52 protein-coding genes and 3 pseudogenes (1 of these 55 running past the window's edge) are annotated in these 57671 nt (G+C 56.6%); 21 read left to right on the forward strand and 34 right to left on the reverse strand.

Going from position 1 to position 57671, the window contains the following annotated elements; all coding sequences use genetic code 11:
• Positions 1-304: 304 nt before the first annotated feature.
• The gene (locus tag QMG79_RS00005; protein WP_283536528.1) at positions 305-634 is read left to right on the forward strand and encodes a histone-like nucleoid-structuring protein Lsr2; all 330 of its coding nucleotides are present in this window, start codon (positions 305-307) and stop codon (positions 632-634) included.
• A 113-nt stretch (positions 635-747) separates the two neighbouring features.
• Positions 748-1092 (forward strand): annotated as a pseudogene (locus QMG79_RS00010) (recombinase family protein); the annotation flags it as partial.
• A gap of 53 nt (positions 1093-1145) precedes the next feature.
• On the opposite strand, the gene QMG79_RS00015 reads toward QMG79_RS00010, so the two are convergent.
• The 4 genes from QMG79_RS00015 to QMG79_RS00030 are packed head-to-tail and all read right to left on the reverse strand — an operon-like array spanning position 1146 to position 2842.
• Positions 1146-1502 (reverse strand): YciI family protein, encoded by a 357-nt coding sequence (locus QMG79_RS00015; protein WP_283536529.1) that lies wholly within the window; start codon positions 1500-1502, stop codon positions 1146-1148.
• Positions 1503-1547: 45 nt separating this feature from the next.
• Complete coding sequence (locus QMG79_RS00020) at positions 1548-2099, reverse strand: mycothiol transferase (RefSeq protein WP_349357233.1); 552 nt, start codon at positions 2097-2099, stop codon at positions 1548-1550.
• The gene (locus tag QMG79_RS00025; protein ID WP_283536531.1) at positions 2024-2425 is read right to left on the reverse strand and encodes a VOC family protein; all 402 of its coding nucleotides are present in this window, start codon (positions 2423-2425) and stop codon (positions 2024-2026) included. The genes QMG79_RS00020 and QMG79_RS00025 overlap by 76 nt, the downstream gene beginning before the upstream one ends.
• A 39-nt stretch (positions 2426-2464) precedes the next feature.
• On the reverse strand, positions 2465-2842 hold the full coding sequence (locus QMG79_RS00030; RefSeq protein ID WP_283536532.1) for a hypothetical protein: 378 nt from the start codon (positions 2840-2842) through the stop codon (positions 2465-2467).
• Positions 2843-3318: 476 nt separating this feature from the next.
• Between QMG79_RS00030 and QMG79_RS00035 the strand changes: the two genes are divergently transcribed.
• Complete coding sequence (locus QMG79_RS00035) at positions 3319-3648, forward strand: histone-like nucleoid-structuring protein Lsr2 (RefSeq protein WP_283536533.1); 330 nt, start codon at positions 3319-3321, stop codon at positions 3646-3648.
• Positions 3649-3654: 6 nt separating this feature from the next.
• Positions 3655-4043: pseudogene (locus tag QMG79_RS00040) on the forward strand (transposase); the annotation flags it as partial.
• A 330-nt stretch (positions 4044-4373) separates the two neighbouring features.
• Here QMG79_RS00040 and QMG79_RS00045 read toward each other — a convergent pair.
• A complete protein-coding gene (locus QMG79_RS00045) occupies positions 4374-5144 on the reverse strand; it encodes a mechanosensitive ion channel family protein (protein WP_283536534.1) in 771 nt (256 codons plus the stop codon).
• Between the two features lie 1501 nt (positions 5145-6645).
• Between QMG79_RS00045 and QMG79_RS00050 the strand changes: the two genes are divergently transcribed.
• Complete coding sequence (locus tag QMG79_RS00050) at positions 6646-7413, forward strand: GVDTG sorting domain-containing protein (protein ID WP_283536535.1); 768 nt, start codon at positions 6646-6648, stop codon at positions 7411-7413.
• A 307-nt stretch (positions 7414-7720) separates the two neighbouring features.
• Complete coding sequence (locus tag QMG79_RS00055) at positions 7721-8350, forward strand: hypothetical protein (protein ID WP_283536536.1); 630 nt, start codon at positions 7721-7723, stop codon at positions 8348-8350.
• A gap of 81 nt (positions 8351-8431) precedes the next feature.
• On the opposite strand, the gene QMG79_RS00060 is transcribed toward QMG79_RS00055, so the two are convergent.
• A complete protein-coding gene (locus QMG79_RS00060; protein ID WP_283536537.1) occupies positions 8432-9205 on the reverse strand; it encodes an RES domain-containing protein in 774 nt (257 codons plus the stop codon).
• Positions 9205-9588, reverse strand: a complete 384-nt coding sequence (locus tag QMG79_RS00065; protein ID WP_283536538.1) for a hypothetical protein — start codon at positions 9586-9588, stop codon at positions 9205-9207. Before QMG79_RS00065 ends, QMG79_RS00060 begins: the two co-directional genes overlap by 1 nt.
• A gap of 293 nt (positions 9589-9881) precedes the next feature.
• Here QMG79_RS00065 and QMG79_RS00070 point away from each other — a divergent pair, with 293 nt between their 5' ends.
• From QMG79_RS00070 to QMG79_RS00085, 4 genes are all read left to right on the forward strand, one after another.
• Positions 9882-10202, forward strand: a complete 321-nt coding sequence (locus tag QMG79_RS00070) for a heavy-metal-associated domain-containing protein (RefSeq protein ID WP_283536539.1) — start codon at positions 9882-9884, stop codon at positions 10200-10202.
• Positions 10203-10286: 84 nt separating this feature from the next.
• Positions 10287-12398, forward strand: coding sequence for a copper-translocating P-type ATPase (locus tag QMG79_RS00075; protein ID WP_502934676.1), 2112 nt, complete (start codon positions 10287-10289; stop codon positions 12396-12398).
• Between the two features lie 870 nt (positions 12399-13268).
• Positions 13269-13766: a DUF305 domain-containing protein gene (locus QMG79_RS00080; RefSeq protein ID WP_349357234.1), complete on the forward strand. Its 498-nt coding sequence runs from the start codon at positions 13269-13271 to the stop codon at positions 13764-13766.
• Between the two features lie 88 nt (positions 13767-13854).
• A complete protein-coding gene (locus QMG79_RS00085) occupies positions 13855-14733 on the forward strand; it encodes a F510_1955 family glycosylhydrolase (protein WP_349357235.1) in 879 nt (292 codons plus the stop codon).
• Between the two features lie 565 nt (positions 14734-15298).
• Here the strand turns inward: QMG79_RS00085 and QMG79_RS00090 are convergent.
• The 3 genes from QMG79_RS00090 to QMG79_RS00100 all read right to left on the reverse strand — a co-directional run bounded on the left by QMG79_RS00090 (position 15299) and on the right by QMG79_RS00100 (position 16594).
• Positions 15299-15703 (reverse strand): DUF5956 family protein, encoded by a 405-nt coding sequence (locus QMG79_RS00090; RefSeq protein WP_283536542.1) that lies wholly within the window; start codon positions 15701-15703, stop codon positions 15299-15301.
• Positions 15704-15721: 18 nt separating this feature from the next.
• Positions 15722-16195 (reverse strand): hypothetical protein, encoded by a 474-nt coding sequence (locus QMG79_RS00095; protein ID WP_283536543.1) that lies wholly within the window; start codon positions 16193-16195, stop codon positions 15722-15724.
• A gap of 132 nt (positions 16196-16327) precedes the next feature.
• Positions 16328-16594, reverse strand: a complete 267-nt coding sequence (locus QMG79_RS00100; protein ID WP_283536544.1) for a hypothetical protein — start codon at positions 16592-16594, stop codon at positions 16328-16330.
• 378 nt (positions 16595-16972) lie between these two features.
• Here QMG79_RS00100 and QMG79_RS00105 point away from each other — a divergent pair, with 378 nt between their 5' ends.
• Both QMG79_RS00105 and QMG79_RS00110 read left to right on the forward strand, forming a co-directional pair.
• Positions 16973-17302: a histone-like nucleoid-structuring protein Lsr2 gene (locus QMG79_RS00105; RefSeq protein WP_283536545.1), complete on the forward strand. Its 330-nt coding sequence runs from the start codon at positions 16973-16975 to the stop codon at positions 17300-17302.
• 365 nt (positions 17303-17667) lie between these two features.
• A pseudogene (locus QMG79_RS00110) lies at positions 17668-18492 on the forward strand (Abi family protein).
• Between the two features lie 139 nt (positions 18493-18631).
• On the opposite strand, the gene QMG79_RS00115 reads toward QMG79_RS00110, so the two are convergent.
• Together QMG79_RS00115 and QMG79_RS00120 are read right to left on the reverse strand one after the other, a co-directional pair.
• Complete coding sequence (locus QMG79_RS00115; protein ID WP_283536546.1) at positions 18632-19597, reverse strand: NAD(P)H-binding protein; 966 nt, start codon at positions 19595-19597, stop codon at positions 18632-18634.
• A 678-nt stretch (positions 19598-20275) separates the two neighbouring features.
• On the reverse strand, positions 20276-20809 hold the full coding sequence (locus tag QMG79_RS00120; RefSeq protein ID WP_283536547.1) for a hypothetical protein: 534 nt from the start codon (positions 20807-20809) through the stop codon (positions 20276-20278).
• 989 nt (positions 20810-21798) lie between these two features.
• On the opposite strand from QMG79_RS00120, the gene QMG79_RS00125 reads away from it, so the two are divergent.
• On the forward strand, positions 21799-22056 hold the full coding sequence (locus QMG79_RS00125; RefSeq protein ID WP_283536548.1) for a hypothetical protein: 258 nt from the start codon (positions 21799-21801) through the stop codon (positions 22054-22056).
• Between the two features lie 290 nt (positions 22057-22346).
• Here the strand turns inward: QMG79_RS00125 and QMG79_RS00130 are convergent, their stop codons facing one another.
• Positions 22347-24569 (reverse strand): catalase, encoded by a 2223-nt coding sequence (locus tag QMG79_RS00130; protein ID WP_283536549.1) that lies wholly within the window; start codon positions 24567-24569, stop codon positions 22347-22349.
• 251 nt (positions 24570-24820) lie between these two features.
• Between QMG79_RS00130 and QMG79_RS00135 the strand changes: the two genes are divergently transcribed.
• Both QMG79_RS00135 and QMG79_RS00140 read left to right on the forward strand, forming a co-directional pair.
• Positions 24821-25012 carry a hypothetical protein gene (locus QMG79_RS00135; protein WP_283536550.1) on the forward strand — a complete coding sequence of 64 codons (192 nt, stop codon included), beginning with the start codon at positions 24821-24823 and terminating at the stop codon, positions 25010-25012.
• A gap of 125 nt (positions 25013-25137) precedes the next feature.
• Entirely contained in the window at positions 25138-25998 is an 861-nt protein-coding gene (locus QMG79_RS00140) for a glycosyltransferase family 2 protein (RefSeq protein ID WP_283536551.1), read from the forward strand.
• Here QMG79_RS00140 and QMG79_RS00145 read toward each other — a convergent pair.
• The 13 genes from QMG79_RS00145 to QMG79_RS00210 form a co-directional block, all read right to left on the reverse strand.
• Positions 25995-26765 (reverse strand): hypothetical protein, encoded by a 771-nt coding sequence (locus QMG79_RS00145; protein ID WP_283536552.1) that lies wholly within the window; start codon positions 26763-26765, stop codon positions 25995-25997. The genes QMG79_RS00140 and QMG79_RS00145 overlap by 4 nt on opposite strands.
• Before the next feature lie 299 nt (positions 26766-27064).
• Positions 27065-28087: a glycosyltransferase gene (locus QMG79_RS00150; protein ID WP_283537311.1), complete on the reverse strand. Its 1023-nt coding sequence runs from the start codon at positions 28085-28087 to the stop codon at positions 27065-27067.
• An 892-nt stretch (positions 28088-28979) separates the two neighbouring features.
• Positions 28980-31505, reverse strand: coding sequence for a signal peptidase I (locus QMG79_RS00155; protein WP_349357236.1), 2526 nt, complete (start codon positions 31503-31505; stop codon positions 28980-28982).
• 18 nt (positions 31506-31523) lie between these two features.
• Positions 31524-32150, reverse strand: coding sequence for a hypothetical protein (locus QMG79_RS00160; RefSeq protein WP_283536553.1), 627 nt, complete (start codon positions 32148-32150; stop codon positions 31524-31526).
• A gap of 383 nt (positions 32151-32533) precedes the next feature.
• Positions 32534-33484, reverse strand: a complete 951-nt coding sequence (locus tag QMG79_RS00165) for an ROK family protein (RefSeq protein WP_283536554.1) — start codon at positions 33482-33484, stop codon at positions 32534-32536.
• A complete protein-coding gene (locus tag QMG79_RS00170; protein ID WP_283536555.1) occupies positions 33481-35001 on the reverse strand; it encodes a glycoside hydrolase family 3 protein in 1521 nt (506 codons plus the stop codon). Before QMG79_RS00170 ends, QMG79_RS00165 begins: the two co-directional genes overlap by 4 nt.
• Positions 34998-35864 (reverse strand): carbohydrate ABC transporter permease, encoded by an 867-nt coding sequence (locus tag QMG79_RS00175; protein ID WP_283536556.1) that lies wholly within the window; start codon positions 35862-35864, stop codon positions 34998-35000. The genes QMG79_RS00170 and QMG79_RS00175 overlap by 4 nt, the downstream gene beginning before the upstream one ends.
• Positions 35861-36820, reverse strand: a complete 960-nt coding sequence (locus QMG79_RS00180; protein WP_283536557.1) for a carbohydrate ABC transporter permease — start codon at positions 36818-36820, stop codon at positions 35861-35863. The genes QMG79_RS00175 and QMG79_RS00180 overlap by 4 nt, the downstream gene beginning before the upstream one ends.
• 82 nt (positions 36821-36902) lie before the next feature.
• Complete coding sequence (locus tag QMG79_RS00185; protein ID WP_349357237.1) at positions 36903-38297, reverse strand: extracellular solute-binding protein; 1395 nt, start codon at positions 38295-38297, stop codon at positions 36903-36905.
• Positions 38298-38317: 20 nt separating this feature from the next.
• Entirely contained in the window at positions 38318-39502 is a 1185-nt protein-coding gene (locus QMG79_RS00190; RefSeq protein ID WP_502934677.1) for an ROK family transcriptional regulator, read from the reverse strand.
• A gap of 998 nt (positions 39503-40500) precedes the next feature.
• Positions 40501-40899, reverse strand: a complete 399-nt coding sequence (locus QMG79_RS00195) for a transposase (RefSeq protein WP_283537314.1) — start codon at positions 40897-40899, stop codon at positions 40501-40503.
• Positions 40900-41194: 295 nt separating this feature from the next.
• Complete coding sequence (locus tag QMG79_RS00200) at positions 41195-41521, reverse strand: hypothetical protein (protein WP_283536559.1); 327 nt, start codon at positions 41519-41521, stop codon at positions 41195-41197.
• Between the two features lie 580 nt (positions 41522-42101).
• A complete protein-coding gene (locus QMG79_RS00210) occupies positions 42102-42926 on the reverse strand; it encodes a MerR family transcriptional regulator (RefSeq protein WP_283536561.1) in 825 nt (274 codons plus the stop codon).
• Between the two features lie 205 nt (positions 42927-43131).
• Between QMG79_RS00210 and QMG79_RS00215 the strand changes: the two genes are divergently transcribed.
• Positions 43132-43761: a small multidrug efflux protein gene (locus QMG79_RS00215; RefSeq protein ID WP_283536562.1), complete on the forward strand. Its 630-nt coding sequence runs from the start codon at positions 43132-43134 to the stop codon at positions 43759-43761.
• 311 nt (positions 43762-44072) lie between these two features.
• On the opposite strand, the gene QMG79_RS00220 is transcribed toward QMG79_RS00215, so the two are convergent.
• The 6 genes from QMG79_RS00220 to QMG79_RS00250 all read right to left on the reverse strand — a co-directional run bounded on the left by QMG79_RS00220 (position 44073) and on the right by QMG79_RS00250 (position 50802).
• Positions 44073-45125 carry an SGNH/GDSL hydrolase family protein gene (locus QMG79_RS00220; RefSeq protein ID WP_283536563.1) on the reverse strand — a complete coding sequence of 351 codons (1053 nt, stop codon included), beginning with the start codon at positions 45123-45125 and terminating at the stop codon, positions 44073-44075.
• 176 nt (positions 45126-45301) lie between these two features.
• Entirely contained in the window at positions 45302-45868 is a 567-nt protein-coding gene (locus tag QMG79_RS00225; protein ID WP_283536564.1) for a TetR/AcrR family transcriptional regulator, read from the reverse strand.
• A gap of 252 nt (positions 45869-46120) precedes the next feature.
• Positions 46121-46525 (reverse strand): nuclear transport factor 2 family protein, encoded by a 405-nt coding sequence (locus tag QMG79_RS00235; RefSeq protein WP_283536565.1) that lies wholly within the window; start codon positions 46523-46525, stop codon positions 46121-46123.
• Between the two features lie 60 nt (positions 46526-46585).
• The gene (locus QMG79_RS00240) at positions 46586-48361 is read right to left on the reverse strand and encodes an alpha/beta fold hydrolase (protein WP_283536566.1); all 1776 of its coding nucleotides are present in this window, start codon (positions 48359-48361) and stop codon (positions 46586-46588) included.
• 649 nt (positions 48362-49010) lie between these two features.
• Positions 49011-50024 (reverse strand): DUF418 domain-containing protein, encoded by a 1014-nt coding sequence (locus tag QMG79_RS00245; RefSeq protein WP_283536567.1) that lies wholly within the window; start codon positions 50022-50024, stop codon positions 49011-49013.
• A 109-nt stretch (positions 50025-50133) separates the two neighbouring features.
• Complete coding sequence (locus tag QMG79_RS00250; protein ID WP_283536568.1) at positions 50134-50802, reverse strand: stage II sporulation protein M; 669 nt, start codon at positions 50800-50802, stop codon at positions 50134-50136.
• A 102-nt stretch (positions 50803-50904) separates the two neighbouring features.
• Between QMG79_RS00250 and QMG79_RS00255 the strand changes: the two genes are divergently transcribed.
• From QMG79_RS00255 to QMG79_RS00265, 3 genes are all read left to right on the forward strand, one after another.
• Positions 50905-51150 carry a hypothetical protein gene (locus tag QMG79_RS00255; protein ID WP_283536569.1) on the forward strand — a complete coding sequence of 82 codons (246 nt, stop codon included), beginning with the start codon at positions 50905-50907 and terminating at the stop codon, positions 51148-51150.
• A gap of 149 nt (positions 51151-51299) precedes the next feature.
• Positions 51300-52286, forward strand: a complete 987-nt coding sequence (locus QMG79_RS00260) for a sensor histidine kinase (RefSeq protein WP_283536570.1) — start codon at positions 51300-51302, stop codon at positions 52284-52286.
• A complete protein-coding gene (locus QMG79_RS00265) occupies positions 52283-52900 on the forward strand; it encodes a response regulator transcription factor (RefSeq protein WP_283536571.1) in 618 nt (205 codons plus the stop codon). Before QMG79_RS00260 ends, QMG79_RS00265 begins: the two co-directional genes overlap by 4 nt.
• A 242-nt stretch (positions 52901-53142) precedes the next feature.
• Here the strand turns inward: QMG79_RS00265 and QMG79_RS00270 are convergent, their stop codons facing one another.
• Entirely contained in the window at positions 53143-54123 is a 981-nt protein-coding gene (locus QMG79_RS00270; RefSeq protein ID WP_283536572.1) for an alpha/beta hydrolase family protein, read from the reverse strand.
• 896 nt (positions 54124-55019) lie between these two features.
• Positions 55020-55970 (reverse strand): quinone oxidoreductase family protein, encoded by a 951-nt coding sequence (locus QMG79_RS00275; RefSeq protein ID WP_283536573.1) that lies wholly within the window; start codon positions 55968-55970, stop codon positions 55020-55022.
• Positions 55971-56057: 87 nt separating this feature from the next.
• Here QMG79_RS00275 and QMG79_RS00280 point away from each other — a divergent pair, with 87 nt between their 5' ends.
• Together QMG79_RS00280 and QMG79_RS00285 are read left to right on the forward strand one after the other, a co-directional pair.
• On the forward strand, positions 56058-56612 hold the full coding sequence (locus QMG79_RS00280) for a TetR/AcrR family transcriptional regulator (protein WP_283536574.1): 555 nt from the start codon (positions 56058-56060) through the stop codon (positions 56610-56612).
• Positions 56613-57239: 627 nt separating this feature from the next.
• Positions 57240-57671: the 5' portion of a helix-turn-helix domain-containing protein gene (locus tag QMG79_RS00285; RefSeq protein ID WP_283536575.1), read on the forward strand. It continues 258 nt past the right edge of the window; 432 of the gene's 690 nt are visible here — the first part of the coding sequence; its start codon is at positions 57240-57242; its stop codon lies off the right edge, out of view.

A 57671-nucleotide genomic window follows, 5' to 3' on the forward strand; every position in this document is an offset into this window, starting at 1 on the left:
TCTGTCAGTTTCTCAGCGGTATTCGTACTCGGCACAGCCTCAAGTGTTGCGGCCATATCGGGCTCCTCCCCGCCAGGCTCACCGCCCGGCGTGTCGAGCCAGATACACCGTTAATTCCACAGTCCCCAGCAAAGCAGCAAAGCAGCAAAGGAAAAAGTACGGCGTGACCGCTCCCTGAGTACTACCGATACGAGACCGCTACAACACACCACATGTGGTGTTCATCAGCTACCGATAGGCTTAAAGCCGAAACCACTGCCCTGGTGGGGGAACCGGCAGTACAAGCACAATGAAAAGGACCCCCATGGCCCGCACAACACGCATCCAACTCATCGATGACATCTCTGGTGAGCACGCCGACGAAAACCTCCGCTTCGCCCTCGATGGCACCGACTACGAGATTGACCTCGCTGGAGAGAACGCGGATGAGCTCCGCAGTGTCCTGGAGAAGTACGTCGTTGCAGGTCGTCGCCTTCGCGGTGTGCCGGTGAAGCAATCTGCCACGGCCACGGCTGCGGGGCGTGAGGAGGTCCGCCGGATGCGGGACTGGGCCAACGCCAACGGGTACAAAGTCAGTTCCCGCGGACGGATCAGTGCTGATATTCAGCAGGCCTTCGCCGCAGCCCACCTCTAGGGCAAGGAGTCAGACCTTAAACTCGGGTGGCTAGCTGGTCGTTGTCATATGCGCTGTTATCGGCGCCAACAGGACCTCGAACAGCAGCAACTAGGCCGTGGGTAGAGCCGAAGCAGTCGGTGCAGAACATGCTGGCGGTCGCTAATGGGTTGCGTGTGTTGAATCTTGGGGGAGGGGATGTGGATACAACGACCCCTATGGGGTCGATGTTGTTCACAATTATGGCTGCCCTGGCCCAGATGGAACATGAGATCAAAAGCGAACGAGTCACTGACTCCATCAGCAAACGCAGGGCAGCAGGGAAGAACCTGGGTGGCCGGCCTGTATGGGTTACGGATAGTCAGATGAGTACTGCCGTGCGCCTGGTTGATGGTGGGGAGCCTGCTGCCCAGGTTGCGCGGGATCTTGGCATGTCGCGGGCTACGTTCTACAGGCGCTCAAAGTTACTCGTCAACTAGGCCAGGGTGTCAACGAAAGTAGGCTGTCCTGTCCCCGCTGCCCGTGCGCCGACTCACATTGTGTTGGTTATGATGCCTCCGCTGTGAACGGGACGGATTTCGACGCCGCCAGTACTTGTGCGTACGGCCGGGTTGAGTCGGGCGAGGGTAGTTGCGGCATCGAGGTCGGGGGCTTCAAGGACGTAGAAGCCTGCTACGAACTGGTCGGCTTGGACGAAGGGCCCTGAGGTTGTGCCGGATTGTCGGATGGACACTGCAGCCGAGCGGGGTGTGAGGGCATAGGCGAGGCTCATTGATCCTGAGGCTTGAAGGTCGCGGGCGTGTTGGTCATTCTCCTCGAGCTCGGCTTCTGCTGCGTCCAGGGCATGGAGGGACTCATCAGCGTAGATGAGGATTGCGAATTGCGGCATCGAAATTCCTTCGTCGATTTGATAGGTAGGTTTTCGTTTGCAGTGTCATTCCACGACGAGGTTCTGATGTCCATCGATCAGCTCACGCACAATATCAAGGTGACCAGCATGGGCGGACGTCTCGATAAGCGCGCGAACCAGGACCTCTCGGCCAGTGGTCATGGGCGGTCCGTCGAACTCACTCGCTGGCGGCCACCAACGCGGAGCCGCGTCCAGATCAACCCGGGCAAGGACCTTATCGCTGGCGGCTATCTCACGCTGGTAAATCCTGATTGCTTCTGCACCCGTCATCGGTTCGGACGACCAGCCGTTGTGAAGGGCGGCAATCGCGTGGCTTTCCCCGCCGAGAACGGCTGAAATCCAGAACAACTCATCATCGAATGCGAGGTGGTTCAACATCCTGGTCATCGTCCAGCCTGATGGGACTAGTGAGATACCCATGACTTGTTCCGGGACGCCTTCAACTGCTCGGAGTACGTGTGATCGCTCCTGAGCCAACTGGGCCAGGAGAAGACCATCACTCACGCTTCTGGCTCGTATCCGATGAGCCACCGAAGGCCATAACGATCCGTAACCTGTCCATCTGAGCCATCCCACGGTCGTTGAACCAACGGGTTAATAGATGTTCCATCAACGCACAGCTTGTCGAACCATTCGTGCAGAATCGGCGGCTCAGCGGTCCCCAGCAGTGAGAGCATCAGACCTTCCACTCGTACCGGCTGTTCTCCCGTCGCTGCGTCTGAACCTGCTAGAGCAACCACACCGTCAAGAACCCCATGCGCTACAGCATTCTGCGGCCCATCGGTCCTACCGTGATCCTTGTAGGAGTGCAGGGACAGGTTACCCCCGAATACGTCTCTGTAAAAACTCAGCGCTTCCCGTGCGGTTCCGGGAAAACTGATGTAAATAAGGGGTGCTGCCATGGTGATGCTCCTAGGTCTCGGTAACCAGTCGTGCGCCGATCAGAACTCGTGTCTCGCGGCGAGCTCTTCTGACAGCAATATTGTGTGGGGGAGGTCGCGCAGGTCATCATCAACTGAGATTCCCCTTAGTCGTGCGGCTTGCGTATATTGATCCCACGGGAATGAACCAGGTTCAGGTGCATCGGCCTGTACCAACGCGAGAACTTCGGCGATTACGTCGGCGGAGGACCGTTTCCAGGAGGTGGTCTCAGTATGGTGGGACTTGAACGAGGACACTCCACGGTCCATATCAAGTCGGATCATCGATTCGTCCGAGAGTCGCAGATATTGCGTTATTTTCATGCTCATGGACGGTACGGAGTTTCCCGCCGGCGGATCATCGAGTTCGCAGATGATGACCAGACTGGTCACTGACAAGCCGGAGAAGTCGAACGGCAGACGATGAGCTCGCTCAGTCGTTGCAGACCCCGATCGGATCGATCCGTACTGTTCCCGCTCATTGCTATCGGTCATGCTGGGGCGCAGTTCAGGTCTTTAGCGATCCCGTAGTGATAACCGAAACGATCCGCGAAGTCCGTCAGGTTCACGTCTACTTCACCACGCTGTCCGACGAACCGTCGAGCACGTATCTGACAGTTCCCCAGATCGCCACGAATGCGATCACAAGCGCTGCGCGTTCAGGGACGAGTGTCCGATTCATGCTGTACCCCTCATCTTCTTTGATTTTTGATAGGACAGCATGGAACGCGCTGACCGCCTCCGGCTGATCTTATCGAACAGATCATAGGTGGTCAGGTCATATTTTTGATGGGTCGGCCGGAGGATAAGCTCAGAAGGAAAATATGGCCGGTGTGTGGGGGCAGGCTTTAAAACGACGAGCAGAGGACCCTCTTTTGACCCGCACAACACGCATCCAACTCATCGATGACATCTCTGGTGAGCACGCAGACGAAAACCTCCGCTTCGCCTTCGATGGCACCGATTACGAGATTGACCTTGCCTTAGAGAACGCGGATGAGCTCCGCGCTGTCCTGGAGAAATACGTCGCTGCCGGTCGTCGCCTCCGCGGCGTGCCAGCGAAGCAGTCTGCCACGGCCACCGCTGCGGGGCGTGAAGAGGCACGCCGGATGAGGGACTGGGCCAACGCCAACGGGTACAAGGTCAGTTCTCGTGGAAGGGTCAGGGCCGACATTCAGCAGGCGTTCGCTGCAGCCCACATCTAGCGCAAGGCGTCAGATCTAAAAAGCGGTTGTCTGGTCGTTGTCATACGCGCATTTATCAGAGCCAGGAAGCCGGCGGCCGGCGGGATCGTTCATGCGGACCATGGCACCCAGTTCACCTTGTGGGCCTTCACGAACAAAATACGTGCCTCCGGGCTGATGCAATCGTTTGGGAAAGTCGGAGACTGCTACGACAACTCGATGATGGAATCGTTCTAGTCGAGCACGCAAATCGAGTTGCTCAATCGGAAAAGTGGCTTACCAGAACAGAACTCGCGAATGCAATGTTCGAGTGCATCGAGATTCTCTACAATCGGCAGCGACGCCATTCCGAACTCAGATACCTCGCCCCGATTGAATACGAACTACGCTCTGACACGAGATCCGTCCCCGCCTGATCTTCACACCGATCCTAGTAACCAGGCCGTAGGGCACGTCAGGGTGTAAACCAAACTATGGGTAGTCTCGTTTGAACAAAGTGAGTGTTAGGGGTGTGTTTTCTGGGGCCGTTGTTTTTTCATGGAGGTGGCCACGCCGGCAGGTGTGGCCTCCCTTTTTGTGGTTCGGGTTGAAAACGCGTGGTGGTTCGCGGGTAGGTGGTCGGGGAGTGTTTCGGCATTAAGGGACCGGAACACTCTCGGTAGTATTCCGGTTCCTTAGGGTCCAGTCACCGGATGCCGGTGCGGATAGGCTCTCTAGGTGGCTGGGCTATTTCGTGGTGGTGAATGCTAGTAGCGGTGTGCGCCGGGGCCTTGGTGCTCGATCCTGGCAGTTTCCTTTTCGGCTTTGGCTTTGACTTGCTGGGCTTGTTCTTTCACGCTGGGGGCGTTTTGTGCTTCGGCCTTGATGCGGGGAGCTTCTTCTTCGGCTTTTGTGAGGTAGGTTTCCCACCGTTGGGACATGGGCTTGATGAGGCCTCCACCAACGCCAACGATGATCACGCCAACGATTGCCGAGAGGACCGCGATAAGAATCGGGGTGGTGACGGTGACGGCGATATCGACCTGGTTGAGGGCTGCGATGATGCCGATACCGATGATGAAGATACTTGCGATGTTCGCCAGGACCTTGCCGTAGGAAAGGCCTCCCAGTGAACCCTGGATGAGGGTTTTGACAGCTGCTGCTATCGCTGCGCTGATGATAACGATAATGATCGCGATGATGATCTTGGGCAAGAATGCGATGATTCCAGCCAGAAGGACACTGACGGGATTTGGTCCGAAGACACCGAAGGCAAACTGCAAGACGAACAGAACCAGCGCGTAGTAGAGGATCTTCGCGATGATGTCACTGGCGTCCAGCGAGGACTTGTCCAACGCCTTTTTCACTCCGCCGCGTTCAACCAGGCGGTCAAAGCCAACTTTTTCCAACAGCTTGGACAGTGCCTTCGAGATCGCTTTAGCGATGAGTAATCCGACGATGAGAATGACGAGGAAGAGCAGGAGCTGCGGCACGAATGCCACGACCGCTGCTAGTCCGGCCAAAAGTGTTTCCTGCATGATTTTCCTCCGGTGCGATGGTGAGTTTGTTGACAACCAAATCTTGGTAGGCTCGCCCAAGATGTAGGAAGCATGCTTACTATATGCCGGTAGGTTGTTTTCGGCAATGGACTGAGGTTGACCATTTCGGTCTTGGTTGGACGAGGGCTAACTAGAGTCGGTGGAATATCGGGGCGTGGTTGGTACTGCTTTTTTGTGATGGATAGCGCTGTGGTTCTAGTGGCATCCGCACGTTCAGTGCGATTACCTCGTGTGGGCGGCCCTGGATCACGACGGCGATTCTGGTTTCGTTGTGGCTGCCTCCTCTGCCAGCAGGCCGGGTCTGAGTATCGTCTTTGATTTTTGTTGCCCGATGGCGTGGGCGTCGGTGGTATCTGCGGTGTCCGGAGGATCTTGGACTTGCTGTTAGCGCCAAGGTCTCTTGCGCCCTGATGTTCCCTTGATAGGAAGTGTTGTTTGTATGAGTCGTAGCGTTCCCTACACGGGTCCGTCAGGTTTTCGCGGGCTTGGGGGTGTGGATGCTGATGAGATGGTGGCCCGTCTTCACGCTTTCGAGCTTCTTGGTGACTGCGATGAGGAAGCCAGTGAGGCAGAGTTGACCGCGGAGCTGTTTTATCTTTCGGCCCCGTTGGCGCTTCTAAGCCGATGTAGGGATAGCAGTGAAAAGGCTGAGCGAGAACTTGTTTCAGCGGTCCGGCTTTCCCTCCATCAGGGGGCGAGCTGGCAGGACATAGGCTCAACTCTGGGATTGAGCGCAGAAGATGCGCGCACAAGATTCGGCACCACTTAGAACTGGCGCAAACCTTTGAGGGCCCTGCGCTCTCGAGGAGCCTTGTGTTGCAGAGACCGTATGGGAACTTGCGATGAGGTTATCCATGAGGTGAAACTAACCCTCAGCAGAGCCAGAACAAGAACCCCAAGGTTGTTGTCATTGCCCAGGAAATCATGCAGGACTGGGCCAACGGGTACAAGGTCAGTTCTCACGAACCGGTCAGTGCTGGTATTGAGCAGGCTTTCGCTGCAGCCCACTTCTAGCGCGAAGCTTCAGAGCGTCAAATAATTGGATGGCCGTTGTCATAGGTGTTGTTATCAATGCCGGTAGGCTCCGGGATGGCAACTGCCGGGCCGTATGCAGACGTGTCGGCACCCACATGGCAGAGAGCGGGAGGTGGGGGGTGTTCTTTGTTTGTAGAGGTGGGGGATCAGTTGACTCGTATTTGCCTTTGTTGGTCTTGGGCGTTCACGACGTCTATGCCGTGAGGGGGTACCCCTCACATCAAGTGATGTTCATAGCTTGTGAGGTCGATGCGTGGGATTCGCCGTGGACGGGTGCCCGTCAGTAAGCATGCGTATGACTTGGCGTCGGTGCCGTACGCTGGGCTTGACTGAGGTGTGAACTGATTCACTCTTTGCCCAATGTTTATGGGCCGGGGTAGAGAATCACGAGTGCTTCAGCCACTCGCACTTGACCGCACGTCATTCCAATGAGGAGTTTTTCCTAATGAATAAGACACTTCGCTTTTTGGCTGTTCCGACTTTGGCTCTTGGTGCTCTGGCGCTCTCCACGGCTCCGGCCATGGCGGCGGATGGGGATCAGTCGTACCAGTCCACGTTGGGCCAGCTTAATGGGAGCACGGCTACGGGTACTGTCACTGTGGACGTCACCGGTACTACTGCCCATGCTGTCCTGAAAGTTTCCGGGTTGCCGGAGACGTTCATGGATGCCCCGTACCCGCACGTGCAGCACATCCACGTGGGTGCTCAGGGTGTGTGCCCGGCGCCGTCGGCTGATACTAGTGGTGATGGGGTTATCTCCACGACCGAGGGCGCCCCGTTCTACGGTGCTATCGGCCAGACGCTCTCAACCAGTGGTGATACCAGCCCGGCTGCTGCGCTGGACCTCACGGTCGCCGGTCAGGGTTCTTCCTACACGGTGGACCGGACCTTTGAGCTCAGTGCAGAATCCGCGAAGTCCCTCCATGATGGCACTGCTGTTGTTGTTGTCCACGGCCTGGACCCGGCAACACTGAGCCCTGAGGCTGCTGCTGCACCCTCTGACCTGGTGCCTTCACTGCCGTTGGCAGCTACCTCACCGGCCCTGTGTGGAACTCTCGCTGCAGGGCAGATGGCCATGCCTGTCGGTGGCGCTGATACCGGTGTTGCCACAACGGCTACTGATAACACCGGGGCTATTGCCCTTGGTGGTGGCCTGGCACTGGTAGCTCTCGCTGGCGGGGCCTACATGATCCGTCGCCGGGCCGCAGCCTAAACACCGGCGAAACGGGCCCGAGTATTTCCTGATGCACCGGGTGCGCGGCTACCGTGAAGGCCCTGCGGCCTCCACGGTAGCCGCGCACTTCGCATTGGGCGGATGTGGCAGCCCGATTCGTCGTTCTTTGGTACCCAGAACTGACGCTCCAGTAGCTGACGGTGCCACGCGGTCATTCGCCTCCGGTGCGCAGAATTCAGCGGCCTCCGCCCCGTTGGCAACGGAAATCCAAGCTTAGTAGCCTAAGTAGGATTTCGTTCTGGTGCTTTTGTTGATTCCGCCCACGCACTTTCAGGACAGGCACATCATGAATCCACCATCTCGCTGGATCCCCGCGCTGACGGTCTCAGCGCTGCTCCTTTCCGGCTGCGCCGCAGCAGCAGGCTCCACTGCGGCTCCTCAAGCCGCCAGTTCTGGCCAGACATCAGGCGCAGCTCTAGGTCATCATCACGGTGGTGGATCTACCGCGCCGGAACCAATCAGTCAGAAACCAACGGAGGCCGCGGCCATGGTCTGCGGGGACGAGGTCAAGAAAGATATGGCCACCCGGCTGGGCTTGCCCGAGGCGCCCCACAGCGCCAGCACGTTCAAGGACCAAATCTATACCTGCACGTATCACATGAGCGAAGGAGACTTCGTAATCTCGGTCAAGGAAACCCCTAGCCGTGAAGCAGCGCAGACCTACTTCGAGGCACTCCGGGTAGAGGTGCCCAACGCGACGGACATCAAGGGCTTGGAGAACCTCGGCTTTCCCGCCTACAAGAACGACGCCGGATCGGTGGTATTCCTCAAGGACAACATGATCTTGCACGTCAACGCCACAGACATCAAAACCACTGTGGGCCCGGACCACATCACCCCTGAAGCGTTCGCTTACCAGACAGCCACAACCATCCTGGCCTGCTGGAAAGAACACCCCGAACAAGCCGCACGCTGACAACCGCAAAACTAACGCCACCAAGCTTGATTAAAGAACAACCAGTAGTTTCAGATGCCTTGTAGTTAGCGGGTGGTTTCGTTATCTGGATTTGATGCCGTGTCTGGTGAGAGCAAATGCGTAGGCTGGGTTGTCGTGGTGGATCTCGGTTCCGGTGTCTGCTGAGACTACGTCGTCGTTTAGGCCTATGTCGGCGCGTCTGAGCCAGAAAGCCCAGCAGTAACCATGACCTTGGTCAATGGCGCCGTGTTTTGAGGGGAACCGGATTCCAAGTGGGTAGGAGCCGTCGTCGAGGACTTGATCGCGAATCCATGAGGAGAGCAGTGTTGTTAGCTGACGGTGTCCACCGGTGATTTCGGCCAATGTGAGGGTGTCGTCGACGTCGACGGTGTAGAGCAAACTTCCGAGCGCTGTGTTGAGGGCTGCGAGGGTATCGGCGTGGGAAATATCAATCCACGCTCCGGGTTCGAAGCTTAGGGTGTAGAGGAGTCGTCCGTCGCGCCAGTTTGCTGGTATCCATCCGGGGGCCATGTGCCCGTTGGCATGCCATTGTTCTTCAACTTCTTTCCTGATTGTGGCAAGTGATTCACCGAAAAAGTTGGCGGTCTTTTTCAGGTATTCCACGTGAGAGGCCGTCATGCGTGCCCATGAGAGCGCTTCGAGTAATGCTGTTTTGGCGTCTTCAGCTGCGTAGACGGTGCGCCCTGGGGTATCGAATCGATACCATTGGGCCCTGTTTTCACTGAGGAGTCCGCGTTCTTGTGGGTTGAGTGGGCCGTAGGATTCCTTGGCTACACGGAAAGCCTGGGATGGTCCATCGACGATGGCGAGGCCGGTTTTACCGCAGACCCGCATTAGTCGATAAACCCGTCATCGACCATGGCCGCTGCTGCTGCCGCGGTCTCGCGGTATTTATCGCTTCGAATGGCATCGACGGGTGAATCGTGATCTAGCCAGGGGTTAGCCCCGATGAACCACATCCGCGCAACGTGCTCTCCTTCTGCTTCGGAGATGAGGATCCATTGGGCGTAGGCGAACTGGAGGCGTTTGACTGCATGGGCGTTGGGGGTCGGCCCGTCCTGTTGCGCCCACTTGTAACTGATTTTCCGGTCTTTACTGCCAGACAAGGCGGCGACAAGGGTTGCTCCGAGTGCGGCGTTCAAGCGCCGAACAATCTCGCGGATTCCTAGTCTGGCCGTTCGAGCGTGGGCTGTTCCTGTGGTGGTTGCAATGTTCACGGTGTGTTGGGCTCCTTCACTGACACTGACTAATCTATCTTGTTTCCTCTCAAAATCGACAAAATATCTACCTCTCCGGGGAGCTTGGTTTTTTGGCCCCACACATTTGGGCGATGTGGCCCGGTTCCACGATGCACATGACAGCAACCACTCTTGTTTTATATACCCCAGGGGGGTATCGTGACGTCTGTTGTCAGTGAACTGGTTTGTCCCGGCAGGTGCTTGCGCGCTTGTTTTTACGGCTGTTTAATCCCAGCGCCTTTTTGCTTGTTCGCCGAGGATTGGATTCTGAGATGACTGAAACGACTAGCCGTACCGAGCTCCCACTGATCGGTGATGCTGTGGGTTGTCGTTGTTGCGTACCTGAGCCTTTGGCTGATTCAGTCCTTGGAGCTACGGGAGGCGGGGGTAGGGCATTTACCGTCGAGGGCCTGACGTGCGGGCATTGCGTTCAGAGTGTCAAGGATGCCGTTCTGGCGATTGATGGGGTTCTCTCGGTCTCCATTGATCTTGTTGTGGGTGGTCGTTCTCCCCTGGTTATTGGTGGAGCGGTTGATCGTGCAGATGCTGGAGACGCTGTTACCGCTGCCGGCTACACCCTAACCAGCATCTGAGTTGCTCTTCGTATCTTGACGGTCTTGACGTAAAGAAGATTATTTTCGTTCAGGCGGTACCTGGCCCTCCTAGAAGGAAGCATCATGGAACACGACACACAAGATCACAACAAAAAAACACCGTCTCTTGACGGACAGCATTCTGCGAGTCCTGCCGACGCACATGGACACCATCAGGGTGCTTCGGGGGATCATGGGGTGCATTCCCAGGGTGAGCATGCAGGTCACAGCACTGCGATGTTCAAAAACAGATTCTGGCTGAGTCTGGCCTTGTCGGTACCTGTTGTGTATTTCAGTTCGATGTTCTCGCATCTGCTTGGCTACAGCCCTCCGGTGTTTCCTGGCTCGGTGTGGATCGCGCCAGTGCTGGGTACGGTGATCTTTTTCTACGGTGGCCAACCGTTCCTCAATGGTGCCCTGGCTGAGGTGAAGAGCAGGAAGCCGGCGATGATGCTGCTGATCGCGATGGCTATCAGCGTTGCGTTTATCGCTTCGTGGGTCACCAGTTTGGGGATTGGTGGCTTTGATCTGGACTTCTGGTGGGAGCTGGCTTTGCTGGTGGTGATCATGCTTTTGGGTCACTGGATTGAGATGCGGGCGCTGGGTTCAGCCCGGGGTGCCCTTGATGCTCTCGCAGCGCTGATACCGGATGAGGCGGAACGTATTACTGAGGCAGGTTCTGAGACGGTGCCGGTCTCGGAGCTCGTGGAGGGCGATGTTGTGTTGGTCCGTGCCGGGGCGAGGATGCCAGCGGACGGAACGGTCGTTGGTGGGCAGGCTGAGTTTGATGAGTCGATGATCACTGGGGAATCAAAAACCGTGTTCCGCGGTCCTGGTGAAAATGTTGTTGCCGGGACGGTAGCGACTGATAACAGTGTCCGGGTCCGTATTACGGCGGTGGGCGATGATACTGCTTTGGCTGGAATTCAACGCCTGGTCGCCGAGGCGCAGGCGTCGACTTCCAAAGCGCAGGCGTTAGCGGATCGGGCTGCGGCTTTTTTGTTCTACTTCGCTGCCGGCGCTGGCGTGATCACGTTCATTGTCTGGAGTCTACTGGGGAGTATTCCGGATGCTGTGACGCGCACCGTGACGGTTCTGGTGATCGCTTGTCCTCACGCCTTGGGTCTGGCTATTCCGTTGGTCATCGCTATTTCCACGGAGCAGGCGGCTAAAGCTGGTGTGCTGATCAAGAATCGGATGGCACTGGAACGGATGCGAACCATTGATGTGGTCCTGTTCGATAAGACGGGAACGCTGACGACCGGTACCCCGGACGTTAAAGAGATTGCGGCAAGCCCTGGTATCGAAGTAGATGATCTCTTGGCGCTGGCTGCCGCTGTCGAAGCGGATAGTGAGCATCCTGTGGCGCGCGCTATCGTCCGTGCTGCAGGGGAAAAGAGCGCGACGATTGGCAGGGCTAGGAATTTCACATCCCTGACTGGTCGTGGTGCACGGGCTGAGATTGATGGTCGCATTGTCTATGTCGGCGGACCTGCCCTGTTGCGCGAACTCGGCGTCACCGAGCCAGCGGCGTTGGCAGAATCCACCCGCGCGTGGATGGCCAGGGGCGCAGCGGTGCTCCACGTCATTGACGTGGATCAGGTGATCGGGGCGGTCAGCCTTGAAGATACGATCAGGCCCGAATCCAGGCAAGCCGTTGCAGCCCTACGGCGGCGGGGTGTGAAAGTAGCCATGATTACCGGGGACGCTGCCCAGGTCGCTGAGGCCATCGCGAAGGATCTGAGTATCGATGAAGTTTTCGCCGAGGTCCTTCCGGCCGATAAGGACAAGAAGGTAGCTGAGCTTCAAGGGCGGGGACTGAAAGTCGCCATGGTTGGGGACGGGGTCAATGACTCTCCGGCGCTGGCTCGCGCGGACGTGGGTATTGCCATTGGAGCCGGAACGGACGTAGCGATGGAATCAGCTGGTGTTGTCCTTGCCGGCAACGATCCTCGGGCGGTGCTCTCCATCATTGATTTGTCCAAGGCCAGCTACACGAAGATGTGGCAGAACCTGATCTGGGCCACCGGATACAACGTGCTCTCCGTACCATTGGCTGCGGGGGTTCTGGCGTTCGCCGGGTTTGTTTTGTCCCCGGCGGCTGGTGCAGTTCTGATGTCCTTGTCTACGATCATTGTTGCCCTTAACGCTCAACTACTACGGCGTGTGAAACTCAACCCCGCCCAAGAACGTTGAATCTATTGTCCAGAGCTGATGCTAGAGCTGTGGCGGTAGGCTGAAAAATTGTCATCATCGAACGAGCGAGGGGAGGGCCAGCCATGACCAGGCGAACGCGCGCACGGCTTGTTGCGCCACTTCTGCGTTGGGCGTTGGTCAGTGCTGTGTTGACGCTCATAGCTGGGCTCTTCGGAATGCACGTCATGGTTGGTACTCACACCCTGTCTGAGGGCCATGCCATGACCATCTCCGGGACTGCCATCACGCAAGTTTCCTCACCCGTGCTCCCCGGGCACCGGCATACGCTCCCTGAGCCAGAGGCCAAAGTGACCGGGCTATCAATAGATATCCCAGATTCCTTGGGATCCTCGTGTGGTTCTGGTGATAGTTGTCCTTCGATGTCTGGCATGGGCACTGCCTGTCTCCCCGCACCTGCGACAACGGTTCTCGCTGCGCCTGCGCCGAGGTCAGCTTCGTGGGTCGCTCGCGCGGTGGCTTGCACTCAAAGAATCAACGGTGACTACCTCTTTGACCCGGACAGTCCCTCTCCGGGTCAGCTAAGTATCAGTAGGACGTAAACCTCAGATACCTTGCCAGAGTCATGCCCTGGACGATCCAGCGCATGACTCCTGCAAGGAGAAGAAGAGGACCCGCTGCTCCACGCAACGCCGGTCCCATGAGCAACACTTTTCTTCTGTGCGCCCTATTGCGGCGCTAAAACCCCTTTCTGAGGACCCAAATATTATGAATAAGACACTGACACTTTCATCGCTCGCCCTTGCTGGTGCACTAGCTTTGACAGGATGTGCGGCCGGCTCTGAGCCGGGAACCTCGGCTGCTAGTAGCTCACCAACATCCATGTCCGGCATGGACCACGGAGGCGGATCGATGTCTGCTAATTCCGCTCCGGCCAGCTCTGCTGAGTACAACAGTGCCGATGCACAGTTTGCCCAATTGATGATCCCGCACCACGCCCAAGCCGTTCAGATGAGTGAGACCATCTTGAAAAAGGACCGAATCCCCGCCTCGGTGACTGACCTCGCCACCAAGATCAAGGCAGAACAAGGCCCTGAGATTAACCTCATGACCGGTTGGCTTCAGAGCTGGGGTCAACCGACGGACATGGCAACAGGTATGGCCTCGGGGATGGGCATGTCCGGGATGATGAGTGATGAGGAGATGGGAAGCCTTGACGCCGCGACGGGAACAGAGGCAGCAAAGCTGTACCTGAGCCAAATGGTCGGCCATCACGAAGGCGCCATCGAGATGGCCAAGAAGGAAACTACGGACGGTAAAAACGCTGAGGCAGTCCAACTCAGCAAGGACATCGTGAGCTCACAGGAAAAAGAAATCCAAGAAATGAAAGACCTCATAGCGACTCTGTAGCAAATGCAGAAGGCACCGGCCCCAGGATCCTCTGTGGCCGGTGCCCTCTTCCTCCCTTGTCACGGCCCTTCTGTTTTGGAGTTTCCTTATGCCCACCGTGAGTCACCAACGTCCTGCTGCCGTCGCAGCTGCGACCATTTCGTTCCTCTTTTTCCTTTCAGCCTGTACCCCGGGGACGCCCCCCGAGGAGGGCCCCACCAACGCAGGATCCTCAATCGAGAGCCTTCCCAGCTCTCACATTCACGGGATCAGCGTGAACCCAGGAACGGAGCAAATACTGCTAGCCACCCATGAAGGCTTGTTCGATATGTCCCAGTCACCAGCGGTCAAAAAAGGCGACACTCTTGACCTCATGGGTTTCGCCGCGGCCGCTGATAACGGGGTTTTCTACGCTTCAGGACACCCCGGCCCGGGCTCAGATCTACCGAATCCACTCGGATTGATCAGATCCACAGACGGCGGCACAACTTGGGAGCAACTTTCACGCCAAGGAGAATCAGACTTCCACGCCCTCACCACCACAAAATCTGGGCTCGTAGGCTACGACGGAACGCTCCGAACAAGCCCCGACGGACACACCTGGTCCGTCGCCACGGCAGGGTTCGTACCTGCATCACTTGCCGGCACACCAGAGACCGACATCGTTCTTGCCACCACTCCAAAAGGGCTCCAACGTTCAGAGGACGGCGGTAAAACATGGAAGCCCAACGGATCAGCGCCCGTGCTGGAGTTCGCTGCATTCGCCAACGCCACCAACGCAATCGGCATCGAACCCGACGGTGCTGTCCACTCCTCCACAGACGCGGGACAAACCTGGACCCAGACCGGACGAATCAAAGGTCAAGTGCAAGCAATAACCGCAGACCAGAACAAAGACAATATATCGAGGGTCTGGATCGTCACCACTGAAAGCGCCCTAGTGTCGACCGACGGCGGCGCCACCTTCACTCCCGCAGCAACCCCTTAACCAAAGAGGCAATCCACGACGGGCAGGTACAACCATGCTTTTCAACGATGTTCTATCACCAGAAATGCTCCCATCGGCCACGCTGCCCACGTCCAGAACAAGCTCGGCAGACCAAAAAGCTGACTGATTCGTTGTCGTCGTATGCACGGCTATAGGCGCCAATACGCTCCGAAATAGCAGCAACCAAGCCGTGGGCGGACCGATGCTCTGATGGTTTCGACACTGGAACGTCTGGGGACGCACCACGTAGTGAACCGTACCGAAAACATATTCCGCGCAAAATGTTTCGACGGGTGCTGTGGAATAGATTTTGGGACGATCATACGACGCGGAATCTAGCGGTGTCAGCCGCAGGGGAGTGGTATCGCCAGGAATGTCCCAGTTCTAAGGAACTGGAACACTCAAGAGCCGGCCTTTCTAGGAGGCGGCTCCTGTGATCCGAGCATCAGAAAGCCCCGATGACTAAGGAGAAATCGGGGCCTTCTGTGTACGGATTTAGAGAGAATTTCAAGGTGATGACGGGTAGGGCTGCGGATGCACTTACTCCCAAGGAACCGGTACTGGGTCAGAGGAATTCGGTGGATCTCTCAGAGTATTTCAGTTCCATGAAAGTCTTCACGAGTTCGCTTACCTCTGTTGGCAACGCATCTCGTGAGGATCGTTTTTGGATGAACGCGTTTAATTCCCTGTGTAGCGAGTTGAGATCTGTGACACCGGGAGGAGGCTTGAGAAACCACACGTATCCTGGCGGACGGGGAAAAATATTTGCAGCTTCCAAATGATCGTTGATGAAACGGTCCACGATTTCTTGATCGTCACCGTTGAGCTGTTGATCATCTTTTGGCTGCCGCAACAGTCTGCTCATACCAGCCCATGCAGATATAAGTACATCCCAAGAGGAGTCCCCCAGTACGAACCATTCGCTCGGTGGTCGCGAAATTTCTACTGTGTTCCACTTAAACTCGGTCATTGCACTCCTGGAGATGCTCTATTGATCCGGGTCAGGCCACTGAAGCCTGGTTTCGTGTCTTTTGTCGTCTGCTGTTGCGTACTTGACGACGATTTCTACGCAGTGATCAGCGGCTTTGAGGGGGCCGAGCTTCACGTGGTGCGACGCGCGGATCCGTGCAAAGTTTCGATCGCATTTGGTTGCTGAGTCCCATTGATTCACCTTTATGCGGACGTCGTACGCGGTCGAGCTTCCACTATTAGTCAGGATTAGGAATCGCTTCGATGAGGGCTTCTGGGTAGATAGTTTTTCGGTGGATTGTTCAAGCTGGAGTATTGGCTCGTGGTCAGAGCGTGTTTCCTTGGTGGTCTGCTTTTTGTTTCTTGAGAAATACCAGATTCCGCTCAGTAGTAGTAGCGAGGCAGCTATCAGCTCGACAAGACCTACGAGGGAACCATCTTCGGTGGTGTTCTCGGCGGCGAACGCAATCGCGGCTACCTGTGGGGCCTTCACCAGCTGACTCTGTAGCTTGCTGGGGCAGGGTTGAGGTTCAGGGGTGTTCTGGTGTGGGGTGCTGGCGGGGGTCTGAGGTTCGGAGTAAACATCGTTGTGTTCCCTGTTCCCAAGGTCATACTGCTTTTAGGGCTAGTTCTGGTTTTTTCTGAGTCGAGCTGCAATGACTGATCCAATGAGATCGGGGTTTGAGCCGACAGGGCCTAGGAGGTATTGGGTACCGTCAGCTGTTCGTTTGCCCGGCAGTATGGAGAGTATTCCTGCCACCATGTCTAGCCACTCCTCACTAGAAGCGGTAATTTCTCCCAGAGTGGTTTCCTGGCCATCGGGAACGGGTAGGTCGCCTTCTTTCTTCAGCGTGATGGAATCGTGCCCGGAGTCCGCAATTGTGTATGACATGCGCCCAGCATAGTGGGGCCCAATGCCACGTTCACAGGGTTCCGGATCGACTCCCATGTCACCAATCACCAGGTTTCTTAAAGCGTCACCGGAATCTGTGATTGCCAAACCGAACTGGGAAAAGCCGCTATTTCGAACCAAGAGTCATACACGACGTGAAATTTAGCGCTCTCCCCAGCGGGGAGTGGTGCTGTGGGGAGTATTCACCTCAGCAGGCAAAGGGGAAAATCCAGGGCGGGACTTGTCCGTGAGTACTATCGATGCGAGACCACGACAATACACCACATGTGGTGACCGCCGCCTGCCGATAGGCTTAAAACCCAAACCACTGCCCTGATGGGGGAACCGGCAGTACAACAACAAAAAGAAGACCCTCACTTGACCCGCACAACACGTACCCAACTCATAGACGACATCTCTGGTGAGCATGCCGACGAAAACCTCCGCTTCGCCATGGATGGCACCGATTACGAGATTGACCTCACGAGAGAGAATGCAGCAGAGCTCCGTGCCGTTCTGGAGAAGTACGTCGCCGCGGGTCGCCGCCTCCGCGGCGTTCCGGTGAAAGGGTGGGCGACATCCAGTGCTGCCAGTCGTGAAGAGGCACGCCGGATGAGGGACTGGGCCAACGCCAACGGATACAAAGTTAGTTCCCGCGGACGGATCAGTGCTGATATTCAGCACGCTTTCGCCGCAGCCCACCTCTAGGGCGAAGCGTCAGACCTAAAACTCGGGTGGGTAGCTGGCTGTTGTCACATGCGCTGTTATCACCGTCTGGGTTCCCACTTGGCTGAAAAGTCAGGGGTTCTGTGCTGTTCTCGGACTGCTCGGGCAGTACTTGGTACGGTATGTCCATCATGATCAGCCCGCTCCCCTCACGGCTCGGGCTGATTTTCTTTTAACCGGAGGATTCGTGGCTGAATACACAAAGCAATCGCTGTCGGTTGAAGCTCAGATAAAGAAACTTGCTATGCGCGGTGTCAGCGTTCCCAAGGACGGGAGTAGTATTCAGCTGCTTCGTGCTGTCGGGTACTACCGGCTACCCATACCCGTTCCGTGAATCGGAGCCAAATGTGGACGATGACGGTCGTTCACGGGTACGTGTTCTGAACCACTACCGGGTCGGCACTTCCATGCGAGAAGCCGAGAGACTCATCGATTTTGATCGTCAATTGCGGATGCTCATCCTTGATGGGATCGAGAGAATTGAAATTTCGCTCCGCATGCAGATCGGGTATGTGTTGGGTAGGCGATCGGCGTTTGCTCATTTGGACCCATCTACGTTCGTAGGGTCTTTCACTGACGCGCAACTCGATCCGGCTGGGGGAGAATCGGCGCCGAGCAAACACGAGCTATGGGTCTGCCGGATGCGATAGCGACTTAATGGCTCCGACGAGGCCTTCGTGGCTCATTTTCGGGAGAAGTACCGGGATCAGATGCCCAGTTGGGCACTCACGGAAATCATGGAACTAGGACATTTGAGTCGCTTGTACGTTGGACTGACGAACTCGATCGCCACGGAGATAGTCACCGCGTACGCGATACCGTCCAAACGAGTGATGAGTAGTTGGATTGCAAGTCTGAACTATGTAAGAAACGTCGCTGCGCACCATGCCCGAATCTGCAACCGCAAACTCGTTACTGCACCGAAACGACCAGATAAGGGGCAGGTTCCTCTCCTGGATCATCTAAGAGATGAACAGTCATCGAAGCAGGTCTTTGGTCTGTATAACGCTCTAGCCGTCATGGCCTACATGCTTCGCACGATTGATCCCAACAGCGGCTGGACCGAGCGCCTCATCGAGCTAGTCGAGGAGTTTCCACACACGGGGCATTTGAGAATGCATTCCATCGGAATTCCTGATGACTGGAGAAATCTAGAACCCTGGAAAGACTAAGGCGCTGCCGGTACCCATTTTTGATCAGTACAAACCTGCCGGTGCGCTGACGCCCCCCAGGTCTTGGTTAGGAGATCGGTAACCGGGCCCAGGGGCACCTCACTGGTCTGTTTTGTGGGTGGTTGGCTCGTTCTGGCTTTTAGGGGCCGGCCCAGTTGGGGTCGGTGTCCGCGAGGTGTTGGGGGTTGCCGGTGACACGGGTGCCGTCTTTTTCTGGTTCTAGGGCTTGGGTTATTGCTGAGTGTGCGCTGATGAGTGAACTTTTTTTGATGCCCAGGACGGGCTCGTAGTCTTCTTTGGTTGCCACCATGGGGGCGTGGAGACTCTCGACCAGTGAGGTCACTATTTCCCTAGGCATGCGTGCTATCAGGGCACCGAGTTCGCCGATGAGTCGAGTGGGAATGAAGGGGATACGGACTTGTACGCGTTTGTGTTTCACGCGCTCTGCATACAGGGCCAGTAAGTCTGGGTAGGTCAAGATGTCGGGGCCACCGAGATCAAAATGAGTCGTGATGGGATCTGCTGCTACTGCTGAGTCAAGGAAACGAAGGACGTCTTTGACCGCGATGGGTTGAACCTCTTTCGTCATCCACACCGGTATGGGTGTGATGGGTATGCGGTTGACAAGGTGGCGTACAAGTTCAAAAGAGGTACTCCCGGCTCCGATGATGAGCGCCGCGCGCAGAGTGATGGATGGAACTTCCCCGTCCCTGAAGATCTCCTCGACTTCGAGTCGGGATCTCAGGTGTTCGGAGTGGTCGTTGCCCGGAGGAATTATCCCCGATAGGTACACGATCTTTCCAACACCGCCGTTCTCACACGCGTCGAGAAGGTCGTGAGCTGCTTGTCGGTCCTTGTCTACGAAGTCTTTGCCGTCCATTGAATGAATGAGGTAAACAACCACGTCCATGCCAGAAACAGCCGAGCTCAGAGTGTCCGGTTCGGTGACATCGAAACGGGTCGCTGACGCATCAGCGGCCCATGGAAAATCCAGTACTTTGGAGACATCCCTGAGACCGACATGAACTTCGTGACCAGAGGCCAAAAGAACCGTGACCAACCGTGATCCGATGTATCCACTCGCGCCCGTAACTAAAACCCGCATTCGGCTCCTCAATGACTACCGTGAAAGCTCGAGAAAACATTTTGTCTTCGGCGCTTACCCCATTGTAGGGAGAGCGCCAGGCATTAGTAAGTCTGCTGTGTAAAGTGCTGGTGTGGTTGTGTTTTACCTCCATGAGGCCGGTCGCAGAGGGGCCCTCATGCTTGCTGTTGAGGACCCTTTCCTATGCGTCCGAACCGTGTTCTTCTTTTTCAGTGTTCGTCGATTAGGTCGTACACGATGTCGAAGTGACCGGCGGAAATGGATATGGTCGCGTGCGCGCCCGAGGTGCGTTGGTAGCAGCCCATCGCTCATGCCAGAGCTCGTATCCGATGAGTCAACGAAGCCCGTGCGGGTCCGTGACTCGACTGTCTGAGGCACCCCTCGGCTTGGGAGTCAACGGATCAATAGCGGACCTACCTGTGCGGAGCGTGCCGTACCACTCATAAAGGACCGCTGCGTGCGGGGTTCTTAGAAGAGCGAGCACGAGGCCGTCGATGTGTACGCTCTGTTCGCCTGCAGGGCGTCGGATCAGGCCAAAAATTCTAGTTCTGCGGACAGCCGACGAACAGGATTGGTTGCAACGTCGTGTGTCATCGAAGGAAGAGCTTCTGGTGGCGGAGCGGGAGATCAAGGTTCAGTGGGGCGGGTTCGTGAATTTTCGGTTTGGTTTCGTTGGTGTCAGGAATCGCTCATGGGTTGGGGGGAGCCGTCTTGGAGGAATCCGGTGCGTCGGGAGATAGCGTGCATGTCATCAAAGGTGAGGAGCTGCGTGGCTGCTTGGTCTTGGAGGTTCTGGAAGTTTGCCGGATCCAGGTTCAAGTGCGGCGATAAATCCATCAAGGTCCTCCATAAACCGATTTTTGCGACGATCGCCGAGCGCATGAACTCTGCCTCTACTAGCGGGGTAAGCGGTGAAGCGCGGATTACTCTGCCGTTGAGCTTGAATCGACCCAGGCGTTCGCCAATGGCTGCGGCGGCGACGAGGTGACGGCTGCGGGAAATGCCGAGATAACGGATGAGTCCTTCGAGGCTGCGGGTTTCCTCATCAACTTGGTTTGCGATGATCCGAAGCTGCGGGCCAACAGGGCTTTCTTTATACATCTTGGCCATATTGGCCATGCGCTTGCGCCCAGCGGCGGCTCCTGCGTAGTGGTCGTTGAGATAGATGCCAAGCAACTTTTTATCAAGAGCCGTGGGAACGTGGGGTTTCACGGATTCTCCTCTATGTGGTGGGGCGGTGTCCCTACTTCTGAGGGACCAGAGATTTTCAGCGTTTGGTAACAACGCGCCAGTGCTCAAGGAGCACGGACTGTTCAGAGCAGGCCAAAAGTGCGTTCGCGGCTCGGACACTTCGATGGAGCTCCATCGCCGCCGAATACAGGTTCACCACGCCGGCTCCTAGATCTGAGTCATCTCGGGTATCTTGCGTGCTCGTGAGGCACGGGAACCTGGTCGAAAGCGCACCTCGGTATGCATCCAACTGCGCATGGGCTGAATCAAAGCAGAGGAAGAACTCAGACAAAACAAGGATGCCTGTCCGGCATTTAAAACCGTGGCGTAACGCAAGAGCAAGCGTGTGGGAACTCCATAGCCGTTGGGATACGACCCAGTTCGCAGTGTTCGCCCAGGATTCGGTTTCACGGGACGAAATCAAACATTCTGTTGGCACGTAAGCTTCCAGAAGTTTCATCTCAGGTGCGATGAGGTAAGCCAAAGATTGTGGCATCTGAGGAGTTCGTTGAAGGGGGCCGTCCCAAGAATCACCGGAATTAGGCGATGGCTGTTCGTAGGCACGCTCTCTATAGTGAACGTGCTGTGGGCGGCGCGTATCAAGTGCAGTCATAGTGATCCCCAGTGCTCAGGGAGTACTTCAGCCCTACAGTTCTGGAAATAGAGCTTCAGCACCAGTTCCTTTCTTGAATAATACAGGGCGTGGTCAAGGCGCCCAAGGGTCAGAAAGAGTCAATTGGTACTCCTTTCTTCGAACGAAACACCCGAGCATGAGAAGGGGAAATAGGTGTGAATCTCTTCGTCAACTTCGGCTAGCGAGAATGAGTGCGAAAAGCAGGTAAGAATTATGCGTGCTTATTTCGGGTGCGAGGGCGAGATTCATTTGTATGATGTTCGTCGGGAGATCAGCGTTGGCGCGTCGTAGGACTAAGCGAGTTGGCAGTTGGAACGTTCGAATCGGAGGGTTTGTCATGGCTCATCGTCACATCCATGTTTTTCTCTGTGAGGCACTATCTGCTGATCCTGGCAGTGAAGAAGGCCTGAATCGTGAGCATCTGTTTGGGTTGTACATGAGTTGGTGTGTGCTCAACGACCAAGAACCGCTGGCCGCGCAGAGCCTTTGGATGGAACTGAGAGCCAACCATATAGATCCGGACAAAAACTCTTTATCGATGACTGGAGCTGCTGCCCTGAATTACATCGTTTCAAGCGCGCCGGACCTAATGTAGCTGTGACTCCCGAGGGTCGAAGACCAACGAAGGCCGAAAAAGTTACGTAAAACCAGCAACCCGTATTCATTCCACGTGTTGCGGCCCGCGGGAGGATCGGTGCTCTCGCTGGCTAATGCCTCGCAACGGAACTCACGGGTGGGGATACAGAGGGAGTCCGCGTTGGCAGTCTGCCATCTTTGTGATTGTCACTATCGGGTCAGTTTTTTCGTCTCTTTTGAGGTTGCATGCTCATCGTTATCTGGGACTGGATGTGGGCGCCTGACTACGGGCTTGCGCCCCCACATTCTTTAGGCGTCTATGCTCGTGCTGGGGAACCGTTCCCAGACGCGATGAGTGCCAAGTAGTTCTGTCATCAAGGGAACGAGGCTGTCAGGGTCGGCACTTGATACAACTCCGGCAGCGTGTTCAGCGATACCTGCTTCGGTGAGTCGCTCTGTGCCAAGACCCCAGGCGCCGATGGCTTTAGAGTGACGGAAAGCTTCCGAGAGCATGAGCGTAATCCGCGGGTCTATTGTGCCCGATGGGTTGGCATCTTTTGTATCGAAACCAGTCTTCGCATCCGATGCGGGCTTTTCGTGGCCGGCAAGAACGATTGCGTCGAATTCCGTTGATCGGGCTGTGAGGTAGGTTCTCTGCACGCTCACCGTTGTTCCCGATTCGTCGGTGAGAGAACCTCCGGTGGGGGAGATGACGAGCGGAACGATGCCCGCGGCATGCAGCTCTTTCTGGACCGCGATGACGTGTGGGAGGTTGCTGGTGGTATCTGCAACGATGCCCACGACGCGTCCGGCAATCGGCCAGCTTCTCCCCAACTGAGATAATGCCGGGCTTGGATCTACAACCTCGAATTTCACCGTGGGCTCAGGTGGGCTCATTCCCAGGCCTGCAGCGACTGCCGCACATAGTGCAGCATCGATGTTTGCCAGGGACAGGAGTTGCCGTTCTCGCACGGGAGTTTCATAGCATTTGCCAAGTTCAAACGTGTAAGCCTGAATGATGTGTTCTTGTTCCACCGCTGTCATGGACATGAAAAACAGCCGAGCCTGACTGTAATGGTCATCAAAAGATGCAGGGTTTCGACGTTCCTTCACACTCGCTGGTACGACCTCAGGGAAGTCGATGAAAGCGCTCATGTCCTGCCCGGCAAGAAAAGGGCACCCGCCGTCTAGGGAATTCGGTTTGTAGGGCGCGATGCCACTGTGTACGGCCGTTTGGTGCATCCCGTCGCGCAACATGTCGTTCACCGGGGCGTGGGGTCGATTGATCGGAAGTTGAGCGAAGTTCGGCCCACCCAACCGGGAAATCTGGGTGTCCAGGTATGAGAACAGACGAGCCTGCAGGAGGGGATCATTGCTCACGTCTATACCTGGTACCAAGTGCCCGGGATGAAAAGCTACCTGCTCTGTTTCGGCGAAGTAGTTAGTCGGGTTGGCGTTGAGCGTCATGAGTCCGATGGGCTGAACTGGAGCCAGCTCTTCTGGAATGAACTTCGTAGGATCCAGCAGGTCAATGCCTTCGAACATCTGGTCTTCAGTGTCGGGGAACGTCTGAATCCCGAGTTCCCATTCCGGGAACGCACCGGATTCAATGGCATCTGCTAGGTCCCGCCGATGAAAATCGGGGTCCATGCCGTTGATAATCTGTGCTTCCTCCCACACCAGGGAGTGGACGCCCTGTCTGGGTTTCCAATGAAACTTCACCAGCACTGACTCACCGGCTGTATTGATCAAACGGAACGTATGGACACCAAAGCCTTCCATGGTTCTGTAAGACCGCGGGATACCGCGGTCAGACATGTTCCACATCGTGTGGGCCTGGGCTTCAGTATGGAGAGAGACGAAGTCCCAGAAAGTATCGTGCGCACTCTGAGCTTGGGGGATCTCCCGATCAGGGTGGGGTTTCCCGGCATGGATAACGTCCGGGAACTTAATGCCGTCCTGAATGAAGAACACGGGGATGTTGTTCCCCACAAGATCGTAAGTGCCCTCATCGGTGTAGAACTTGGTGGAGAACCCACGCGTATCTCGGACCGCATCGGCGGATCCACGAGAACCAAGCACAGTCGAGAAGCGGACGAAAACAGGTGTCTCCACGTTGTGAGCGAGGAACCCGGCCCTCGTAATTTTCGCCGCTGTACCGTACGAGAGAAAAGTGCCATGGGCTCCTGCACCTCGTGCATGGATGACGCGCTCGGGGATCCGTTCGTGATCGAAATGTGTGATTTTCTCCCGGAGATGATGATCTTGAAGTAAGAGCGGACCCCGGGGACCGGCTTTAAAGGAATGATCCGTGTCGTTGACTCGTAAGCCTTGGGCTGTAGTCAAGAAAGGCCCAGATTGCCCGCGAGACTGCTCCGGTGCACCCGTGGGGCTACCGGTAGGGGACACCGCTTCGGGACCCCGCTGGTCGGACTTGGGAGCGAGCGGCTCATGTGCGGCCGTTGGCTCTTTCAACGACGGTTCCTGGCTGGAGGGTGCCCCGGGGACCGCCATGTTCTCATCGACTGGCATGCGTTCTCTCCTCTATATGTGTGCCTCAGCCCCCAACAAACTGAAACTAAGCTTGCTTATCACCATAGGTGAAGGTTACTCATCAGACAAAGGAATTCTTTTTATCCCTAGTCTCAGCGGCTCAAATTGTCGAACGAACAATGGCTGGACTGAAGAAGTAAAACTCAGGACCCACGAGAGGTGGTTTGGGGCGGGGCCCGTCATCGAAGCTGATGGATGTAGCGTTGAGGAGCGTCTAGGAAGGATCTGATATGAACATCAGCATGTGGTGGCTTGAGATGGATGTATCCGCGAAGCAGTGGCTACGAGAGAATCTGCGGACGGAGGACCTTCCGGATGAGGTCGCTGCTGCTGTGAAATCTTCTGGTGGGGGAATCACCAGTGGGTCACTGACCCGTGAGGAGTGGGACTTTATCGAGACGCAGTCCGAGCTGGTGGATTAGAGCTGATCTCATCCATGTCTGCCGTGGCGTCACCGACGGAGGAAGTCATCTTTGTTCTGTTCCGGTAAAGCGGCGTCCTGCTCCAGAGGCAGCGCTGAAGAATACTCGATGTGGAGGCTGGAGTTGTGAGTGAATTTTCCGTACTCATCATCGTCCATGGGCGCACGGAACATCTACGACGACTACTGGCGGGCATCGATTCATCAACGGCCCTCCCCGCTGAAGTAGTAATTGTCTATATGGACGAGCCGAACCCCGAGCGGATGGCTTGCAGTGTCCCGTTGAGGATCGTTCATGTTTCATCTCTGGAAAGACAGGCCGGCTTACCCCTGGCCCGTGCGCGCAACGCGGCTGCAGCCGCGGCGACCACGGAAAACTTCGTGTTTTTGGATGTCGATTCAATTCCCTCAACCCGATTGTTTGAGGCGCTGATTGAGGCTTTGGTATTCGAGGATGTGCTGGTTATGGCAGAGCCGAGGTATCTGAGGGCAAAGCTGGGGCATTCTGAGGTTGTCGTCGATGAGCAGTTGTTCGAAAAATCCGTTGCGCACCACACTCGAGTGGATCTTCCAAGAACGACGATCACGTCGAAGTACGAAATGTTTTGGTCGCTTGGCTTCGCTATACGCGCATCGGCATTTGAGAGTGTCGAAGGCTTTGATGAGGGCTACAACGGTTATGGGGGCGAAGATACGGACTTCGCTTTCCGTGTGCGGGAAATTGGGATTCCGGTGCGATTCCTGCTTGCGTCGGTGTTCCACCAACACCATGGCGTGTACGCACCCCCGCTGAACCATTTCACGGAGATTCTTTCCAACGCACGTCGTTTCAGGGAGCGTTGGGGGGTGTGGCCTATGGAGGGTTGGCTACGAGCTTTCGCGGAGCGGGGGCTGATTTCCTGGGCTCCGTCGAACTCGAACCTTGTGGTTCATCGTCTTCCTAAGTCTTCGGAGATCACGGAAGTCTTCAGTACTGCTGCGTACTAGGGACTATCTGGCTGGACCGCTACACACGTCGCGATGAGGTCATGTAGGTTAGCGCGGAAGTCTTGGTGGGAAACGAAGAGGGCTTTGGACAACGTTTTGGGGTCGCGTTTGACTACATCGCTTAGAATCTCTGGCCAAGGGAGGTGAGGGTGCCAAGTATCAATAACGTCTACGTTGGCACTGGAGCGCAGGGCGTTGGCAAATGCGTGTTGTTCGTTGAAGGGCCGATTTTCGGGGATAAGGAGGACGGGCCGGTGAGAGTTTGCAGCCGCGACGACTGCGTTGTGCCCCGCGGAACTGATGATGACATTGGCGGTGACCATGATCGGTGCCGGGTCAGGCAGTACTCCATGGAGGATTAGGTTCCTTGGCAAAGGTGTGGAATCCATGGAAACAGAGCCAACAACGTCCCAGTCCCATTCTGGTGATTCAACGGCAGCACGGGCCAGGTGGCGTAAGGGAATGGATGATGCCAAGGACGTCTGTACGACTACACGGCGCCGTAGCGATCCCTTCGTCCTTTCGGCTTCAGCAAATGGTGTGTTTCCTGTTGGCTCTCCTGCTGTTAGGTAGTGACTCTTGTGACCGTATTTTTTGAGGTGAGAAGGATCTTCGAGTTCGATGGGAAAGTATGCAAAGAGAGCATCTGCCAGTGAATATGCCATTTGGTGGCCTCGGTCTTCGCGGTCGCCTGGCATTCGCCGAAACGCCACCGGATAGCCACTGAGCCTGGCGAAGAGAGCAACTTCAACGGATACATCAACCATGACAACATCGGGAGTGAAGTTCCTCCAAGCCCGATTCAGCTGAAAAAAACGTTGCTGGATGAGACTGTTCGTGGGAGCGAAGTGCAAGAAGGTCTCATCTGCGGGCAAAGCCGTTTCAACATCGTCGCTAACATCAGGACTTAATGCCACGTACTCCAAGGATTCTTTCAGAATCGCGTCGTTCCGGGGGCCAGTGCTGGTCACCTGAAGATCGAAGAGCCTGCAGGCTGCGATTCGTTGCGCGTGGCGTAAATGGCCCGAGCCGACGTGGTGTGCATAGTAGGAGACCCTGAAGGGATTCATTGTTTGCCCGCATCCGGACCCAGCGGGTCCGAAACCATTGAATACAGGATCTTTTCATAGCCCTTGATCATTTCGAACAGGGTGAACCGCTCCGCCCGCGCGAAGACCTGACCCCTGTCCATGTCCCGTGCTCTCAAAGCCGCCACCGCAAGGGCATTGCTGTCACGGTTTCGCGCCAATACCCCTCCCGTTGTGCCAATGAGCTCTTCCATCGCCCCAGATGGCAGCGCCGCTACCGGCGTTCCGCAAGCCATGGATTCCAAGGTTGTGAGACCGAACGGTTCCTCCCACAGCGGGGAGGACAAAAATACTTCAGCTGATGCGATCATGTGCTGAAGGTTGGGCTGATCGAGGTGCCCTAAATACGTAATGTCTTTATCAAGGTGCGGCTCGATCATTGTTCGGAAGTACTCCCGATCGTGGATCGGCCCTGCTATGCGCAACTTGAGCGAAGCCTCCCGGGCCGCCTGTATCGCCACATGCGTTCCTTTTTCGGACGCGATACGTCCGGTCCAGGCAGCTACACCCTTCTGGGGTTCAGACAGGTGATGCCATTGATGCAAATCAATTCCGTTATGGACGACGCCGATCTCAGGTACACAGCTACGCCACGGAACAGCATTCGCCTGGGAAACCGTGACGTAGCGGTTGAGGTGATCGGAAACCCTGCCCCCGTTGTGTTGAAGGATTTCAATAAGTCGGGGCAGCGGAGGAGTGTGGAAAATATGAAGTGTGGGCACTTCCAGCTGAAACCTATGCGGAATCGGGCTGAGAGAATTATTTATAACGACGTCGAAGGAACCTTCGCCGACGGTGCGTACGGCGAGCTCCATCGCCTGATCAAGAATGTCATGCTGGTGATTGGTTCGTTCATCCTCAGGATATCCCTGCACAAGGAATCCTGCTTCCAACACCGGGACCACAGGTGCGCCAACAACGCTGCCCTCCTTCGAAAAAAGGGTCACCTCATGGCCTCGTCCAAGGAGACCCGTGATGAGGTGAGCGGTGTGGGACTCCATGCCACCGGCAAAGGGAGAAGCAATCGGGTGATGTAAATGAGCTAGGACCGCAATTCGAAGCGAGCCCGCGGCAGGCTCTGGAGCGGAATTCGTTCCAGCCTCAATAAGAAGGACGGAATTCGGCACGTGGTGGGAGCTCGTTGGAACTTTGCGGTTCTGTGCGCCGGATGTCTGTTCTCCGTCTCGAACGATGGCGTTGTGAATCAAAGTTAACTCGTCCTAGCTCACGGGCGGTAGAGCACACCGCAGTCGATCCGGTAGTTAAAACACGACTTTACTAAGTAACCTTATCTCCTTCCCAGGCAACTTTTGGATGCAACCCAAATACCAATGGACTGTCGCGCCCTGCGGACCACACCTTCCTCTTTATAGTTCACGGCAGATGATGAAGGACCACCTACTCGCGTCCACTTGTTTTACCCCAGAAGGAATACCACACCAGCGAATCCCAAAACTTCTAGGAAGAACCCGCACCGGATTGAAAGCCACGGAACCGACTGGCACCTGATCACAGTGCGCTAGACATTGAAATCGTCAGTTTCGGGGCACAAAAGAAAACGCGTGATTGAGACCCACCTTGCGGTTGGCTGGTGGTTGTCATATGCGCTGTTGTCAGCGTCAGTAACTCCGGGAATATTGTCTGCGAAACCGTAGGCAGACCCGGTCGCCTACCGTGTTCTATTGGACCGTAAGTTTTCAGAGGTTTATCTGCGATCCGGAGCTGACCTAGAGCCGGGTGGCGACCCGGGGGTAGTCCTTGATGGCCGAAAACCTGGCACGGTTCACGTGTGTAAAGCGCAAGGGTAACCGCAACATAATAGGAGACGCTTACCGCGGCGCTATGCCCATGGAACTAATGAGGCCAACTTTGCGCTTTGGGTGGCGTTTGTTCCTAGAAGTCCCGGTCCAGTGGTCCCGTTTCCGTGACTGGTGTTGTCGAGGAGGGGCTGGCGGAAGTGCTCTTGACGAGCACCGACGGCGTCCAGACCATGTTCGCCGATGTCGTGGATGTGAGTAAGCGGCTGGAATTACTGGTCGCGGTACCGACGGTGATGGTGATGATGGTGCGGGGAATCCCGTTGACCGTGACAGTGGAGGCGCTCATGGTGGCATTGAAGGTGACTGTCGCCCAGGTCCTGGCAAAATTGGCCTTGGTATTGACGGCCCCTAGGTTTATCGCGCTGCCGGATCGTTGGATATCGATTGTGTCGCCGTTATTGCCTTGGCCTAAGAGGTTTCCGTCTCGTAGGCGGACTGTGACGGGTAGGGTGGCGCCGTTCCACCCTGGGGTCACTGATGCCAAGTTGACTGGCTGGCTGTAGCTGAAGTTCAGGGTATCTCCAGCATCTATCCGCCCCAGAACTCCAGAGCCGTTGGCGGCTTGGATGTCCGCGGCGCGAAGGGGGCTATTATCTACCCGACGGTTGGCGACTGTGGCAGAAATCGTTTCTTTACCTTTGGTATCGAGCAGTATGGCGCGAACATCGTAGAGCCCGTCCGCTACTGAGGCGGTGTTCCAGGGGCAATCGAAGGGAGCGGTATTGACCGTACAGCGGGTGGTCCACGTGGTGGTACCAGCGGGGGCCGTTTGGATCCGGACGTTGGTGATACCGGCCGTGGAGTTTGCTGCCGCGCGGAGGGTGATGGTTCCCGTGAGGAACGCGCCCGGGTCGTCGACTGAGACCGAGGCCACGGTGTTATCTACCGTCCGGTAGGAGGTAGCGGCCGAGGTTGAACTGTTTCCCGCCGCGTCGGTGGCGACGGCGCGGAAGCTGTAGGTTCCATAAGCGAGCGTGGTGGTATCAAAACGGCATGTGTAGGGTTCTTCTTCCACGGTGCACATACTCACCCAGGTGCTGGTGCCGGAGCGAAGGTGCTGCACTTGTACCTGTTCCACGCCAGAGAGTGTATCTGAGGCGGTTGCCTGGAAAGTGGTGGTGCCACGCAGAGTTGGCCCTGGGTCTGTCAGGGCAACTGATGGCCCTTGGTTATCGACTTGCACATCGGTGATGACCTCTGAGTACGTGGTGTTGGCGCCAGAGACCGCCACGGAACGTAGATCATAGGTGTTCTCTGGAATGGCTGTCGTGTTCCAGGCGCAGGTAAAGGGGGCAGTGAGGTTTTGGCAGATGGGTTTCCAGTTGTTGGCGTCCGCCACTGAGTATTCCACCCGTACCGTGTAACGGGCTGCCCCGGGGTTGCTGAGCGTCGTCGTGAGGTTTTGGGTACCTCTGAGCGTCTCACCAGGATCGGTAAGGATCACGGCGAACGTATTCGCCACTGTGGTGCCGACGGGCTCTGTAGTGGTGGTGAGCCCGGCGTTGTCTGTGGTCGTAGTGCGCAGGAGGTAGGGGCCATCCGGTAGCGTCGTGGTATTCCAGGCACACGAGAAGGGCGCCGAAACCGGGGTGCATAGATTCACCCACGCGCCGGTGGCTGCTGGGGCGTACTGGATGAGGGCGTTGCGGATTCCGCTCCCAGCATCGGAGGCTTGCGCGGTGAGTACTACAGTTCCTTTCACTGTCGGGCCCGGACTCGGCAGGCTAGCCGAAGGGGGAACCCAGTCCGCTGCGGTACCGAACGTGTTGGCGGCGTTCGCTGTGGTGGCCGTGAACGCAGCGGAAGAAAACACGCTGGCGCCCAAAACCGTGACGGTAACCAACGCTGCGACGATCCCTAGGGCGGTACTCGCCCTCTGCACTAGCGACGGGACCGTATCAACCGCTGTGGCGTCGGGCTGCTGGTGTGATGCCTCTGAACCTGACCCGGCGTTGTCATCGCCCGGGTCACCACCAGTACCGCCACCACCGTCATCGGGGGTTGTGTCCGGGTCATCTTTTGTGGGCCGGCCACGGCTTGTGGTGCCCAGGACCGCGGCAGCTACTGCTGTCAAAGTAATCAAAGCCCACAGGCCAAGAGCGGGGAAGTTGCCGCTGCCTAGCCAGAGGCCAGGCAGGCCCACAGCGGGGATAAGGAGGCGCGCCTGGCCCTTAATCTGGTCCCTGGCGATGGGTGTGCTGTCCACGGTGGTGTTGGCATCGCCGGCTGTGACGAACGTGCCGTCGGTGTTCACTGCCACGATGCGGTGCAGACGAGTCTTTGCCACCCCGCTGGGTTCGGCCTCGGCAGGGCTTCTGTATTCCACGACACCGCCCACCGGCACAGGGTTCGATGGATCCATTGTGGCAGCCAGGACAACGTCACCGGGGGAGATGTGCGGCTCCATGGAACCGCTTTGGACGACCGTGCCGTGCCAACCGAAGAGAGCTGGTAGCACAGCGAAAAGGGCAAGGCTAAGTAAGACACCCAAATACAGTCGTGAGGCCAAAGACGCAACAAAACGCACCCAGCCCTCAGCGGAAAACAGCTCTGCCACCCGGGAAGGGCCCGGCGAGGAGCCGGTCCCTTCCCGGTTCACTACGCTAAAGAAGGTAGGTTACGGGAGGGTGGGAGCGTTAGCTGACTGGAGCTCCCACACGAGGTCGATGCTCGTCCGGGCGCCCTGCAAAGCGTTGACTTGATCCTGGCTCATACCGGTAGTGTCGAAACGCCACGTTCCACGGTAACTTTGCGTTTCGCCAGGATTTCCGGAAGTATCCCACTCCGAACCGCCGCTGGCGAAGTCGCGATTGACCGTCGCCAACGTAGACAGCGGGAGCTCAGGAACCGTGTTGGCAACCGGTGTGAAGCCCGTGCAGTCGTTGAACGAGCCCCCGGTGCCCTGTTCAAGATCGAAGAAGATTTTGGCTTCCAGACCCTTGGATGTGACCAGGTTTTGGGTGTAAGCGCGAACGACGCCAGGAATGTTGGACCGCGAGGTCACCACAATACATTTCTGGCCAGTCTGACCTGGGACGATGTTCTCCACAGTGAAAGCCGCGGAACCCTGATCATCATCTGTGAGCGTCACACTTCCGGAACTCCAGGAGTTTCCGGCATTGCGGGTAGAGGCCGTGAATGCTGCCTGCGATCCTTGCCAAACCATGCCTCCAGCGATCAGAAGAGCCACTGGGGCGGCGGCGAACATACCGATTTTACGGATACGAGAAGAGGGAGTGTTCATGTTCAGAGACCTTGCCATTAGAACGGATAGGAGGGAACGTTTCCTGCCCGGTCTGCCCGTACAACATCCCCAAGATGATGACGCCCCCAAGCACTGACACCCTCACTGTACGGGACCCCGCGGCTATAAGCGAGAGCTTGTGACACAAGTATCAACCCATAACGGTTGCAGGGCCGTTTTGTGGGTATCGTCGATTCTCGAGAGATTTTCTCACCTGCCTAACCCGCACCAAATATCCGCCGTGTGAAGTCGCGGGATCAAAATGTGAACGATTCGAACATCACCTATCGCGGTGAAATTTCCGTGCAGAACCTACAGCGCGCGCAGATGCCAACCGTCATGGACCGCGTCCCTGGTGGGACTGCTGAAGGTCTGATTGGCAGCTATGGCCATGCGGGCTGTATTCTACCTTTCGCATGCAGGTTGCTTTGGGAACCGATGAGTGAGGCACCTACGGCTGCTGCGGGATAGGTGCGTGGAAGGAGGCTTACATGTCCTGACAGATCCAGCGAAGCAATGAAATTTGATTCAGAGGATGTTTGATCGAGTGCCCGCTTTATGCCTGTCAATAGTTGGGGCCCGAGTGCGGTCAGCCCGCCGCCGATCACAACGGTCCCGACTCCAGCGGCTAGTGCTAGTACTCGTACAGCTGCCGCTGTCCCCTTGTAGAGGTCGTTGAGTACGTCATTTGCTCGCGGCTCACCGTTTTGAGCGGCGATGGAGAGAGCCAGCGCTGGTAGCGGGTTACTCGTTGGCCATGAACGCGATATTGCTGAGCCTGAGGCGACAGTTTCAAGACATCCTCTTTGCCCGCAGGGGCATAGTGCACCGCCCGATTGAAATGGAATATGGCCGATTTCCCCGGCCACCCCGTTGCTTCCACGCCAGATGGCACCGTTGCTGACCAGTCCAGCTGCCAGTCCTGTTCCGAGATTCAGATAGGCCATAAGGCTATTGGTGTTTTCGTTCGTTGGGTCCAGCCACCGGTATGCGCCTAGGGCAGCTGCGTTAACATCGTTGTCGACGTTCACTGGGGCACCCATAAGATCGCTCAGCTTTGATCCTAGCTGTAGGCTTTCGAATCCTAGGTTTACTGCGTGTGAGACTTCCCCCGTCCTGTGGTCGACACGACCAGGGATGCCGGCGCCAATCGAATCGAAGGCACTGAACGGTTGGTCACAAAGGATGCGAACCTGTTCGGCTACATGCAGGACTGATTCCACAACGGCTTTTGCTCCGTATCCTGTGGGTTCGGTGGCCCGGTGAATTACTTCTCCGTCGATGACGGCGACCACCTCTGTTTTTGTTCCTCCTATGTCGATGCCGAGTTTCATGCTGTTCTCTGGGGTAAGCCATTTGTAAGTAGTCTGCTGAGCGCTGAACTTAGCAGACGGGAAGCGCCGAAGGTGCAAACATCCGCGACGCTGTCATCCGCGGGCCATCCCATTTCGATGACAATGAGGTCGAGGTCTTGTCGGCGCAGCTCATGGATACGCTGTATAGCTTGTGGATCTAAGTGGAAGTTTCTGCCGACGAAGGCCATTCTGGCTCGTGTGCTCGGAAGGTTGGAGTTGTCGGCAGCGTCGTGAGTCGTACCTGTAAGGCTTGGAGTAGCTGAGTTGTCCTCAAGTGATGCTGGCCCCCAGGGCACGTTCCCTACCGCCATGTTGGCCGTGGTGGCGAGTTGGTATAGCTCGAATGGTTCAGAGCAGCGATCCAGCCATCGTCGGGCGGTGTCGTTGAGCCGGAAGGTGGCGATGATGGTGTCATAGTCTATTTTGGGGCTCATTGCTTGGGTTATCCAGCTTGGGTCGGGCGCATCTTCCGGTGGATGAGTAGGCTTTGGGAGGTGATCAAAGATGCGGGCGACCCGCTCTTGGGCGTCTGCGAGGCGCATGAAGCTGAGCTCACCGGTATTTATTGACTCGACTATTTTGGCGACGATCTGGTTGAAGTCGGTCCCGGTCGTTTCGGAGCCGATGCACAGCAAGTCGGCTCCGGCCGCCAGTGCACGGACCGCGGCTGTCGGTATTCCGATGTCCCCGCTGGCGCCCTTCATATCTAGGGCATCGGTGATGATCACCCCTTCAAAACCAAGGTGATCCCGCAAGAGGTCCTGCAAGATAATTCGCGAGAACGTGGCGGGGTTGTCCGGATCGAGGGCAGGAACCACGATGTGTGATGTCATGATCGTCGCTGTTCGAGCAGCAATGGCCGCTTTGAACGGGTCAAGTTCGCGCTCGAGAAGTACGGATAATGGTGCCTCGACTGTCGGTAGGGCTAGGTGTGAATCCTGTGCGGTATCGCCGTGGCCTGGGAAGTGCTTGGCGCAGGCCGCCGTGCCGGTGGATTGGATTCCGCGAATCCAAGCTGATGAGTGCTTTGCTACCAAAGATGGGTCATCGCCGAAGCTACGGACCCCAATAACCGGGTTGTTTGGGTTCGAATTGATATCGACCGCTGGTGCCAAGTTTAAGTTGCATCCGGTCCGAAGGAGTTCGTGTCCAATCGCAGCAGCCGAGGCGAAGGTTATGGAAGGGTCGTTTAGTCGTCCAAGGACAGCGTTTCCAGGGTAGGGAGAGCCCAACTTGTAGTAGAGGCGGGTCACGTCCCCGCCTTCTTCATCCAAGGTGATGATCGCGCTAGGGTGCAATTCGCGGATCGTGTTGGTGAGCTCCCGGAGTTGGAGCGCAGAATCAATGTTGCTGCCAAAAAGACAAACCCCAGCGAGACCGCCACTAAGTTCCCTTGATAGCCAGTCCGGCACGCGTATGCCAGCGAACCCTGGAAGTAGGCAGCCGACAACCATGCGCCGTAAGTTTTCGTGCTCATCAGTGTTGTTCGTGATCATCCCTTAACTGCTCCTCCTACTAGACCGCTGCTCATTCGGCCTTGGACGAGCAAGAAGAAAATGATGACAGGTACCGAGACCAGAGTTGAGGCGGCCATTACCTGTCCCCAGTCGGTTTCTCTGGTGGCGCTTGACTGCATGAATCCCCGAAGCCATAGGGGGACTGTCTTGCTGGTGTCACTTGTCATGACGACCAGTGCGATAGTGAATTCATTCCATGCTTGCAAGAACGCGTAGACACCGGAGGCAACGAGCCCCGGAGCTAGCAACGGAAACGTAATGCGCAGGAAGGCTTGAGTTCTCGTGAGACCGTCGACCATTGCTGCTTCTTCGAGTTCTACGGGGATTCCGGTGACGAAGCCTCTGAGCATCCAGATGGTGAAGGGCACCACGGCTGCGATGTAAAGGATGCTAATCCCGAGGACGGAGTTAAGAAGGTTCGCATTAGCCATCATTCGGTACTGGGCGATGAACAACCCCTCAGCTGGAAGCATCTGAACAAGTAACAATGCTAAAATGAACCCTTTTCGTCCGCGGAACCGGAATCGGCTGATGGCTAGTGCGCCGAGAAACGCGAAGGAGAGACAGCACACGACCGTTATTGACGTCACCGTCAAACTGACACCGAGAGCGGAGAAGAAAGTTCCAGAAGCGGTCACTGCAACGAAATTGTCCAAAGACCCGCCGAAGGGAATGAAAGTGGGTGTGCTGGATTGCAGGGTGACGTTTGGTAGCAACGCGGAGTTCAGCATCCAATACACAGGGAAAGCCCAGAGTGCAGCTACGAAAAGGGCTAGAGCACCCCACATCAAGGATGAGATCTTGGGTGTCCTGCGCTGAGTGATTCTCATGGAAGTACTCATGTTGCCTCGTCCTCTCGGATCATTCTGCGCACGTAAAGCCAACTCACAGCGAGGGTGAGTACGAGCATAAAGATTGACACTGCACTTGACATGCCGAAATCACCTGAACCTGTTCCTAACTGGTAGATATAGGTACCCAGAAGGTTCGTTTCGCTGGGAACGGAGCCAACATCTTGAAGCATCTTTATCTGCGCGAAGACCCGAAGATCCCAGATAACTTGCAGCAGCAGCACAATGGCCAGCACGGGCCGGATCATCGGAATCGTAATATGGAGTAGGCGCTGCAGCCCGGTTGCTCCGTCCATTTGCGCGGCTTCGAGCACTTCCTCTGACACTTGGCTGAAGCCGGCGTAAACACTGAAGGCGACAAATGGCACGCTCATCCAGGTCACGATGATGGCTGCCACCACATAGAAGGTAAGGGGAGCTGCCAGCCAGTTGTATCCCTGGAAGTTGAGCCCAGCTTCGGTGAGCACCCAGTTCACGACGCTGCGCCTCCAATCGAAGAGCCAGATCCAGACTGTCATTGCCGCTACTAAGGGCATTGCCCATGCCAACAGTAGAGCTGTCTGCAAGATGTTCCTGATGAGCTTGTGAACTCGTTTCATCAGTAGGGCCAGCGCGATACCTATCGCCATTGTGGCACCGGCGCATACAAGGCAGAACGTCAGGGATCGGGCCACGACGGCCCAGGTGTAGCTATCAAACAAGAGCTGAGTGTAGTTCTGTAGTCCAACAAATTTTGGCGGCTGTCCGAACTGCTGAGCTAGGCCAAACTCTTGAAGAGAGGTAATTACTTGCCAGATCAACGGGTATCCCATGGCGGCCACCAGAACCGCTACCGAAGGAATCAATAAAATATACGGTGCGGACAACCTGCGACGTGCACGGTGTGGAGAGCGTGTACCTTGGGCCGAATCTGGTGTCGCTTCGGGCTGGGTTTGAACAGCCGTCATGATCCCGACTCCTTTCATGGTCTTGTGCAAAGACTCGCGGTGCCGGGCATCAATCCCGGCACCGCGTTCTGCTATTTAGGGGTTAGCCCTTCACGTTCAGCATGGGAGTGATCTTCTTGTCATACTCGTCCGCTAAGGTTTTCAGGTCATCGGTTGCGGCGATTTTGCCAAAGAACTCTTCGAGAATGGAAGCACCTTCCACAGCCGCCCATCCAGGCGCCGCAGGGGTCAGCTTTGAGTTGGATGCAGCCCCGATTGCTGCCTTCGCGAACTGGTCGTCTCCAAGGCTTGAGACATACTTTTGATTGCCCGGGCCAAGCCCGGATTTGCCGAGCATGTTCTGGTAGTCCTCGGAGAAGATGATTTTGAGCAGTTCCTTTGACAGTTCCTGGTTTTGCGAGGCTGCAGAAATGCCGATATTTGAGCCGCCTGCGAAGACAGGCGCGGGCTTCCCATCGTTGCCTGGCAGGACGAAGGCGCCGAAGGTTTCATCGTTCCACTGCCTCACGGGCTTGCCGTCTTCCCCGACACCGAGGTCCCCGATGGAAGTATGTGCCCAGCCTGGGGCCATTATCGTCGCAGCGGCGAGGGATGTTGATCCCGCGGATTTGCCCCCCTCATCCAGGATCTCGTCCTTATCATTGATGTAAAGCCATGGCGTTGCATCCTTTGCATCCGCGGGTGCCTTTGACGCGTTCTGGTAAATATCTCGCAGTTGCCCCAGGCCTTTGAGCGTTTTTGAGTCCCCGAGCGTAGAGACCCACTGGTCTCCGTCCTTACGGGCCAGGTCTCCTCCGTTGGCGAACACCCAAGAGATACCATTGCGCCAGTCCTGTCCACCGAGGAAAAACCCGGAGAAGTTCTCTACTCCGCGGGGGTTCTTGTTCGCAATTTCTTCTACGGTCGCGTTGAACTCCTCGAGTGTCGTTGGCTGTTTGACCCCTGCCTCGCTCCACACATCCTTCCTTTGGAACATGTAGCGCGACCCAAAGTAGTAAGGGAGTGTGAAATTGGCGCCTTCTACGGTGCCCACATCCACGAAGGATTGTAGGAGGTCTGCACCACCGAGTTCCTTATACATGTCCGAAATGTCTGAGAAAGCGCCCACATTTGTGAACGTCGGGGACTGCGTATTTCCCAACTCGACGACATCGGGGGTGTTGTTGGAATCGGGGAGGGCAGTCGTGAGTTTTGTGACAATGTCACCCCAGGACTGTTCCTCAATGACCAAGGTGGAACCTGTCGTTTCTTGAAACGTCTTTTTCAGGTAGGCGCGCAGCTCGTCGTTGGTGTCGCCGCCCGCTAACCACAACGTTATTTCCTGGCCGCTTCCAGCAGCCGGAGCATTCTTGGATTCCGTCCCCGCGCCTCCGGAACCGCAGGCTGAAAGCATCAGTGCGGATGCCGTAGCCAGGGCTAGGAGACCATGTTGTTTCTTCATGTGAAATTTCACTTTCGTCATCGAAATAGTGGGCATGCAACGGCTACAGTCCCGATTCAGGCAACTCCAAGTTGTTCTGAGAGGACCATCACTGCGGCCCCTCGCAGGACAATGTCCTGGCCTTGGGTGGTCATCCGGAAGTTCACGTCACTGGTAAATTCGGCCAGTGTTCGTCTCCGGAGTGTTTTGGCGGCCGCGTCGAGGAGCGGACCGCCGAGTAAATGAAGTGGGCCGCTGAGTACAACCTCTGAGAGGTTCAGGGCCCCAACTATCGGGGCAAGGGCGATACCAAGCCTCTGGCCTGCCTCGATTAGCACGATGTCGCGCAAAGCATCGACTTTCTCCGAGGTCGCGGCTTCAAGATTGGGGACCGAGAGCCAAGTTTCGAGGCATCCGCACTTGCCACATACACAGCGGGCTCCACCATCAGTGCCCACGGTTACATGGCCGATTTCACCAGCCGCGAAACGGCTACCAAGCAGGGCACGACCACCTACCACCAGACCTGAGCCCACACCGTGGCCAACCTTGATCAGCATGAGATCAGTACTCGGATTCGAGAATGTGGTCTCAGCCAAAACCGCAGCGTTTGCGTCGTTAGCCACCGTGACAGGCAGAGCGGATGCTTCGGAGAGAATCTTTCGCAAATCAAAATCAGACCAACCCAAATTAGGTGCCGACTGAACGACCCCGTTAGCGTCGACAATTCCCGGAGAACCTACGCCGATGCCAATAACGGGGGCGGTGGCCAGCACAAGGGTTTGCTGGAGTAGGCTCAGTACCTCCTCCACCGCACCCTGACCAGGTCCGGCCACATGCTTGACCTCGCATCGGTTCAATATGTTGCCATCCAGATCCATAACCGCACCCCGGAAGATCGTATGCTCCGCCAAATCGAGACTCACGATCTGCAGCCCATCACGGTTAATATCGACGAGCATCGCCGGCTTTCCGGGGCGGGATCCTTCGCGGTGCCCACGCTCGACGACGTAGCCGTTGGCAATCAGTTCTGCGACCAGTTCAGAAGCGGTCATTCGAGTAAAACCGAGCTCCCTGGCAAGATCGGCTCGGCTGAGTTCCCCTGCTCGGTAGAGGGTTTGGAGAACCAACGCCAGATTGTGACTCCGGGCATGGCCCGGCAAGGCTTTCGATTCAGGCTGAAACCCAGGGCGCGAGAGCTTGGACGGTAATGGGTGAGGCACCGTTGTGGGGGACTGCGAATCGCGTGATCTAACTAACATGTTTGAAAGTATGGTGTACAAACAAACTTTTCGCAATAGGAAACCGAACCGAGCTGTTGAGAGTTTGTCGGGCACCGTTTGTGTTGAAGACTTAGACCCGGCCTGAGGGCTTCTCTCGGTTTGGTATGCAGCACTGGCCAGTAGTAGCTCTTCCCCGTGTCGTAGTTGCGGTACTTGAAGGAGGGGACGCTGTCGACGACGGCAAAAGTCGGCCACGAATGCAGGCGCGGAGATACGTACACGTCTCCTTCGAAGAACGGGAGTTGACAGTCCTGCGGCGCTCCTTGCTGGATGCCGTAGGACTGTCGGAAGTAGCATCGATGATCCCGCGCGTGGTTGAACTCGTTGGCAAGCTGTCATCGCTCGGCCCAGAATTCCCCCGAATGTGGCGCGCAACGATGTCGCTTAGGGCCTAGGCGCCAGCGTCAGGTTCGATTACCCGGTGGTCTGTGGGTTTGGGTTGGACCTCGAGAAACTTGATGTCGCAGGCACGGAGGGAATCATGCTCGCCGTCTAACGTGCACAACCTGGTACGGAAACGGCAGAACGACTAGCTCTCCACGGATCAATATCCTCGTCACCTACGGCACCCGCTAGCGAAGGACGAACAACGCACAGTGGCGCCGCACCAACCTGAAAAGCTCGGAGTTGATCGTTGAAGTGGCGGAACTTTCGATAATGGGCCAAGATACATCGTTGACACACCTCAATTGGCCCGTCGTTCTCATATGCACTTATATCGGAACGTCGCTGAGGTACCTCGAAGTGTCAACCGCGCAAGGTTGAGGTTGTTCGTTTTTTGCAGCAGATGTTATCCGACAGTGAGGGTGTCTAAATAGGGTGCCCATCCTGTTTCGTTCCAGAATTCTATGGTGTTGTTGCCAGCGTTCAACGACGCGAACGCGGCGAGGATCTCGGAGACTGTTTTCCGGCCCGTCTCTGGGCGGGCATGGGAAACCGTGAGGAGTTGTTGGTGGCACTGTCAGGCAAGGGTGACGTCATGGTTTGGATCTCCTTCTTCGAGCTTCGTGTTCAGCCTTGCGATCTGTTTCAGCGCGAGGTGTTGTGTCCCGATGTGCAGGCTCCGCCGTATTCCGTTGAGCAGGCCCTTGGCGTATCCACGCCGGCCCACGTGCCTTCCTAAACGCTACGGCGGGCCTGATCATAACGATGGATCCAAGCTTGAGGACGTGGAAGACATCCAGGACGGTGATGGTCTCGGGTAGTTCATCGCGGATTGCGTTCGCCTGGCCCCGGAACGGATCCAGAACGGCAGTCCCGATCCAATCAGCGAACCCCACGGCTTGGTTCTTCAGCCAGTGCGCGTAGGCCTTGCCGGAGCGACCCAGAACGAGATCAAGCAACTGCGCATGCACCACGGCGTTGGCCTTACGCATGGAATTCACGAGCCCGGTGACCACACTGGAGCCAAGGAACTCTGTGTGTATATCCAGAGGTGCTCATCGACGCCGTGACCGCACGGGCAGTGAGTTTCGTCCGGGGCCCGCCTCGGGCAGTATGATCTCTCGCCAATGAAGACCCGAGAGACCTGCCGCATGATCGGTGCGGGATCTTCTACGAGTGTGCCCAGGCGTTCGCGTACCTGTTCCTGGGTGGGGAGACCAAACTCGTTCCGTATTTGCTCCCATACGGTTTCTGGGACGGGTCCGTGACTCATCCCCTTAGCTAGCCCTAGACCGTGTCATCAATGGAGGACAGGACCCAGCTAGGGGAGAGCGGGCGGCGGCGTATTTCCATGGTCCGCAGCGGGGAGGCTGTGTTGATGCGTACTTGTACGCGCCAGACATGCACGTTCACGACGTCCACGCCGATGGGTGCCCGGGTCTGGGTGTCCCACCAGGGCTCGCGTTCATACCAGCGCACTGGATCAGCCGCAATAGCCCAGATCCGTCCTGCGTACCGGATAGCCAACGGAACCCCGGCCAGGGTAAACCTGACATCGACCCGTTCCGGGACCTCCACCGGTGTTGGGGGTGCTTCATTCTGTACTACGCTCACGCTTTGTTCTCTCTCCCAAAGTTCGGTTCAGTTCCGTTGTCCGGCTCACAGCTGATGCCCACACCCAGGTCCGGTAGCGCACGGGCCCGTCGTCCCAACACACCTGGACAGCTTTCGTTGTCCAGGAATGAGCGACGCCTTCGATAAGTTCGGCACAGTCCTGGAACCTGATCCACGCACGAACACCGATCCCATGGACGTCCGTCTCGGAAGGGTTGTTCGCGAAGTCCAGTTCCTCGGGGGTAGGCCCGATAGGTTGGGCACGAAGGGCGTACTGGGCCTGTAACGCACGTCTTTGTTCCGCATTCACCGCCCACACCTTTAGAACACATATACCCACACCAACCACTTGTTGCGAACACCAGTTCTAACCAATGAACGTTTTCAGTGTGAGGCCAGGGTCAGACAACGACCTGAGCCCTTAGTTCCTGAAACGATGCGTCTGCTCTAGTTTGTCTCGCGGGTTTTGGAGTGAGCTTCTGTGGGGGACAAGTAAATGTCGGAGCGTTCGAGCGAATGGCGATCCACAAAGGGTGCTAACTCGTCGGCCACAGTGCCGGGGCCCGAGCTAAGTCCGAGGTCATGCATCACGGGAATCGTTGTCACCGCGGTTGCTTGGTACATCGGTTCTTTCGTTGTCTTCGGTCGTATCATTTGGCACGGCGTTTGCGGCTGTTTTGTCTTGGATCTGTGTGGCGATGACGCTGGCGTGAGCAAGCACTTCTAGTTGTGCGGGGTTGTAGAGCTCGGTCATGGTTTCGACAAAGGTTTCCTGGGTGACTTGTGGGCTTTTGGAGAGGTGCGCTTTTTGGTCGACCAGCCAGGGGTAGTCCGCGAGGTGTTGTGCGATAAGAGGTGCGAACGTCGCTGCTAGTCGGTGTTTAGTGGCCTCATCTGCGTCGGGCTGCAACGTATTGAAATCCTCGTTCGCATCGTCTTCTCGCGGCTCGGACTCCACCATTTGCTTGAGGTCGGCCATTGCTGCCTCGTCGTAGAGTTGAGAGTAGATGAGCATGAGTGAACGTTCCGGACCTGATAAGAGTCCGGAGATCTCTTCGAAACCTGCGGGTACGTCTGTGGTTGTGGAGCCCTGCAGGATTGCTTGAATTTCGGTGCGTGCGCGTTGCAATCGTGTGATGCTTGCGGATAGTTCCGCTTCGATTCCCAGTAGTCCTGGGTAGGTTGGTTCCCCGCTAAACCCTATTGACTCGATCTGCGCGAGTGGTACGCCCAGGTCGCGGAGGCGGCGGATCTGCAGCAGACGGACGAGGTGTCGGGCTCCGTATTTCTTATAGCCATTGGTCATCCGTTCTGGTTCCTCGAGAAGCCCTGACCGGTGATAGTGACGGATAGTGTTCACTGTCGTTCCGGCGAGGTCGGCTACCTCGCGTGTACTCCAAGGCATGTCCGTTTCCTTTTCGGTTGCGCCACCGCCGTGGGCCGACTGTGATCAGGAACCCATTCAAGACTATGTTCCTGGAACAGGGTCAAAGCAAGGGGCGAGGAATTGGTTAGGGGAGAGGCAGTGCTTGACTCTGTCGTAAGAACACAGTCTTGACTGTTTGGCAAAGGCGTCGTTTACGGGCGCCGAGACCGAACAGGGAAGAGACATGAATAATCCATATGAGTGGCTGCAAAGCTTCATCGATCAAGTACCGAGTATCCTCCAACCGTTAATCGTGGCCTTGGCTGGCGCGGTCCCTTATATTGAGGGAGAAGGAGCGGCAGCTTTCGGCATTATTGCGGGTATTAACCCGATCATTGCCGCTATTGCTGGGGCAACAGGAAACATTTTGTGCGTTATCGCTATTGTTCTGCTGGGTTCTAGTGTCCGAGAACGCGTTGTTGTTCATCGTGCATCGCGCACGGCATCAGCCCAAGGAACGAGGACTTCTACTCCGACTCTCCATGGAGTCCCGGATGACAATACATCATTGTCCACGGCGCCCAACACCTCTTCGGTTGACGTGATTGAGTATCCCGCCGGTGATGGAGAGACTAAACCAGCTCGGGGAGTGAAGGGCCAGGTGAAGCTACGTCGTTGGCTGGTGAAGTTTGGGGTTCCCGGCGCTAGCCTACTTGCCCCGTTGGCACTGCCAACGATGCTTACTGCAGCATTTTTCGTTGGTATGGGCATCCCAAAGAAGCGCGTTATTTTTTGGCAGGTCACCGCGATTTTCCTATGGACGAGCGCTGTGGCACTAGCGGCAACTAGCGTCCTTGCAGGGCTTGGATGGTGAGAATCCACCCGAGAGTGATTGTCATCGGGTCTTCGGAAACGCGCCTCAGATGCACTGTCAGTAGCACTAGGGTTCTGTGGACTCTCGACACCGGGGCGCGAACACGAAGGGATCCTCATCGGTCGCAGATGAGGTCTCCGTCGCCTGCAGATTCGAGAGTCCATCAACCATCAGCCCCTAGTAAGGGCTCTTCACGGGATGCTAGTGAACTTCGTCGTGGAGTCGGTGGCTGGTGACAGTATGTGTCTGGGGTTTTTTGACCAGTCGTCGTTGGTGCCATGAAACACTGCTATGTATGGGTTGAATGCTTGTTAATGTCGTGGCTTTTCTTGCGTTGGGGCGCCAAAGAGCTGGTTGCTCTCGAACACCAATTGTGTGAAGCGTTCGCTGATCAATCGATGTGCTGCGGGGCTCGGATGCAAGGCATCGGGTAGGGGGAATTCCTCGGCATCCGTGTTCCCGAAGAGTTCGAGTCCGTCGAGATAGTAAAGGTGGGGGTCCTGTTTTTGTCGTTGCTCGACGATAGTACCTAGTGCCTGGCGGATGGTGGTGAGGGTTAGCTTGCCTGCGGCCTGTGCGGCTGGGTCGCCAGTGGCACGGAATGTGATGGTTCCTTCTGCCAGAGCATCCATGTCGAAGGCTCCTGGGCCTGGGGTGTCTTCATGGATGGCGCAATAGATCGGTGAAATGATCAGAAGGGGAGTTTCGGGGTGACCCTCGCGGATGGTGTCGAGGAAACCGTGAACTGCGGGGACGAATGCTCGCAGCCGCATCAGGTCGGTATTGACAAGGTTGATCCCTATCTTGACGCTGATGAAGTCTGCGTCTGTCTCACGCATCGTTCTGGCCATGAAGGGGTCCAGTAGGGCGCTACCACCAAAACCGAGGTTGATCAGCTCGACATCACTGAGGCGTGCGGCTCTTACTGGCCAAATTTCGCTCGGGTGCGTGGCGTTGGAGCCTTGGCTTATGGAACTACCGTGATGAAGCCATACTGGCCGGTGGCGGACGCTCTCTGGTTCGAGAGGGGCATCAGTGCGTAGTTGAAGGATCTCAAGATTCTCGTTGTGGGGAAGCCAAATTTCTATATCTTTCGCGTGACTGGGCAGCTCGGCGAATCGGACGGTGAGTATCGGACCCGTTGTTTGCGTAGTTGCCCCAGTGGCCATGTCGATGGTCGAGGTAGTGCCCCCAGACGTAGTGGTATCTGCGGTGAGGTTGCCATCGATCATGAGTTCGATGATCCCGTCTGGGCGCTCCGGGAAGCCGGTATAAGTGGTCCGTGTCCGGTGGACATCGAGTTCGATTGTTGTGGCACTGGATCGAAAGACCAGGCGGACTCCAGAAGGCTGGGAGTCGACCATTCTTAGCTGAGGATCAGTACTCTGCGCACGCGCCCATGAGGGCAGGCGGTGAAATAAGGTGCCCCGTTCGGTGTGCTCAAGTTCTAGCGCGCCGCGGACAATATCCGAAGTGATAGGGGTGATGATCCAGGATTGAGATGACAACCGTTGTCCTTCCGAGAGCGGTGGAGTGGGGTTCATTGGCCAGGCCAATGACGAAAAGTGGTATCGAGAGTTTCGAGGATGCGGTACCAGCTCTCCTCAGCCTCCGGAGCGCTGTGATCGAAACTTCCCGACATTTCCAAAGCGATGAAACCTCGGACCGTGCTCCCGAACCAACGCACGGCGTGGATTTGGTTGATTTCGGTGAGACCATATTCGCGCATCATTGCCCGCAATAGCCGGGCATGACGGAATCCAGCGCTCTTTTTTGCGCTCTCGTGATCTAGCTTCAACTCGGTGGCAGCGAAACGACCGGGATGATCCCGCGCGTAACTGCGGAAAGAATCAGCAAGGCCAATGAGAGCATCTTTGCCAGCGCGACCAGCAACAGCATCGGACGCACGATCTGCGAGTTCTTCCAAAGCCAGAAGCGCAACACTGATCTTCAGGTCCGCGGTACTCAGGACATGTGAATATAAACTTGCCGGCTTCACGTCAAAATGACGGGCAAGTGCAGCAACCGTCACGCCCTCAAAGCCCATCTGATCAGCTAGCTCAGCGCCAGCTACAGCCAGACCCCCTTTAGTGATCCCTTTGCGCACGGCAACAACCTCCCAACAGTGATCCAACGACACAAAAACTATGCCTAATAGTAAAAAACCTACATATCGTAGGTTACTCGACTATCGTAACCCCGTTTGCACTGGATTCGCGTTGACGCTCTCGATGGAGTTTGATCGCCCCGGATCCGTTGGGCCCAAGGAAGCCGGCCACCAGGCCCGGACGCGTAGTGAAGTTTGTGCTGTCTACGGCAGTCTTATCGCCACTACGTTTGGTCAGAAAGCGTTGTTCGATTAAGTGCGAAGATCCGCATTGTTGTCAGAAGGCCTGATTGGATCTTCGGTTACAGGGTCGAGGTAGAAACGTGCCCAGGACACGAGGCCATAAGCATCGGTGCGCCAGATGACGGGGCCGATGATCTCCGCGGAAATCCCATCGGCCGCAGTGCCTGTCATTTCCCATTCCGACCACACATCGTCGCCGTTCACCGCATGACGAGAAATTCGTGCCTTAAGGTCCGGAAATTGGGTGAGCATCGCCTTCCAGTTACTCAGCACAATCACGCGCCCCCTAAAATTCGTTGATGGATGATGAGGGGTCTCTGAAACATAGTCGGCGGAGAAACATGCGGCGATGCTGTCGGCGTCGTGGGAGTTGATCGCATTTTCGAGCCTGGTCAGTGCCTCTAGGTCTGTCATTTTCGCCATCTTTCCGTGGGTTGATTTCGTTGGTAGTCGCACGTGTGATGCATTGCGGTGTCAATCGCCATTGATCGAACCCACGCCGGTAGGGGCGAGAAACAGCGGATCGGTGAAGCTGGGGTCGTGTCGGTCCCCCCTTAGTTCGAGCGGGGCCCACTGCTCGAACGTTTGCTCTTCCAGTGGCAAAGGCTTCGCAGGGACGACTATGGAATCGGGTCGGTCAGCGTCTCCCACAAGGAAGTCCAGAACGGGTCGATCAACGTCCGCGGTCCCATAGGGAAAGACACCGTGCACTCCCTCATTGTCAATAGCAATCAGGCTCGTATTTGGGAGAGTATTCCCGAGGGCTTGTCCTCGCTCCCACGGTGCGAGCGGGTCTAGCTCACTTTGCAGGACGATCGTCTCAGGAAAGGCTCCGATGGCTTTGGGCATCTCAACGTCTGTCGACCAGAAAGCACACTCCGGCGGGGCATCGAGGCGTTTGAGTTGCGCGGTGAACGGCGCTAGCTCCACCATCTGAGAGTGGTAGTCATCCCAGTGTGACTGACCCTGTGTCCACTGGCCATCGGCGCAGCGGAGGAAGTCATCGGCGCTCGAGTAGCTTGCCTGGACCAGTCCGTTAGACTGCGCCGGAACGTGCGCGTAGATGGGGAACTGCGCGAGCGAAGCTGTCCTCGTTTCATCCGAAAGGCCAAGGCTGTTGATGACGCGGGTAGCCCGCTCGATGTGATCGCCCGTAAGGTCTGACTCGCCCTCCACTATGAGTTGCTTGATCACGCCAGCAACGAATTCAGAGGCGACGGGTTTTGCTTGTAACGTGGCTGCGCCGGTCGAAGCCCAGACGAGGTATGCAGCGTCCGCCATCTCGGGAGGGCCGGTCGCCGCAAAGTAGCGTTCCCAGATGACCTCAGGCTCAACCCCCAGCTCAAACGTGGCGTCATTCCGCGCGAGCCAATTCATCATCAGCAGCCTGAGCTGCCGGTCGATGGCGACGTCCTGGCCCTTCCAACTTTTTTCGTACGTCGCACTGACCCCGTCGATTGCTGAGTCAAGTACCATTCGTTCGATGTTGTTGGGGAAGAGTTTTCCGAACCACGATCCAAGCCATGTCCCGTAGGAATAGCCAAGATATGAGACTTTCTCAATACCAAGCAGATGCCGCATGAAATCCATGTCGTACGCGACTTGTTCCGTCGTCATGGTGGCAAAATCGGGGTCATCCGAACACGTTTCACCGATTGCCCGAGGCTGGGCTGCCGGTCCGTCGGCGGGGTCGTATTGGTACTCGCAAACCAATGTGCTCGATCGACCGAGACCACGCTGGTCAAAACTCAGGAAGTTCGTCGATGAACGAAGCTCAGGAACCCGATACTGAGTCGTCGAGCTAAACGACAGCGCGGGAAACGGGCCCCCAGGGTGCAGGAAAAGTGTCTCCGCTTCAGGATCTGACACGTCGAGGTTCTGCGCAAAAGACACGCGCACGTCCCAGGTATCTGTCGGGTCTGGGTCGAGCCAGTCTTTCGGGACCTGAATTGTCGCGCACTCTACATTTGTTGCCTCATCGCCAGGTAACAGTTCCGCTGGGCCGAAGTCACAGGATTCCCACATCAGCTTCTGATCCGCAAGAGATCCGGCGAGCTCGGTAACCTCTGGCATCCGGGAGCTTGAGGACTTAGTTGTGCCCCACACAACCGCAGATCCCACAAGGGTCGCAACTGCCAGTATGGCCACCCCCGCGATCACAAATCTCTTCCGGCGGCGCACCATAAGGGGGACACTGGTTCCCTCATTCGCGTCATCCGGACTGGCTGGTCCCTGTGTTGTAGAGGGCACGATTACTCTCTTTTCTTGTTTGGAGCCCCATCAGAGCGGCTTGTGGTTTAGTTCACACCGTGTGGCCAGCACAAGGTCAAATACGGGTTACCGGGCCCAGCTGGCGCGAGGGTCACATTCGGGGCACCAAAGTATTAGAAGTTTGCTCATAATGACCACGAACTTGCCTACGCCAACAGAAACAAGCTCGTGCGTCTGCCGTGCAGATACTCGCCTATGATCTGCCCTACACGTTCATCGCACCGTATCTTCACTGCGTGCGGCAGTCTCCTCCCCGACGCCGCTTGCTCTATCCGCCTTTGGAATCGCCGCAGCGTTCGTTGTTATGCCTTGCCCTTGAGAGTGCGACGATTCTCTTTGTGGGCCGACAGGGCTTCCCATCGCAATGATTGCGCTGTCCACGTTCGCTTTCCTAGCGTTCACCTTCGGCCGATAGCGCACCGTGCGTCACGCTAGGATTCCGCCGCTGCGCCGAGGTGGCATCGGGTCGGTGCCACCTCGTGAAAAGACGTGCGGGAACTACCGGGATGTAGCGCAACCACCTAACTCACGGAAACGGTCACAAGACGACGTGTCATCAACTGCCTTCACCCCAGAAAGATTGTGATTGCTGACTCTTTGCATCTATTGCGCAGCGTAGAGACACCTATTACACGGCAGTAGACATTCGGGGTGACGGTGCGAGGAGCGAAATAGGCTCGCGCCAGGTGGCCATACGCCAGATCCATTCGAGGGGCCCGTAGTTGAAGTAATGCAACCACACGCGACTGGAGATGTTTTGCGTGACGAGGATGCCAACTGTCAACAAGAGAGCGGGCCACATTGTGGTCATCGTGGTGAAGTCGATAACTTTGCTGACAGAGAAGGCAATTGAGGATGCTCCCACGTAATTGCTTAGCGACATCCGCCCGAGAGGTTCAAAAAGTTGAATCACGAGACTCCGCGCGGGTGTGACCCATATGAATGACAGCCCAGTTGCGTAGAGGGAGGCCATAACGAGGCCGGCAACAGACCCCGCGGTTGAGAACCTAGGATCACCGGGCGTAGTTCCTTGCCAGAACAGTGCAGGAATCAGCAGCACCAGCGAAATTGCGAACGTGATGGCTACTGCTCGCGATTTGGTATCGAGAGCTCGGCCGAGACCGTAAGACCCTAGAGCGGACCCCAGCAACATGAGTCCTGGTGTGGCGGCGAGTCCGCCGCCGGTCGCGACATAGGCGGCGACCAAAAGTACGGCGCCGAAGACAAGCTGCACGGCTCTTGGGGCGAGAAGCGCGACCGGTGCGACCAATAGTCCTAAGGTGGCGTACTCCCGGAGAACCTCTCCGGGATAAATCAGAGAATGAAGAAACCCTATGACGAAGAGTGCCATCAACCGAGCGACGAGCGCCAACCACGGTCGTCGCTCACGCTGGCGCGCTCCGTTTGCAACGAAAGTCAGGCTCATCCCGAAGAGAAGGGTGAAAATAGGAATGAATCTGGTCTGCACTAGCCAATCCAGTGGCTCTCTTCCGAGGGCGCCTACGCTGTTGATTTCCAACCTGTATCCGAGCTGCACGATATCTGGAATATTGACGATCAGGATGCCACAGAGCGCAAACCCTCGCAGCGCATCGATGACAGCCCAACGCGATGTCGAGGCGAGTATCAGGTGAGGTGCCACATCGATCTCCTTTCGACGTGGTGAGTGTCAAGTACACACCATGTCCTCGCAATAGGGTCAAACGGGAACCGTGGCTCGTTCTTGACCGCGGTGAAGTGGGGGAGGGGAGCTACAGCAGCAGTTGTTGGAGCGGGTAGACGAAGTACCGGATTGAGTACGCCTCCCACACGGCACCGATGATGAGCAGCACTAGCGCGGGGAGCGCCAGAAGACCGATCTGCTTCAAGCCTTGGAGGTAGCCCTTGCGACGGTTCTGCGCGCCGTTTCTGCGCGGAAACAGCCAGTTTCTACCGATGAGGTAAGCGCCGAGGGCAAAGAGCACATAGGCCTGGAGTTCGATGACGAAGGTCAGAGAATGAGGAATGAGCGACACCCATCCATCGGGGGTGGACGGGGCGAGTGTGATGCCTACCTGGACTGCCCAGTATGCGAAGAGTGCGAGTCCAGCAAACGGCACGATAAGTGATGGAAGCACGATGGTTAGCAGGCTGATCCGGAAGAGGTTTACGCAAAGGATTATCAGTGCAAAAAGCGGCGGGGTGTTGAGTAGCCCACGCACGAGTTCGGCAGTGCCGTCCTCTTCCAACGACGTCACCTGCACCGCACTGAGCGCAGGAAAGGCTAGTCCGATCAAGAAACCGATGATTGCCAGTCCGTAACTGGCAAGGTTGAGTATGAGGTAGGCGCGCTTGTTTTCGCGGATGATTGTAAAGGGGCGCCGCCAGAGCGGTGAAGGTGCATGGACCTGAGTGGTGGCTAGAGATGTCATGTAATCCATCACATCTTAGGTTTCGATGCGCTTGCAGTGGCGAGGTGTCATCATGTTGATGTGACGTGGCGTCACTACCGTCGAACCTGCGTGCACGGGATCGTGGAGTCCATGAAAATCTTCGATCTTGCGCTGAGTGCGGTCATTGTCTTCGGTGCGACCGTCTTCTTTGCTTACATTGGCTACATCTATTTTGATTTTGGCCTCTTCGTGACACTTCCAGCGAATATCGTGGAAGGATTCATTCAGAACTCTGCGTTGCAGTATGTCGCTCTTGGGCTCGGCATCGTGGCCATGATCGCAAAGCGCCCCGTTGGTCGTGCGATCAAACAGCAGGAGGCCGAGAATCGGAGCTAACTATCGACGATCACGCGAAGGATGAGGTTTCAAGCATCACACGGATGCGCAGGGTGGCGATGGTTAGCGCTGTAGCAGCGATTGCGCCTCTTAGCATTGTCGGGATTGTGCTCACGGCAACATCTTGGTCGGACGCTCTACTCGTCGCCTTGGGATTCCTCATCACTCTTGCTTTACTGCGCAAGTGGAGTTTGGATGGGTACCCGCGCCAGGCGATCCTTGCGCTCATGTTCACCACAGCGTCGTGGATTATTGGGTCACTGACGGCATCGAGCCCGATCGGATTTGTACCAGTGGCGCTTATCGGCGCGCTCCTGCTTGCGCGGACACGAAGATGGCGGTTGTGGATTTTCGCGTTCGTATTGTCGGTCACAGCGGTGGGGACGAGCTCATTTGTTTTCCACCCAGCCAGTTGGGTGCTCGCGGCCCAGTACCTTGTGCTTCCAGCTGTCGGCACGCTCTTTATCGTTGCGGTGATTCTGCTCAGTGAACAGGCCTGGAAAGTGGTGCGCCGACTCGAACGCGCTCAGGAGACCGAGGCTGAGCTTGCGACCGCCCGCGAGCGGATGCGCTTCGCCGGGGACCTGCACGACATTCAGGGCCATTCCCTTCATATCATCAAGCTGAAAGCCGCCCTGGGTCGACGCGTGGTGTACACAGATCCCGACCGAGCCGATATGGAATTCAGCGAGATCCGTCGCCTCGTCGACGAGACCATTGCGGAGACGAGAGCGCTGACATATGCGCGATACAAGCTAAATTTGTTGGCTGAGCTCGAGAACACGAAGAGTCTCGTCGAGGCAGCTGGCGTGATGGTCGAGGTGAGATTCGACAACGCGGGCGGGGATGCCGCGGATCCTCTGCTAGCACAGGTTCTTCGGGAAGCTACTACGAACCTGCTTCGCCATGCGCGCCCAACCCTCGTCACGATCAGTGCCTCGCCGATATCTGTCGAAGTCATTAACGACGGCGCTGTCGATGCGGGTGGTTCTACTCTGAGGGGTCTTGCTCGTCTGCGGGATCGAGTGGAGGGCGCGGGTGGCGTGCTGTGGATCGAACAATCCACAGATAAGTTTTTCGTTTCCGCTCGGATTGATCCCGAACGCAAAACTGCGGGGATCGAGGACATACGATGAAAGAGGCGCGTCCGATTAGGATCATTCTGGCCGATGACGAGCATTTGTTGCGAACAGCACTTTCGGCGGTCCTCACTCTTGACGGGACTATCAGTGTCGTGGCGCAGGCGGAGAACGGTCGCGAGGCCGTGATGGCGACGCTTCAGCACCTTCCAGATGTACTCGTCATCGACTTAGAGATGCCTGAGATGGACGGCTTGGATGCAGTCGAATCGATTATGTCCAAAAATGCCGGACAGCGCGTACTGATGCTCACTCGGCATGCTCGGCAGGGCGTCCTCCGGCGAGCACTCAAGCTCGGGGTGCTTGGTTTCATGAGTAAGAGTTCCGACCCGGAAGAAATCGCCGAAGTGATCCGCAAAGTCAATAACGGCGATCGCTGGATAGCACACGATGTTCTTGAGGCCTCAGTTGTCGATGACTCACCCCTGACAGCGCGCGAAGCTGATGTTTTACGGGAGACACGCGAGGGGTACTCGGTCAAGGACATCGCACGGCGACTGCACCTTGCCTCTGGCACTGTCCGAAATTACCTCTCGGACGCCACTCAGAAAACAGCGACAACGACCCGGCACGACGCAGCGAGGGTAGCCCGGGACCGCGGTTGGTTGTGACTTGGAGTTCTGAACTGAAACAACACGGACCCCGTGCCTTCGACGGCGGCAGCGTTAGAGATCGGTTCGGCGACGCTCACTAACGCGGCATTTGTAACGTATTTCGAAGCTATGGACGATTGCACTGCAATCACTGACCAAAATAGCGCATGCGGCGCCTGAGATAGGGATTTGTGTCTCGTCGGCAGCGTGAAGCGCGCGCTTTCGGGATGCGCATTCCTTGCAGGCTGAGCCACGATACGTCAGGCGGACATGCCATTGACAGCGAGCCAGTTGAGGATCGTTTCCAAACTTTCGGGGTCAAGATGCGTATCCAGCTCGTTGTATCCACTGCCTGGCGACGCGGCGATATCAATCTGAGAGCGTTGATCCTCTTTGAATACGTGATTGGCGTTGGCCGGGAAGTAGAACGTTACATTGGCCATCCCCGCAGCGGCATCTTGGAGTGGAGTGCCATCGGCGTAAACGTCTACCTGGAGGTCTTTCGTGCCAATGAGAACCAACGTGGGGATCTGTACCTTCGCGAGGGAATCACTCGCCGATTCGATCCACAACTCGCGGGCGAAAGGCAGGTTCGCCGGAGCTTCGATGCCAGCAAGGGCTATCTTCACGTTATCCGGCAGGCTCGGATCAAGATCCATCTGCTGCCCGGAGGAGTATCGTGCAGCGGCCGCGTGCACCTTCGACATAAATTCGGTGTCATCGATAATTTGTGCCTGGAGCGCCAGTTGCGATATCAACACAGTTTCTATCGGCCGCCCAGGTAGTGCGGCGAGGATGATTCCCGCTAAGGGGACGCCTTGGGCCGTTGTAACGTAGTGCAGCACGTGCAGGGTTCCTTCACTGTGGCCGAGCCCCACAATTCCTGCCGAGTCCACGAAGTCCTGCCGAGAGAGCTCAGTGACGGCTGCGATCAGCTCGTCTAGATGCGATTTCATGCTCATCTTCCCACTGAGCTTTCCGGCATTCTCCATCGCGTGCGGGCCGGACGCCCGCTTGTCGTAACGAAGAGAAGCAATACCCTCATCTGCGAAGGACTCTGCCAACAGTCGGGCGCTGCCATTGCTACCGGGCAATAGCGGTGAGCACCAATCGCGATCTGTTGGGCCGCTGCCAGCAACAAAGATCACTGAAGGGAATGGCCCACCACCGTCGGGACACATAACCGAGCCCTCCATTGTGATGCCATCCAGCTTCCACGTCAGGTCAAAGGATCGTGTCATATGTGCCTTCCATTCCCCCGTTACCTAACCCGAAGCCAAAACAACGGGCAGGGCGCAAGGTTTTCAGAGCCAATCCGGTAGCGGAAGGACCACAGCCGACACGATCTGTCGCATGTGCCCCCGCCTGGCTCGTCTTTGAGCCTGGCCTAGGACACCATCGTTGCACGCGAGCACCGGGGCCGGACGCTATGAGGCTGAGTTGAGCAAGCGTTTTGCCAAACTGTTGGCGACCATAGGCCCTCGCTGCCATCCCTCGCACACGCCATTGTTCAGCAGGCAGGGCATTTACGATGGGCTCTGCCTCTGATGCCCCGTGTGCGGAGAGCAAGCTGCACGTCACCTGGACTATGAGCTGGTGCGCCGACTCGCCCACCCCTCCGGTGACGGCTTCGCGCGAAAGGATCGCCCGATACACAATGATCTGGGGGAGTCGTACGCAAAGTGCATTGTGTGGATTGCTCAAGGGCCCGAGAGAGCACCAGCCTGGAGCATCGGCGCGCTGTGCTCGGTGTTGAGCTGCCCGTTGACGGTCATGTCGCCGCTCCTGGGGTGAGGTGTACTCCTGAAGTGAGACAGGGCCGAGTGGGTTTTCCTGCGTCTTCTGGTTCAACCTATTTGTGGTGAGTGAAAAACAGATTCTGTTGCATTTGTTGATTCGTCTTGCCGTTTGCTGGCTCTGGTGTCCGCTGAACCGGGAATCTCCCAGACCGCGTTCAATCGTTGGGTGAAGATAGATCAAAAATTGAAGCGAGATGTCTCACCATCTTTGACGCGCCTATGCGCATCCCAACCATGCTGGTGGCTCTCGAGTCACAGTTACGGACGCCGCAAATAGCTTGCGGTGGAGCACCCAGCGTAGTGGGCTGACAGCTTGCTTTAGCCTCTGCCTGATCGGGTTAGTGTGGCGTGATGACTAAACGTCCTGTGCTTCCATGGGACTCGAACACGCGATGTGCATCTGCGATCTGGTCCATTGCGAAGGACGCGGCAATACTGGGCTTGATGACACCTTCGGTGAGAAGGTGTGCAGCTTGCTTGATTGCGCTGCGTGTGGGTTGACCTGCGAAGCCGCGGACTCGGCGCTGGCCAGCCGGGATCGAGCCGAGTATCGCTCCAAACGCAGCTGGCGACTTGAGTGCTGCGGTCGTCACCATCCGGCCCTTCTGCTTAAGTCGCTTCTGCCAAGCCATGAGATCGACGCCGGTGGTATCAAAGATGCCATCGACGCGCGGGATGTCACCAGGTGCAGTTCGACGGTAGTCCAGAACCTGATCGGCCCCAAGACCCAATACAAACTCAGCCGTCTGGTCAGTTGCGATGCCAATGACCCGAGCACCGCGGTGCGCAGCCAGTTGAACGATCGCTGAACCCATCCCTCCTGCAGCACCGCGAACAACGATCGTGTCCCCGGGTGTAATGGGGACGTGCGTCATAGCAGTCCAGGCGATAGTGGCAGGCACTAAAGCAGATGCCGCTTCTTCCGAGGTCATTCCGGTTGGGGCTGGCGCCAGGGCCTTAGTCGGCACGAGTGCGTAGTCAGCAAGCATCCCCACGGGGAGCGAGAACGCGTTGCCGAGCACGCCCCAAACGCGATCTCCCTGCGAGTAGCCCTTGACCTTTTCGCCGATGGCATCGACTATGCCGACCAAATCAATTCCAGTGCCGTAGGGTCCCTTCGACCAAGTTATTCGCTTGTACCAACCCGCTCGCGCGAGTACGTCGACATGATTGACACTTGTCGCCTCGACACGGACACGAACTTGGTTGATGCCGGGATTTGGTATGCCCACTGTAACTTCGCGGAGAACCTTCGGGGGTCCGTATGAATCGAATTGGATTGCTTTCAAGAGATTTCCTCACTATTGTTCGTTGGTCCTTTACTACACTCATCTTTCTATCACAAGTGGATCAACTACTCCATTTAAGGAGATCTCGTGCGTGCTGACGCTGAGCGCAACCGCGAAAAGATCATCAATGCAGCTTCAAATCTATTTAACGACGTAGGAACCTCGGTCTCGCTCAATGAAATTGCGGCGCATGCCGACGTAGGCATCGCCACGCTTCTTCGACGATTCCCTAGCAAGCAGGCCATAATTGAAGAGGTATTCGCGCGAGACCTCGATTTTTGGCTCGACAGTGCTGGCGAGGCCCGACGCTCAGGTAGTCCGGGATTGACCTTTCTAAACCTGACCCGCACCCTACTTGCCAATCAGGCCCGTCACCCACATTGCGCAGACTTGCTGGTCCACGCATTTCTAAGATCTGACAGGTTCGCCGAGCGCCGCGAGACGTTTCGCGCCGATGTAGAATTCCTGATCCGTCGGGGCGTCGAAGAGGGTGAGATCTACCCCGACACAACCTGGAGCGATCTGGTCCTGCTCATCGAGTCGGCTGGAGCACTTGCACTATTGGACCCGCACCACGCCGAAGAAAAGATCTTCCACTTGCTGGAACATTTCGAGCGGTCGTTCAAGATACGAGTGAACTGAAACAGTTCCACTGTTGGCTGTGCATCAATAGTTTTCATTTGGGGTACCAAGAGCGTGAAGGTTCGACCTCAATGGACTGTTTATCAAGGCCACACACTGAAGGGCCAACTCCGCGCTTTGAACATCAACCTTGCGTACGTACCGCAGCCTGGGCTGCCTTGTTCGGGAACTGTTACGGAACCGCAAAAGAACACGATCCTTACCTGGAAACTGATCATGAGGCCAAAGACAAGATGTTCTTGGTTCTTGGTTCTTAACTCAGACAAGAAATCAGTCACTTCTGACTGACTTTTAAACGCCGATAACCTGCCTTATGTCAACCTAAATTGGTTGATGCCGATTTCGTTTCCGATTTCAGGCGGAAGCATGTCCCTGGTGCGAAGTGAGTCCAGGGCCAACCTCGCGTACCTGCAGGAAGAAATGAAGGACAACCCGGACCCCAGACCAGCGACCTGTCTGCTCCGGCCACCAAGAGCCTGTCCGCGGATCGGCTTGCCAGTGGAGTTCTAAAAAATCACGAGGTCGGAGCTACGACCCCCGCTCGTCCGGTCCAAGATTGACACTTACCGATAGATTCATAACTGTTAGCGTATTGACACTACCCGTTAGACACGGAATCATTAGCGTATGGATGTAAAGCGAGATATGACGGTGGCCGAGGCTGCCGACCGGCTCGGCCGCAGCACGATGTCGATCCACCGTCTGATTCACTCAGGCCAGCTGACAACCACCGGGACGGTGGGTAAAGCCCTGTTGATAGACCGGTCATCCGTTGAGCGTTTGGCCGCCACCGGTACCCGGCCCGGCCGGGCGTGGACGGCGAAGACAGCGTGGGCCGCCATGGCCCTGCTCTCCGGCCAGAACCCCACCTGGATCTCCCCCTCAGAAAAGTCCCGCCTGAAGAGCAGGCTCCGCGAGCTTGACGCCGACGCTGTCTGTGTCCTGGCCCGGAACAAGGACAAGACCATCCGCTTCCGCGCTACCCAGGACGGACTGGCCGCACTGAACAGCCACCTGATCGCCAGCGGCGCCTCTGCCATGCGGGACGAAACCACCGCC

Origin of the sequence: Pseudarthrobacter sp. PS3-L1 (assembly GCF_030063285.1) — a bacterium.
Taxonomy (GTDB): Bacteria; Actinomycetota; Actinomycetes; order Actinomycetales; family Micrococcaceae; genus Arthrobacter.

Excerpts from the sequence above, each read along its gene's own strand:
- QMG79_RS00005 (WP_283536528.1), top strand. The coding sequence starts at position 305 with ATGGCCCGCACAACACGCATCCAACTCATCGATGACATCTCTGGTGAG.
- QMG79_RS00015 (WP_283536529.1), bottom strand. The coding sequence starts at position 1,502 with ATGCCGCAATTCGCAATCCTCATCTACGCTGATGAGTCCCTCCATGCC.
- QMG79_RS00025 (WP_283536531.1), bottom strand. The coding sequence starts at position 2,425 with ATGGCAGCACCCCTTATTTACATCAGTTTTCCCGGAACCGCACGGGAA.
- QMG79_RS00045 (WP_283536534.1), bottom strand. The coding sequence starts at position 5,144 with ATGCAGGAAACACTTTTGGCCGGACTAGCAGCGGTCGTGGCATTCGTG.
- QMG79_RS00050 (WP_283536535.1), top strand. The coding sequence starts at position 6,646 with ATGAATAAGACACTTCGCTTTTTGGCTGTTCCGACTTTGGCTCTTGGT.
- QMG79_RS00055 (WP_283536536.1), top strand. The coding sequence starts at position 7,721 with ATGAATCCACCATCTCGCTGGATCCCCGCGCTGACGGTCTCAGCGCTG.
- QMG79_RS00060 (WP_283536537.1), bottom strand. The coding sequence starts at position 9,205 with ATGCGGGTCTGCGGTAAAACCGGCCTCGCCATCGTCGATGGACCATCC.
- QMG79_RS00070 (WP_283536539.1), top strand. The coding sequence starts at position 9,882 with ATGACTGAAACGACTAGCCGTACCGAGCTCCCACTGATCGGTGATGCT.
- QMG79_RS00075 (WP_502934676.1), top strand. The coding sequence starts at position 10,287 with ATGGAACACGACACACAAGATCACAACAAAAAAACACCGTCTCTTGAC.
- QMG79_RS00080 (WP_349357234.1), top strand. The coding sequence starts at position 13,269 with ATGTCTGCTAATTCCGCTCCGGCCAGCTCTGCTGAGTACAACAGTGCC.
- QMG79_RS00085 (WP_349357235.1), top strand. The coding sequence starts at position 13,855 with ATGCCCACCGTGAGTCACCAACGTCCTGCTGCCGTCGCAGCTGCGACC.
- QMG79_RS00090 (WP_283536542.1), bottom strand. The coding sequence starts at position 15,703 with ATGACCGAGTTTAAGTGGAACACAGTAGAAATTTCGCGACCACCGAGC.
- QMG79_RS00100 (WP_283536544.1), bottom strand. The coding sequence starts at position 16,594 with ATGTCATACACAATTGCGGACTCCGGGCACGATTCCATCACGCTGAAG.
- QMG79_RS00115 (WP_283536546.1), bottom strand. The coding sequence starts at position 19,597 with ATGCGGGTTTTAGTTACGGGCGCGAGTGGATACATCGGATCACGGTTG.
- QMG79_RS00125 (WP_283536548.1), top strand. The coding sequence starts at position 21,799 with ATGGCTCATCGTCACATCCATGTTTTTCTCTGTGAGGCACTATCTGCT.
- QMG79_RS00130 (WP_283536549.1), bottom strand. The coding sequence starts at position 24,569 with ATGCCAGTCGATGAGAACATGGCGGTCCCCGGGGCACCCTCCAGCCAG.
- QMG79_RS00135 (WP_283536550.1), top strand. The coding sequence starts at position 24,821 with ATGAACATCAGCATGTGGTGGCTTGAGATGGATGTATCCGCGAAGCAG.
- QMG79_RS00145 (WP_283536552.1), bottom strand. The coding sequence starts at position 26,765 with ATGGTTGATGTATCCGTTGAAGTTGCTCTCTTCGCCAGGCTCAGTGGC.
- QMG79_RS00150 (WP_283537311.1), bottom strand. The coding sequence starts at position 28,087 with ATGGAGTCCCACACCGCTCACCTCATCACGGGTCTCCTTGGACGAGGC.
- QMG79_RS00160 (WP_283536553.1), bottom strand. The coding sequence starts at position 32,150 with ATGAACACTCCCTCTTCTCGTATCCGTAAAATCGGTATGTTCGCCGCC.
- QMG79_RS00165 (WP_283536554.1), bottom strand. The coding sequence starts at position 33,484 with ATGAAACTCGGCATCGACATAGGAGGAACAAAAACAGAGGTGGTCGCC.
- QMG79_RS00170 (WP_283536555.1), bottom strand. The coding sequence starts at position 35,001 with ATGATCACGAACAACACTGATGAGCACGAAAACTTACGGCGCATGGTT.
- QMG79_RS00175 (WP_283536556.1), bottom strand. The coding sequence starts at position 35,864 with ATGAGTACTTCCATGAGAATCACTCAGCGCAGGACACCCAAGATCTCA.
- QMG79_RS00180 (WP_283536557.1), bottom strand. The coding sequence starts at position 36,820 with ATGACGGCTGTTCAAACCCAGCCCGAAGCGACACCAGATTCGGCCCAA.
- QMG79_RS00185 (WP_349357237.1), bottom strand. The coding sequence starts at position 38,297 with ATGCCCACTATTTCGATGACGAAAGTGAAATTTCACATGAAGAAACAA.
- QMG79_RS00190 (WP_502934677.1), bottom strand. The coding sequence starts at position 39,502 with ATGTTAGTTAGATCACGCGATTCGCAGTCCCCCACAACGGTGCCTCAC.
- QMG79_RS00195 (WP_283537314.1), bottom strand. The coding sequence starts at position 40,899 with ATGCGTAAGGCCAACGCCGTGGTGCATGCGCAGTTGCTTGATCTCGTT.
- QMG79_RS00210 (WP_283536561.1), bottom strand. The coding sequence starts at position 42,926 with ATGCCTTGGAGTACACGCGAGGTAGCCGACCTCGCCGGAACGACAGTG.
- QMG79_RS00215 (WP_283536562.1), top strand. The coding sequence starts at position 43,132 with ATGAATAATCCATATGAGTGGCTGCAAAGCTTCATCGATCAAGTACCG.
- QMG79_RS00220 (WP_283536563.1), bottom strand. The coding sequence starts at position 45,125 with ATGGTCGACTCCCAGCCTTCTGGAGTCCGCCTGGTCTTTCGATCCAGT.
- QMG79_RS00235 (WP_283536565.1), bottom strand. The coding sequence starts at position 46,525 with ATGACAGACCTAGAGGCACTGACCAGGCTCGAAAATGCGATCAACTCC.
- QMG79_RS00250 (WP_283536568.1), bottom strand. The coding sequence starts at position 50,802 with ATGGATTACATGACATCTCTAGCCACCACTCAGGTCCATGCACCTTCA.
- QMG79_RS00255 (WP_283536569.1), top strand. The coding sequence starts at position 50,905 with ATGAAAATCTTCGATCTTGCGCTGAGTGCGGTCATTGTCTTCGGTGCG.
- QMG79_RS00265 (WP_283536571.1), top strand. The coding sequence starts at position 52,283 with ATGAAAGAGGCGCGTCCGATTAGGATCATTCTGGCCGATGACGAGCAT.
- QMG79_RS00270 (WP_283536572.1), bottom strand. The coding sequence starts at position 54,123 with ATGACACGATCCTTTGACCTGACGTGGAAGCTGGATGGCATCACAATG.